The 57671-nt window shown below is 60.8% G+C and carries 8 protein-coding genes (2 of these 8 only partly in view); 2 read left to right on the top strand and 6 right to left on the bottom strand.

All coding sequences use genetic code 11. The features are described 5' to 3' along the window. Positions 1 to 9117, bottom strand: partial view of an S-layer homology domain-containing protein gene (locus AAEU42_RS03195; protein WP_342232085.1) — the 5' portion only. 4536 nt of this gene lie to the left of the window's left edge; the window shows 9117 of its 13653 coding nt (coding positions 1-9117); the start codon lies at positions 9115 to 9117; its stop codon lies off the left edge, out of view. Between the two features lie 244 nt (positions 9118 to 9361). Between AAEU42_RS03195 and AAEU42_RS03190 the strand changes: the two genes are divergently transcribed. After that, positions 9362 to 9679, top strand: coding sequence for a hypothetical protein (locus AAEU42_RS03190; RefSeq protein ID WP_342232084.1), 318 nt, complete (start codon positions 9362 to 9364; stop codon positions 9677 to 9679). An 871-nt stretch (positions 9680 to 10550) separates the two neighbouring features. Here AAEU42_RS03190 and AAEU42_RS03185 read toward each other — a convergent pair. From AAEU42_RS03185 to AAEU42_RS03175, 3 genes are all read right to left on the bottom strand, one after another. Beyond that, entirely contained in the window at positions 10551 to 15977 is a 5427-nt protein-coding gene (locus tag AAEU42_RS03185; protein WP_342232083.1) for a hypothetical protein, read from the bottom strand. A gap of 347 nt (positions 15978 to 16324) precedes the next feature. After that, the gene (locus AAEU42_RS03180; RefSeq protein WP_342232082.1) at positions 16325 to 26041 is read right to left on the bottom strand and encodes an InlB B-repeat-containing protein; all 9717 of its coding nucleotides are present in this window, start codon (positions 26039 to 26041) and stop codon (positions 16325 to 16327) included. Between the two features lie 80 nt (positions 26042 to 26121). After that, positions 26122 to 35010, bottom strand: a complete 8889-nt coding sequence (locus tag AAEU42_RS03175; RefSeq protein ID WP_342232081.1) for an S-layer homology domain-containing protein — start codon at positions 35008 to 35010, stop codon at positions 26122 to 26124. A 537-nt stretch (positions 35011 to 35547) separates the two neighbouring features. Here AAEU42_RS03175 and AAEU42_RS03170 point away from each other — a divergent pair. After that, entirely contained in the window at positions 35548 to 35994 is a 447-nt protein-coding gene (locus tag AAEU42_RS03170) for a hypothetical protein (RefSeq protein ID WP_342232080.1), read from the top strand. A 131-nt stretch (positions 35995 to 36125) separates the two neighbouring features. On the opposite strand, the gene AAEU42_RS03165 is transcribed toward AAEU42_RS03170, so the two are convergent. Both AAEU42_RS03165 and AAEU42_RS03160 read right to left on the bottom strand, forming a co-directional pair. Then, a complete protein-coding gene (locus tag AAEU42_RS03165; protein ID WP_342232079.1) occupies positions 36126 to 40064 on the bottom strand; it encodes a hypothetical protein in 3939 nt (1312 codons plus the stop codon). Between the two features lie 1153 nt (positions 40065 to 41217). Next, positions 41218 to 57671 carry the end of an RCC1 domain-containing protein gene (locus AAEU42_RS03160; protein WP_342232078.1) on the bottom strand. Its footprint extends 86206 nt past the window's final position, so 16454 of the gene's 102660 nt are visible here — the last part of the coding sequence; its start codon lies beyond the right edge, outside the window; it ends in the stop codon at positions 41218 to 41220.

Raw genomic sequence — 57671 nt, 5'->3', positions numbered from 1 at the left:
GTCCAGCACAGCCGTGACGCTGCTGGCGGGCAGAGTCTTGAAGGCATAGGTCAGGGTCAGGCTGCCGTCACCGTTCAGCTTGTATTTCAGGACATTGCCGTTGCTGTCCGTGGCGCCGGTGGTGCTGGCCTTCAGGCCGTCCACCGTAAAGCCGGTAGCGTCCGGAGCGGCAAAGGTGTGGTTCTGGTTGGGCTTAAGCACCACCGTCACGGTATACGCCTTACCGGCCTGGAACTGGCCGGGCGTGCCGCCGGTGCTGTCGGCCCAAGTGACGGAGTCCACACTATAGTTGTTCCCGTAAATACCGTCGGCCGTGCTATTGCCCGTCACATCAGCAGCAGCGACAGGGGTTCCTCCCACGGTGGGCGGGGTGAGGCCGGTAATGGCCGCGTTGGTGATCCCCGCCTTCGTCACCTCCAGCTTCACCTTGTAGGTGGCGCTGGCGGTAGCGGAGTCTGCTGTCGTACCTGTGGCGGTATAGGTCTCGTCATAGGTCGCCGCCTCGGTGGACAGGGGAACCGGCTTGCCGCTGGGCGGTGTAATGACCAATTTATTGGTGCCAATCTGGCCCGCCACCAGGGTGCCGGGGTCGGTGAAGGTGTGGGAGTAGCCGCTGGCCGCCTCATCAACCGCGGTCACAGCCACGCCGGTAAAGGTGGCGTTGCCGATGTTCTTGATGTCCACCGTCACAGTGCCGGGGGTCTGCCCATAGGTCACCGTCACCGTCTTCTCTTTGCCGGTACCAAAGTTGGAACCACCCTCATCGACCATGCCGATGTTGGGGTCCTTCTCCTTAGCCGTCAAGGTCTGTGTCTCGTCTACCGTATTGTAGTTGTCCGTATCCACCGCGGCAAAGGTGAAGGTATAACTCTCCGTACTGTCAGCATGATCCACCCCGACCACAAAGTTGGGGGGAGTGGCGGTCCATGCATTGAGGTGATCCAGGTCTTCGTTTGTATAGGGGTCCACAACGCTGGTAACCGTTATCGTGCCGCTAGCCACCACAGGCTCACCCTGGAAATTAAGCCCATTTCCAGCATTGGGCGTATAGGTAAACCCGGTGACCACAGGTGTGGCCTTGGCCACTTCCAGGGTGCACTCCACAAAGGCGTCCTCATTCTTGGTCGTATCATGGACCTTGACCTGGAAGCCGTAGCTCCCCGCAGCACCCATACGGGCGCTGGGCTGGAGCTGGATGACACCGCTCGCGCTGATGGCGAGGAAGCCGGTGGGGTCCTTCAAGGCCGTGTCGGCGGAAGCCTCCAGGCTGTAGGTGTAGTTGCCGGAACCGCCGGTGACGGTAACCCCGGTGGTCGGTGCCCCGATCCAATCGTTCTGCGCCATATGATAGACGGCGTTCAAGTCCACAGAGGCCACGGCCAGCGTATCAGACACCCAGACCTGATAGAAGGTAATGGTTCCGCCGGCGGCCAGGCCGTCTACCATGTCAGCGGTAATCACTACGGTTCCGCCAAAGTTGGTGCGGGTGTTCGTGGGCTGCGTGTCGCCGCTCTTCCAGGACCAGCTGGTTGGGTCGGTGTAGCCTGCCCGGGTACCGGTACTGGAGGGCGCGTCAAGGGTAATGGTATCCCCCACCTTGACATTGGTCTGGCTGCTGGGCATACTTCCCCCGGTGCCGCCATTGGCGTCAAAGGCCACCGTATAGGTATTCTGGAACTTCGCGGTAACCGTGATGGCGCCGGTGCCGGTGCCCTCGGGGGTGTACGCGCCGGTGTCGCTCACGCTGCCTGTGCCGGTGCCGGAGACCGTCCACTCCTTGAAGGCGTGGTTCGTCTGCGCATTGGGCGTCATAGACAGCTGGTAGGGAATCGTCTCCACCGTGTTAGCCGTGGCATCGCCCTGGCTGCCGTATACGCTGAACGTCTTGGGCTCGCTCTCCTTGGCGGTTTGGCCACCCACGCTCACGGTGCCGTTGTCATCCGCGTCAGTGGTGACAATGACCTGATACGGGGTCTTAAAGGAGGCGGAATTCACTTCAGAGAGGATCCCGCTGGCGCTTTCCGCCACCACATAGAGCTTATACTCCGTGTTGGCCGTCAGACTGCTCAGCCCTTCAGCGCCGGTATAGGTCGCCGTACCGGCGGAGGCGGTGCCGGTCACAGACCCGGTCCTCCCGCTCTTCACCGCGGCTCCATCGGCGGGCGCCGGGGCACTCGCCAGCTGGACCTTGTAGTAGAAGGTAACATTGACCCCGGAGGCCGCAGTCAGCTGGGTGATCTTACCCGCGTTGTAGGCGGTGGCTCCCACTGTGATGGCAGGCGTTCCGGCGGCGGTGGCCGGGAAGGTATACACCAGCGTGGCGCTGGTTCCGTTAGCCGCCACCGTCAGCCGGTCGCCCGTGGCGGCCCCGTTGGTGACGCTGTTCCCGTTTACAGAGCCGGCGGCATCGGCGGCAAAGACATACCCCGCATTGGGCTCCACCGTGATGGTAACGGTATAAGCCACGCCGCTGCCGAACTTATTGGCGCTCTCCAGGGTGGGCGCCCATGTTACATTCGTAACTGTGTAGTTGCTGCCCCCAGGAACCGTGGCTTCAGCAACAGTGTTCGCCACCTCACCCGCGACGGGCGCGGCCACCGAAGGCGCGATGGCATTGATGGCGGCCGCGGTGATGGTGAAGGTACCCACCGTTGTCTCGGACAAAGCCAGGTAATAGCTGCCCTCGGCAGTGGCCACCTTCACATCGTAGGTCTGGGCCGCGTTGGGCGTGGTGGCACCATCCGTCTGCCCGAGGTAACTCACCGTCAGCGCTCCCGCCTGTGCCGACGTGATCCCGGAAGCGTAGCTCAGCGTAACGCTCTTGTTGGTGCCGTCATAGCTGGCTTCCTCAAAGACAGCGTCCCCACTTACCATACTGCCGGTAGAGATCATCGTGCTGGTCAGGTCGCTCACTTTCAGGACTACCTTGCCGGCGTCCGCGGCGGAAGTCGCGGTCCAGGCGTTGGAGGCCGGATTCTCATAGGAGGCGGCCGAACTTGCCTTTCTGGTCTGGACCTCCACGGTGTACTGGCCCACGCTCGCCCCTGCGTCTGTGGGCTTGATCTTCGATTTGTCGGCGGGGATGAGGACCTTATAGAGCCCGTTGTCCGCATCATACTCAGCGCCCCGAGCGGAAATGGTCTTTGTATCAATGGTACCGTTGTCCCGCTTGATGACCACCTCATAGCTCCCAACCGGGTTGTTGGACGCCACATCGTCCGTGGACGCGGGGAAGGTCAGGTAAAGTCCGCCACCGGCCAGCTTCTCGTCAGCCAGGCCCAAAGAGGCCTCGTCCCGCTCCACCTTGGCCAGCGTGGCGGAGGCCGGGTTCACAAGAACCTTGGTGGCCTTGCCCGCGGCGGAAATGGTCACGGAGGAGTTGGCAGGATCTCCCGTATAGGTGACCACCACCTGAATATTCTTGCCCAGGTAGAGGCCGTCAGTGCCGGCAGCTACCATCCAAGCATGGCTGGTAGCGCCGGTGATATCCTGCCAAGTGCCGGAGGCGTCCTTATACTGCCACTGGAAGGTCAGGTCCGTGTTGCCGGCCGTGAAATCGGCGGGCTGTCCGTTGCCGATCACGATACCGATGGCGGAATTGCCCACCCCGGCGGTCAGGGTATCCCCCACCTTGAAGGAGTTGCCGCCGCTGATGGTTCCCGTACCGCTGATGATCTTGTGGAACGTCGCGGTGACGGTCTCCCCGTCCCCGGCCGGGGTGTAGGCCCCACCGGTAAGGGCAACGGACCACTCCTTCAGCTCCCAGCCCCGGGTGGCGGCCGTGGCGGCCAAGGCCACGCTCTGCGTCTGCTTCACACCCACATCCGCAGTGCGGTCAGCGGGTGTCGTGGTGCCCTTCAGGGTCGTGCTTCCCACCGTGACCGTGTTGTAGGCGGTATCGTCATAATCGCCCTTGGCGTTCACCAGATTCACCGTCAGCTTGTACCAGGTTTCAAAGGGGTTACTGACCACAGAGGTCAGCGCGGAGGTGTTGCCGTCGGCCCCCACGGCTTGCGCCACCGCATGGACATAATAGGTATGGTCGCTCTGCGTCAAGCCGGAAAGCGCCCGATTGGTGAAGGAACTCTCGCTGGTGCCAAAACTCACCTGATCCGCAACGGCGGTACCGCCACCGGCGGCGGTGACAACGGCCTCCGCGGTCAAGCCCGCCTGCTCGCTGCTGGTGACCACGTAGTAATACTTCACACCGGTGGTCTCAGCGGCCCCAACGGAGAACTGACCGGCATCGTAACTGGTGCCCTCGGCGCCGACCGTAAGGTTGGTCGGCACAGCCAGCTTGGTGGCGGGGAAGGTATAGGTCAGCGTGACCGCGGTATCAGTGACAGTAACGGTCACACTGCCGTTGTCCGCGCTAGAGCCGTTAACCTGGCCATTGATGGTATAGGTGCCCGCCACAAACTTATAGTTCGTGCTGCTCGGAGAAAGAGTCACGGTAGCGGTATACGCGGTGCCGTACGCGGCGGTGCCGCCCACGCTGCCGCTGTTGCTCCAGGCGGTGGTCTGCGTAAACAGCGGATCCACCGTTCCGATCACACCGTTGGCCAGCGGTTGTCCCGCCTCCGGCGCCGCCACGGTCACGGCGCCCGCGTTGATCTCCGCCTTGGCGACATTCAAGGTGGCGGTGTAGGTCTGGTCGGCCGCGCCTGCGGAAGTGGTGCCGTCCGCCTTGAACGCCTTGATCGTATAGGTGGCGGTATAGCCGTCCTTCGCGTTCATATTGGTGTTGGGGGTCACGGTGAAGGTCACCGTGTTGCCCGGCTCCACCGCATTTGTACTGGAGAGACTGGCTGCCGCCCCGTTAAAGGCGCTCTCACTGTCCGTCGTGGTGAGGGTGAACTTCATAGGCATATTGCCGGTGTTGGTCACCGTCACGGTCTTGTTGGCCGGGGAAATGGTGTTGTTGCCGTATGTGCCGGTAAAGGTCTCGGCATCAGCGCCGGTGGCATCCCCGTCGCTGACGGTGAAGGTGTAAATGGGTCCGTCCGTGACCACGGCGAAGGCGGCGTCCGCCGTGATGGCCACCGAAGCTGTGGCCGTGGTGACCTCGGCTGTGCTGCCGTTTGTAGTAGACGTATTCGCCGTGATGTTGTATCCGGTGAAAGACACATCACCGTCCTTCGTGGCCGCAATGGTGTAATTGCCCTTGGGCACCTTGACCGTAGCGCTGGTGCCGGTAAAGCCGCTGAAGGAATAGACCTCCGAAGTGTGGCCCGCGTCCGTTCTGGTCAGCGTCAAGGCGCTCAGGTGGTCGGCCTGGAAATTGGCGGTGACGGTATAGCCCTTTTGGGTCAGGACCGCCTTAACGGCGTCATCGTCCGCCTGGGCGGCGGTATACTCCCGCGTCGCGGTCAGCGCCGGGGCGCTGTCGGCGGTGGCGTTGAGCCAGCTCAGGGTATACTCCGGGTCGGACCAGTCAGCCACCGTAAATGTGACCGTTGTTCCGCTCAGCACTGTGGTGGTGCCGGCGGTGACGGAAGCGGCGCCCACCGCGGCGGTGACGGCGTAGGTTGTGGTCAGGGTCCCAGTACCGGTGTCCACATCCTTGATCTCCGCCGGGGTGACAAACTTCACAGTGAAATAATTCACCGTAGCTTCCCGGCCGCCGATGGCGATATCCTTTCCGCTGTCCTCGTCGGCGGCGCCGGTGCCGCCCACCTTCTGGACGTACACACTGTAGGTGGCGCCCGGCTTCAGCGCGCCGGCCGCGGTGTTATAGGTCCCCGACCCATAGGTGGTAGGAACCTTATCACTGGCATCGACGTCGTTCACCAGCGTTACGGTGTACCCACCGCCCACGTCGGTGCCGCCGTCCTTCTGGAGGGTGACTTTTGCGCTGAAATTCACGTCGATCCCGTTGGACTGCTTGTGGCCGGTGCCGCTGCCGGTGGCATGGCCCACGGCAAAGACCACCTTACCCATGTCGTCGTCGTTCAGCGTATAGCTTACCCCGCTGGCGGTGCCGGTGGCGGCGGCGCCAATATTTGGCGTGCCGGTGGCATCCAACGTGATGGCGGCGATATCCGTCCCATAGGGGGCGTTATACCAAGTGTAGGTGATGTCGCCGGCGTCGATCCCGTTGGCTTCATAGCCGGTCACGCTGACCGTATTGCCAGCGGCGGTGCCGCCGGCGGCGGCGATGGTCACGGCGGACAGCGTAAGCGGGGTCTGCTTCAGGCTGGCGGTGTCGGTCTTGTTGTAAGCCGCTGTCGTGTCCACCGCGGTGAAGGTCACGGTTCCGCCCGTCGCGTCCACGGCGCTGCCAAAGTTGGTCTTCACCCAGTCGGGATCCAGCACATAGGCTCCGCTGTCGCCGAAGGTGGTGGGATACGTGGTAAACGCGGCATTGGTCGTAATCTCCACCGTTGTGCTGCCATAAGTCACGGTGAATTTGGCCAGCGCGCCGTCGTTCTTGGCATAGGTCAGGGTATAGGCCGTATTTTCACCAGCGTCGGCCCCCGGACCAAAGTCATACACAGCCGGACTGACGGCCAGGGTGGGCAGAGTCTTGAACGTCGCCGCCACGGTGGTGTCGGCCGTACCCACCGTATAGGTCGTGCTGGCATCACTGCTATCGGCAAAGGTGCCGCCAGCGGTGCTGGTCCAGCCCGTAAAGTCATAGAGCGTAGAATTCGGGTTCACCACCACAATCGCAATGGAGCCGCCCGCGTCCACCATGACGGAATCGCCGCTGGTATGCGCGGTACCGTCCACCGTCAACGTGGCTCCGGCCAGAGCGGTGCTCACGGTAACGGCGTACTGCTGTTTAAACTTGGCGGTGACCTCCACCTGCCCGGCGGGCATGGTGAAGCTGGTTGTGCCCGTGGTGTCCGTAGGCGCGGTCACGCCGGTGGCCGTCCATTCCAGAAAGCGGTAATGGTCGCTGCCCGTAGCGGGCGCCTCCGCCTTAACCGGCACCGTGCTGCCCACCAGGAAGTCTTTGGTCAGCGGGGTAGCAGTGCCCAGGGTCGCGCCGGTGCCCAGCGCAATCTGCGCGTTGGACGTCCCGTCGGTTTTCAGAGTGACGGTGTAGTAGTTCAGAGTGATGGTCCCATCAGCACCGTTGATCGTGTGGCTTCCGGTCCCCTCTTTTCCGGTCACGGACGCGGTGTACGTTTTACCGTCGGCCAGACCCGTAAAGGTCGCTTCACCGCTGGCGTCCGTGGAGGCCGTTGCCGGCGTGGTGCCGCTGGTCAGCGTTACGGACACACCCGCGGAAGCCGGGCTGCCGTTCACGTTGACCTTCACCGTGATGCCGTAGCCGGTGCGGTTAAAGGTGGGCGTCAGGGTGATGGGGCCAGTACCAGTGTAGTTGCTGTTGATGGTCCACTTTGTGGCGCTCGCATCCGCCTGGTCAAAGCTGCCCGCAGCCGACGGGGCGGCCGTCCAGCCGGTATGCTCATAGTTGGACCCGGCGGAAACCGTGGCGAGGGTCGCCTTGTTGGTGTCTCCCATGCCGCCGGCCAGGACCGTAGCGTCATTGTTTCCACCAGTATAGGTGCCCTCGGTAATGGCGGCAAACTTTACGGTGTAGTAGTTCAAGCTGGCGGTTTCATCGGCGGAGTTCACCGTCACCTGAATGCCGGTGTTGGCTCCACCGTTCTGCACATCGTAAGTAACACCGCCGCCAGGAATGCCGGTAAATGTGGCGACGCCGCCGGTAACGGACGGAGTATAGGTGCTGCTGCCCGCTACCAGCTTGATCCCAGCGCCGGTAATCATATCGGCGTTCTCAGAGCCATCCTTGTTGACGGTCACGGTCACCTGATAAACACCTGTGGCGTTCACCGTCACGGCATTGGCAGAGACCGTCTTGTACAAGCCGGCGTAAGCTGCGCCATAAGCGTTCTCGGCGATGGAAGCGGTGACGCTGTTGCCGCCTGCCGAGAGGGTCAGGGGCGCGTAGACCAGTGTGCCTACGGACCCGGCATTGGCCGCGGCCGTACCGAGCGTAATCCAATTCCCCGCAGGGGCGGCCGTCGCATCCCAGTAGGGGGCGCTGAAGGTGACGACCTCCATCACGTCGGCGGTGGTATTCCCCGCCAGAGGCGTGACACCGTCCTTTACGCCGATGGTCATCGTCGGCTGGGCCTGTTCGATCTTGAAAGTCCAATCCGCCGTCTGGGTCGCGCCGTTGCTGGCATCCGTGACGGTCACGGGCACAGTGTACGTGCCGGGCTTGGCGCTGGGGGTGCCAGTGACCAAACCGTTGGCAGCAATGGTCAAGCCTCTCGGCAGGCCGGTGCCCGGTTCCGCGATCGTGCCGGTACCGGTGGCCAACGCGTAGCTGAAGCTTGGGGCACGGGAGGCCTCCCCCACCGTCTGGGTGGTGGCGGCTGTGCCGTAGGTAAACGTCAGCGTGCCGGCATTGGGATTAAAGCCCGTGGCCACAAAGCTGACCGTAATCGCGATGGCGTCACTGCCGGTGCCGGGGATAGTGATAGCAGTGGAGGCCGTGCCCGCGGCAGGCAGAGAAACCGCGGCCCCGGTCTGGCTCCAGATGCCGACCTCATAGTCCTCATTATCGGGCGCGGCGGTGATTGTGACGCTCTCGCCCTGGGCATAGGTCTTCGCCGTACCGGCGTTTGCGGGCGCGGTAATGGAACCGTTGTCCCCGGCGGTAACAGTCAAATCATAGAAGTTGAAGTTTTGACCGGCGGTATCACCGTTCACGGTGATCTGAGAACTGGCCCAAGCGGTGGTGCCGTCACCCAGATAAGTACCGCTCACCGTGATCGTGCCAGCGGCGCCCGCGGAAATACCGCTGATGGTGTACTCACCGCTGCTGTTTGTGCTCACGGGCGTGCCGCCGTCAAAGGACACGCTGGCGCCATCCCACGGGCTTCCGTTCTTCTTGATGACGCCCGAGATGGAATAAGTGGTGGCGGCGGGAATGTCAATGGAGCAGTTGATCACGACCGTCTTGGATGTACCGCCATTGCCATCGTCATAGGTGATCTGCAGACGGTCGCTGAAGCTCTGCCCATCAGCCAGGGTGGCCGCGGGAGAAATGGTAAACGTAGTGTTAGTACTTCCAGCCGGAACCGTACTATTCCCAAGGGTCGTTGTGAAGGCGTTCGTGTTATCCAGGAACGTCACACCAGTAATATGCGCATCCTTGGCGTTGAGCTCCCTCAGGGTTATGGTCTTGTCCGTAGCATCTGTAGTCGCCGTCCAGTTGACAAAGGTAGGCGTGGGCGACAGCAGCGGGCCGGTATCTTCAGATACATTTACAATAAGGCTAACCGTTGTTACTGCTGTTTGCAAATTTCCATCTATATAATTCACCAAAAATGTCGCTGTATATGTCCCGGCTTCTGGATAATCCGCCGGAGGCGTGAATGTGACAGATGTTGTCTCAGCATCATACGTTGCATCTTTGGTCAAGCCTGTAATTGTCCAGGCCTTTCCTTCATCATCATCAATCCGAAAATCATTAACAGTTTCATTAGTAGTATCTGCATCAATATATCCACCAATTGTTAAGTTAACGCTAAGGTTCTCTGGCGAATATTTGACACTATTACTATTTTTATCAAAAATCCCGCTAAACACGAGGGGGTTTTTATTTGGAATCCATTCATTGAAATCGGTATTAGGATTAACAATAGTAATAGGCACTTGCAGGGTATATGTATTAATAGTGTCATCCTTAGTATGATAAACGATTACCATAACGCCACTTATAGACGCATAAGTATCGTCACCAAAAGGCCCCCAGTTTGTCAAACTAATATTTGTATTTTTGCTAATAGAAATCTCTGTACCATGTTGAAGTGCATCTTGAGAAATAGCTGTGAGAGCATCCTGTGCAAAAGTAGTAAAGCCACCTCCAAATGTAACTGAATCAATCACTGCATCGGCTTTACCAATATTTTTAACCGTCACAGTCGTTGAAGATGTTGCAGCAGTACCATTCGTTGTAATCGTAATGCCATCTGCCACTAACTTTGCCGTTGACGCAGGTTCAAGCGCCTTTGTACCGGACTTCGCAAGTTCAGGTGTACCACCGGCAGAAACCAGGATGACCATGTAGGGAATAGACGTAATGTCCTCGGCATTTACCGTTGTGCCGTCCTTTAACGTATAACCATTGAGAAATAGGCTTTTTATGTTGTTCAAACCCCCGGCAGGTAAAGTCCCACTCACCACAATTTTACCATTTGAAAATGTATCAGAGGTAGTGGTCACCACATAGGAGCCACCGGGCAGGTTCGCGTTGGCAAGGGCCCCCTCCATTTGGCCCACATTCTGTGTGCCCTCTGAAATGTTACCTTGCTCAATCAACCCGCTGGGTGTGTATGTCTTATTGACATGAACATCCGGCACCAACGCAATGGCGTTCGTGCCCAATCCACTGCCGTTCAGACTGGGGTCGCCTGTAATCGTAATCTCATAGTGTCCTGTCTCCGGATTCAAATCGGTTATTTCAACCGTTAGACCTGCCACCGCAAAGACGGACATGGGCAGCAGGGACAGAATCATTGCCAGGGACAGAACCCAGCTCACGACCCGTTCTCTTAATTTTACTCTCATTTGTATATCCTCCTAACGGCCCCAAGGCCGACGGTATGGGTTTGGGACGGGGGTCTGGCGGTCGATACCACCGGTCCGTCCCGGGTGGGGCCGTAGCGTTGTCCCGTGTCAGACACAGGCACTTTGTATCGGACACCGGCATAAAGGAACTGCTTTCGCCAAGTGGGCAGGCGAAGCAAGGTCATGCCCCCCTCCCCTGCGTCCTCTTTCGAGGGAGCGGAAGGTTCCGGAACTGGTTCCCCACTCCCTTCCGGAGCTGGGTCTCCGCTTTCCTCCGTATCCAGGGGCCGACTCTCTTCCGGGCCCGGCGTTCCCGGGGCCTCCGGGTTTTCGGCCGGAGCCTGGCTCTCTTCCGGAGCCGGAGATTCCGAGGCTTCCGGGCCTTCAGTCGGAACTTGGCTCTCCTCCGGATCCGGAGATTCCGAGGCTTCCGGGCTTTCAGTTGGAGCCCGGCTCTCCTCCGGGGCCGGGGATTCCGAGGTCTCCGGGCTTTCGGTTGGGGCCTGGCTCTCCTCCGGGGCCGGGGATTCCGAGGTCTCCGGGCTTTCGGTTGGGGCCTGGCTTTCCTCTGGAGCCGGGGATTCCGAGATCTCCGGGCTTTCGGTCGGGGCCTGGCTCTCCTCCGGAACAGAGGATGGTATAATCTCTTCAGCTGATTTTTGAAGCCGCTCAATGACTGCTATTAATTCCTCATATGCCTTTTTTAATTCGTCCAGTTGAGTCAATAATTCATCGAGCTGCTCCGGGTTTTCCTTAAGCTGTGATGTTAGATTAATTATTTGCAAAGTTATGTCTGCCATCTTAGCCCTAAGTTCGCCTTCTTCAAACTCCAGCGTCATTAAGCTAAGGTTTACCGCAGTAACAGTAGGGTCCCAGGTATATCCCGCTCCATCCGCTATATCTTGAGTAACAAGGGCACCTTTATTTACTTGCATAACCCCGTATTGAACTTGCGTCCAAGATAGCGTTAACTTTTGATTCGTATGGTCAACATAATTTGCCGCATAGGCACTTTGCGCAAGTGTTCTCAGAAATTTTTGAGGACCATTTTTGACTAGTGCATCTGTTGTATAATACGTTGTGGCGGTTCGCCTCAGATCCATGCTACTGTCCTGCAAAGAGTTCACAGTAATTGTGGCATTAAAATCTGTATCCGACAAATCTCCATTTGCAAACGCATACATATTCTCAAGCAATTTTTCAAATTCTGTCTTTGCACCTGCCGCATTCGGGTTTCCATCTTTCATTCGCCACCAATAATCATCATCAGTGGGTAGACCCGCTTCTAAATAAGCGCCGCTATTGAGAAGACCATATTGTACCTGAAACCAAGATAAATCTGGAGGCGTAAACTCCGTCCCGTTTCCTGCTGCCCGAGCATTATCCACTAATGCTATTAAATTTGTCATCATAATAGCAATATCCGCCGTCTCAAACAACTGAACTTCGTAAGTTAAATCTGTTGCTTCCGGGATTGCCTTTTGAAGCCGATACGCTTTTAGAATAGCATCTGTTAATCCAGAATTAACTTCTGGAATTCCATTCTTCGCAATTCGAAAAGCAGCAACCCCTAATGAATATGCTTTTGCCGCACTGGGAACTGCATGTTGAACAGTACTAGTATTGTGTGTCATAGTGGGGGGTGTTGTATTTCCGCCTTTCCACCAATAGTAGGCATCTCCTTCCGTATCAGCATCAAAAGTACTCACTGTAACCATCGAATCGTGTATCAGCAAATATTGCACTTGATTCCAACTAATAGTATTTAGATTATTATCAGCAATAGTTTCAATCGCAGTCTTAAAATCGACTTCATTTTGCCAAGGGGCACCTGCAAAGTCAGCTCTAAGGGACAATTCAGAATTACTTTGCATCTCTGCTAATGTAAATGATGCCCAAGATGCACTTTTTTCCTTAGCTGCAGTCAACATGGTCTTTATATTTGTGATTTTCTGTCCCCCGTTATGCCACCAATATCCCGCAATCTCCGGTTCAGCGGCGCCGCCGGAAGCAACAGCGTTATGGATGATATAATATTGAATCTCGCCCCAAGTAACCCCAGTACCGCAGGCCGCGACCGCAGCCTGGACCGCAGCCTTGAAATCATCAAAGCTGGCAAAGGGCACGCCGTCGGCAGTGGCCAAGTTCTCCGTTAAGGCGATCCAATTCAGGTAGGCCAAGGTATCGCTGGAATCGGAGGCCGCGGCCATCGTTTCGTAGGCCGCCCGAAGGGTATTGAGCGCGGCAGGGCGGTCAATGGTATTTGCGGTATTAGCCGCAGTCAGAACAGAGGCAAAGTTAGTGGGCTTGACACCCCCGTCATACCACCAGTAGTTTTCTTTGCCGTACATATTGGCAGCTGTCAGATCAGAGGGACTGATGATACCGCCGCCATCCACATCGGCGGTGTTTTTGTCCAGATAATGCTGGACTTGATCCCAAGTCAAATCCTCCGGGGCATCACCCTGGATGGCGGTAAGGGCAGCCACGGCGGCAATCAATTCCGTTTTAAAGGCATTGGTAGTCGACCAAAGAGTTCCACCATCGTTGCGCAGGTGGAACAGGCTTTCAACCTCGCCAGTTGTGAGCAGGTCAATATTTGCCTGGTCAGCAGGCGTTGCTGCGGCCAGCATCAGCTCGGCCCAGGTAGTGGGCTTGCCGGAACTGGCGGCCGCACAGGCGGCATGCAAATGGCACCAGGTTAGGGCAGGTATAGGATCCTCACCATGAGCGAGGGACCCATCCAAGATAAAGCCCTGAAGCTGGTGATATGTGAGCTGCGCACAATTGCGTGCAATATTCCAATATTGATTGTTTCCCCCATCATGGGCCGCTTTAGCGGCTGTCGCCGCATTGAGCAGTGCTGTACGAAGGGCAGCCTGGTTAGAAATATCTGCCAAATTTCCGCTGGCATCCCGCAAATTTGCATCTGCAAGGGTACTGGAAGAAACATACTGATTAAATGTATTTTGAGTAATTTCCCCAGCATTATATTGACTGGCTTTTTCCATCAAACTATTCAAGGTACCGAAAAGCACAAACCCCAGTGAACCATCTTTATTGGCGAAAACGGGAACATCATAATAAGCATCGGTAGAATCGCTTTCACCGTCTACATAGTAGTTATAGTTATCGACCGTAAAATCGGCTGGGTCTGTATAGGAAAAATTAGAACTGCTGCGTTCGCCGCCCGAAACAAAGTTATTGTCATACTTATCTACCAAAAAATAATCAACTTTGTTTTGGCGCGCCGACAGGGCCAACTCAATCGCAATCAAATCAGAATTTTGAATATCAACTTTTATATAAGTGGTCTTGGTCCGTGTGGTCGCTGCCTCTTCCAATTTAGGGTTGGGCAAATCGTGATTTACGCCCAATTCGTCATTTTGCTCCCACCGTAAATCAGTGGTCACATGCTGGCGCACAACGGGTTCACGCATGCGGGGGACCCCCCGCAACGTTCCGTCCATCTTGTCACTAGCGCGCTCCATCTCTACGCTGACGGAAAATGCACCGCCAGCGCTGCTAGCCAAATAATTCAGTTTGTTATAGTAGGGTTGCTTAACCAAGCGATAGTTAAATGCTGTATTTAATAATTTTTCTCCAGGCTCATATATCGCTTTTAAGAAAATTTCACTCTCGTTTGCCGTAAATCCAGTCTCCAAATCGGCAAAGGTAAAGATACCGTCGCCGGCATAGGCTACACTGGCCGTCCCATCGGCGTCCACTGTATAGTTATTCAGTTCGCCTGTGGAAGCCAAGGTCGTCCAGGTATCCATGTAAGTATCCGCCGTGCATTTGGCCCAACCGTAGGCAAATGGATAGTCCGCCTCATACTCCGGGGTTGCAGTGCCGTCTACCGCCGTAGTCGTTTTTTGTATCCAGCCGGACTTATTCCACTCAGCCATATCCTTGATGTAGTCAGGGTCCTCACTGCCGCTGGGATACTTTGTTGTGTCGGTGGCATCCGGCATGGGCGTGTCATGCACCATAGGACGCTTGAAGAAAGTATAATCCAGTTTGTTGGTCAGCGGATATTTCTCCCCATCCTGTACGTCAGATCCATCGGTGTTTCCAGGTACCATAGGCGTAGTAGGATATTTACCCCGATAGCTGTCAGCTCTGGAAAGAGACGCCACCTGAGCAGGTGTAGGCGTGTTCAGGTCCGGGTAGATAAACTTATCTGCCACAAAATCACTGACTAACCCCCGGACATCTGTATTCTTGGGCACGATTTGGGTTCCGATAATCGTATTATCCCAATCCACATAAACAAGAGTGGTCAAATTTCCAATATTAGAGCCGGAATCAACAAAAGACGTCTGGGAAACTACAGGAAAGGTTAGTTTTGCCTCAGGCAGGAGGTTGGTAATATAGGAGTAATAATCCGTATCTGTAGCGGGGTCACCTCCGTCCTTGGCCGCAAGAACACGAAGATTTTCCGTCACAGGTGCATCAATGCTCCATGTTTGACCGTCCGCCTCAAAAGAAACTTGAGTAATTGTGTCAGAATTCATTGAATCATATTTTGGGACATAATAGAATTCATTGTCACCTGAACGATAATACAAGGCATAACGGGTCGGGGATTTAGAAATTTTAATATCATCATCGTCAGCAAAAGAAACGATTGGTTTAATCACCGCCTCCCCTGCCGGTGTCATAGCTGTGGCCAGCTCAGCCATATCGCCCACTATTGATCCATTATAAGATAGATCATAAGTATCGACTGTATTTGTTGTATTTTTAGTAATGCTGAATTTTTCCATCTCATCTGGGTTGACATAAAAACGGATTACGGCCAACGTTGTCATCTTGGGGAACGAAACTTCCTTATATGTTTCCGCCCGGAAAAATAATAAAGATTGATCACCGTTCAAGACTTCCGTTGTCAAGGAACCGGTGGCCCCCTGAACAATGCCGGTCTGCGCGACGGCGCTGGAAGTTGCGTCATATTTTTGTGTTGGCAACTGCGTTTGATAATAGGAATTTGTCACAACGGGCACATTAGGGTCCATTTGGTCCACAAAAGGAAGTGTGGGATCTGTCGGTACCCAGCTCCATCCCACCGGAGTAAGGACAGAGGTGTCATATTGGAGGGAGAGTGATAGCGCGCGGAATGTGCGATACACCGGATCTGCGTCAGGTATTGCAGAAGGAATTTTTGGTGTCTGGACTCTAAGGGCAAGTTCAAAATAGCCAGTGAGAAACCCAAATTCGTTTCGAACCAGGTTCCCCTGGACCTCAATTTGTGGAAACTCAATATCAGAGGCCTGTGTTGGCTGAAGCAAAGACGAGGCCCCCGCGGCAAAAGCGTTGGCAGGCAGCAGACAGCTCAAGGCCAGGATCATGGCCACCGCTCTGCGCCAGAAACGGCGGAGGCGGCCGGAACAGCGCCACTGCCAAATCGTTTTCAAATCCATAAAGCCGCCTCCTTTCTCCTGCAATGTTCTCCTTGGTCTTCTGGACTCCAGCCTCTCTTTCTCCGCCTGGCATGGTTTTAACCGTTCCGAGAGGAAACACTTCAAGCCGTGACGATCTCCGCCACGGCTTGAAGTACATATGGAATTCGGGCATAAACGCTGTGATTTCCTCTCGCCCATTCTTATCCCAACTTCTTGAATTTCATCCAGAATATGTATATTTTTAATCACATCTACATAATTCTGCTACATTATATACTATTTTCTATTTCTGCACAACATGAAAACACTATAAAATCACAAGATTATCTAGTTTTTTTCACATAAAATTTTTACTATTATGTCAACTATTGCATAACTTTTATTTTTCTTTTGCGGTGCGAAACTTTAAAATGTGCGTTTTTTCTGGCCTTTTCCGTATCTGGAAGCGCCTTATCCTGGTGTGACACTGCGGCTGTTAATTCCCTAAAACCGCCTTGTTCCCCAGTTTCCGCGTTCTGTTCCTTTTCCCCCTCTATGGTTTCGGGAGGCGGAGAAGCTTCGCCTTTCTGAGCGTCCGCAGGCGGTTCTGCTCCCTCGGAGGGCGGGCTCTCCGGCGGCTCTCCCGATTCTTCCGAGGGCATATTCTCCGCCGGAGGCTCCGTCGCTTCAGGCCCGAGGCTGTTTTCAGGCGCCTTCGTCTCCTCCGGCACTGGACTTTCCGCGGGCATCTCCGTCTCCTCCGGGGCTGGGCTTTCCTCAGGCTTCACCGTAACCTCCGGTGTTGGGCTTTCTTCCGGCTGTTCCGGTTCATCAGGGGTCAGACTTTCCGCGGGCGCCGCCGTCTCCTCCGGCACAGGGCTCTGCGTGGGAGCGGGCGTCACTGTCACCTCGGGAGTCGGGCTTGCACTGGGCAGGGGCGTGACCTCGGGGTTGAGCAGCGCCTCCAGCTCCTCCAGGCTCAGCGTCATGACCGCGGGAGCCGCAAAGTTGAGCCCTGTCGGATTCCCGTAGTCCTCCTCCGAGTGGTTGAAGTTGAAAGGATACATAAGAACATCCAGATCCGAGACGGAAATGCAGGCATCTCCATCCAAATCCGCTACATAGGAAATAGAGTCAGGATTGTTTACAGAATTGGCCCATCCGGCAGCTCCCGCATCGACATCCTCTGTCCATGCTATATTCTGTGCCACGAACTCCACCAGAATATCTCTGTCCCGCATCTCAATTATTCCATTCCCATCCAGATCGCCGCAGAACAAGACGATGGGGGCGGAGAACGCAAAGGTCGGCGTTCCCCCGACGTCCTGAACGGCGCCGGCATTCAGCTGGATCGCGTCTCTGGAATAGGAAATATGGGCCGCTTTCCGGATCTCCAGCCGATAGGTTCCGTCCACAAGAGCGGAGGATTTGAAGGCAAAGGTCTGCTCCCAGAACCCGGAGCCCCAGTTATCCTTGAGCTCCAGCTCCAGCCAGGGGTCCACCTCTCCCGGCCGGTACAGGGAGAGCTGGGCCGGGTGGGTGGGCGCGTAGGAATCCAGTTCGCCGGTGAGGCTGTAATATTGGGGCACTTCCACATGGGTATACTCGCTTTCGGCCGGCGGGACCGCGCTGTCGTCCCGCGCCGTAATGAACAAACGGCACTCATTCTGGTCGATGGCGTCGTCGGTCCCCTGGTTGTCCAGGAGCCCGCGCAGCACCGCGGCGCAGGCAATGGCGGCCGTCTTGGCGGCCGCTTTGTCCGCCGGCAGGATATCCCCATCCCCATCGATGGCGTCCTCAATATCTCCATCTTTCAATACTTCTAGAATAAACTTTGCGCCGTTATACGGTATGTCATCAGCCGTATTGGGAGTCCCGTCCGGGCCCGGGTCGGTATAGTACACGTCGCTCTCATAGGCATCGGTGGCATTGTCCGGGTCGGGGTGGGACAGAGCCACAACATGCTCCAGGCTCTCGTAAACCCAGGCGGGCTCGCCTGCAGTCAGGTTTTGCACCAGATAGAAGTGGAAGCTGTGTTTGGCAGGGTCCACGTCGAACAGGGTCACTGTGCCGTCCGCCGCCCGTTCCGCCAGCGTGGGTACAGTCACCACGGCATAGTCACCACGGTTTTCCACCCGGATCCAGCCGTCCTCATAGCGGCCCCACTCGGCGTCCTTATTTTCAGGATCATAGGGGGCGTAACAGTCCACCGAGGGGGCGTATACCACCACAATAGTCGTCTCGGCGGTGGGCATGGTCACAGGAAGCTCTCCCGACGTGTTTACGGTTTGGATCACGGTGATAGACCCGGCCGCCGTGTTCACCGTGATCTCCACCTTGCTCACCTGATACCCCGCCGCCCAGCCGGCGGACACCTTCATGCCGGTGCCCGGTGCGATTCGATTGTCCATGGTGCCGTCGTCCACAAAGTCCGCCCTCAGATCATCCATGGGGTTGGCCGCCGAGCTGGAGGGAGTCAGGGTGACCAGCGGATCAGTGGGCGTGGCCGATGTCATATTGAAGAGCTTGGCCTCGTTGTCCGATTTTGCCTCATGGCCGCTGCTGATAAAGTGCAATGCCTGCGCCTCAGGAGGCGTATCGGAAAACTCCACATAGACCTGAACATGGCTGCCCGGAACCGGCACATCCACATAGGCGGTGCCGTGGGCGCCGTTGCCCACGCCGAATTGGGCCACCGGGATCGCCGCGCCGGTATCCAGCCGCTTGGCGGTGACCGTGACATAGACCCCGGCCAGGGCGTCGAACTCCACCATCGCCTGGTCACCGGCCTTGGCCTCGGTCCAAACCGGGGCCTGGGGCAGGCCGGAGGTGGTGACGTTGGTGACCGTCTGCCCCAGCTCGTTCCCCGCCACCATCAGGGTGGCGTCTGAGTAGACGGCCTGAGCCATGACCACAAAGCGGTCCGTCTGGGTCTTGGGGGCCAGGATCACGTAGATATGCACGTCCCGGTCCTCCATGGTGTAGGTATAGAGCTGGTCGGAGCTAGTGAGGGTCTGCTGGGAGCCGTAGCCCTCCTTGGTGACCACCACCTGCACCACTCTGGTGGTGGCGTCCAGGGGGTCCACTAGGGCGCTGAGGGTCTGGCTACTCACCAGGTCGGTGAGGACGGCGCCGTCGGTATTGACCGAGCGGTAGGTCCCGTCACTGAGGGACCCCACGCTGAGGGTCACGGTGTTCCCACTCAGATTGGAGGGATTGACGATATGCAGGGTGGCCTTCAGCCCGGTGGTGCCGGTGGTCTTAAAGTTCACGTGGGCGGCCACATTGGCCCCGCCCATGGTGAACTCCTCCACCTCCCCCAGGGGGTGGGCGGCGGTGTCCACAGGGGTGAGCTGCGGCGCCGTCCCCGACTGAGCGGAGAGGCTCATGAAGTCATATTGATACCCGCTGGCGGCGCCGGTGGCGTCCAGGTGGATGGTCTCCCCCTGGGGCACACTGTAAAAGTAGGTCCCCAGCCCACTGCTGGGCACACCCACCGCCGGGTCGATGGCGTTGGTCCCGCCGGGCGCGGCCTGGCTGGACACCTTGACCTCGCTGTCGCCGGTATTGGCCGTCAGTCCGCCGGTGTCGGTGGCCACCACCACCACGTTGTACCAGGGATCCGTGGGAAGCTTGGCATACTCATAGACCACGTAGACGTCCGTGGTCCCCGCCGGCATGGTGAACGCGGCGGTATTGGCCGCCGGGGAGGCATTGACCTGGGTGTCCGTCACACCCTCCAGCGCTTGGCTCAGGGGGACCAGGGCGCCGCCCCGCAGCACATAGGCCGCCCGGACAAAGTATCCCTCCGTTGCGGCGTCCGGCGCAATGGGCTGGGGAATGGCCGCCAGGGTCACCTCGGTCCCCGCCGCCACCATGACCATGGCGTCATTGGAACCGGACACGGAGGTGACGCTTTCCCCGCTGCCGGTGCCGTAGGTCAGGGTGGTCTCATTCGAAGCGTCGTCCGGCCCGCTGATACTGTGGCTGACGTGGAGGTTCAGCTTATAGGTGACCACGCTGACCGCCTTCAGCGTCACGATGACGGAGACGTCATCGGCAGGCATGGTGAAGGTATAGATATCGGGGTCGGAGGGGTCCACCTTGGGCTCCACGGTCACGGTGATGGGCGTGCCCACCACGCTCTCCACCGCGTAGCCGGGATTGACCGTCACCGTCACCTGGATGGTGCCGCCGGTCTGGACCACCATGCCTCTGGGCGCGGCGCCGCAGTCCACCGTCCCCGTGGTGATGGTCGGCGTATTCTTATCGAACATCACCGCAGAGCCCGCGGCCGCGCCGGGGCCGTTCACCGCCAGGACCGCCGTGTGATCGTCGGGACCGGGGGCGTTGTCCGAGAACACCGCGTAAACATCCACATTGCCGGAGGGCATATAGAAGCTGCCGGTGCTGGGCGCGGCACCGCTCATGGACAGTGGGAGCATCTGCCCTGTCTGAAGGACATAGACGCTCTGGAGATAGCGGCCGCCGGCCGGGGTGGCGGAGACGTCCACCAGGTCCCCCGTATTCAGAGTCTTTCCCGGCAGGGCAATGGAACCGCCGTCCGTATTTGTAGTGTTGCTCTGGTCGGCCTGCTCCGTGATGGAGGCCGCGTCCCCGGCGGCGCCGTTCACATAGTGCAGCGTCGCCTTGAATTCCTGGGGCGGCGCCACGTCCGGCTTGGTGAACACCACGTCCACCACCACCGGCGCGCCCGGCATGATGAAGAGAAGGCTCGTTCCGTCGGGCTGGGGCTGGCTGAGCACCGTCTGTCCGGTGACGGTGGTTACCGTGTAGCTGCTGACCACATAGCCGGGAGCACAGGTCCACTTGGCCGTGACCTGCCTGCCCTGTCCTTCCTGGATGATGCCCACGTTGTTCACGTCGTCGCCGGTGGCCGTATCATGGTAGGACACGGCGCTGGCGTTGGTCACCCCGTCGCTGGCTGTGACCGTCACAAGGTTGCTCCCCGTCACCGGCATCGGGACATTGGAGAGGTAGCTGATCTTGGCCGTGACGTTGTACCGGGTGGTGGTGTCCAGGCCAAAGACCACGTAAATGACCAGGTTGGAGGCGGGCATCTTGATCTGGGCCCGCTGGCTGCTGGTGAGGGGCAGGGGGATGTTGGCGGCCACGCCGCTGCCCTGGGGCACCGCGGTGATGGAGCTCACCTGATAGCCGCTCTCCACCGTCAGCGCCAGGTCGAAGAGGTCCCCCGCGCTGACCCCGTCCTTGAAGGTAAAGGGATTGGCCGTGCTGCCGGGAGGCGTGTAGAGGAAGGCGGCGTTCTGGCCCAGGCCGTTGTTCACGGTGTTGTTGACCACCACCTGGATCTGATAGGCGTGGGGCGCCACGGCCCGGAACTCCGCCTCAATGTGCGTGGTGTCCGCCGGCATGATAAAGGTATATGTGTCGGTGACGGCGGCGTCCAGGGTCATGGCGACCCGGTCCCCGCCCTCGGTGTAGGCTACCAGGCTGTACAGCGCGTAGCCGGAGGCGGGCGTCACCTTGGCGGTGATGGTGCTGCCGTCGTTCACCACCATGGCACTGCCGTTGGTGGCGGCGGCGGACATGGTCCCTGCCACCGCCCCGGTCCCGGCGGTCAGCTCGCTGACCGCCACCGTTCCGCTGCCCGTGGGGCCGCTCACCATCAGGGTGAGCATATGCTCTCCCGCCGCTGGCGGGGCAATGTTCTCCCGGAAGGTGATAAAGACGTCCACATCGGTATCAAAGGGCATGGTAAACCCGCCGGACTGGGTCGTCCAGGCGCCCAGGAGGGCCGGGGAAATGGCCACCTGGGTCCCGTCCCCGGTCACGGCATAGGCGGCGGTGACTACAGACGCGCCGTCGGGCGCCGGGTTCACGGCGATTTGAATGGTATCCCCCGTTGTGGCCGAAACACTGGCAGAGCTGGGGGAGCCCGGCGCGGCCGTCATATTGGTGACAAATGCCGTGGAGCTGCCGGCGCCGGCGGTATGCAGTGTGACTGTGTGGGAACCGGAGGTGCCGGCCTTGAAGGTCACATAGATGTCCACCGAACTGCCGGGTACGTTGAACTCCAGCGCCAGAGTCCCATCACTCCCCGCCCAGTGGTAAGTAACGGGTCTGCCGCTCCCATCCACTACCTCTAACCGCTCCAGCACACTGCCGGCGGCGGGGAAAAGCTCCACGCGGATCCCGGTCCCATCCAGCGCACGGAGGGATTCCGTGCCTCCATCGGTCACGGGGCCCTTGACGATGTTTGTAGACAGGTTGGCCAGGGTCGCTCCGCTCCCCCCCGCCGGGTCGGAGACATGGAGGGTCACGGGATATTCCACCTGGTCGGGCCAGCCCGCCGCGATCTCAATGTTGAGGTACACGTTTCCGGCAGGCATGGTGAAGCCGCCGGACTGGGTGCCGATCATTCCGGTGATGGTGGGTGTCACCCCAAAATCGGCCGGGGTCACGGACACGGAGGAGATATAATACCCCGCGGGGAGCTGGACGGCATAGGGGATCTCTTCTCCCGGATGGGCCGTACGGCTGTACACCAGATTGGAAGAGGACAGCTCCCCGTAGCCGCCGAAGGTGGCCCGGGCCGCGCTCACCCCGGCGGGGTCTCCCCGTAGGATCAGGTCGGCACGGAACTGGGTGCCGCCGCCTGTCTCGAAGGGCAGGACGACGGTGACAGGCTCGGCGGGCATGACAAACTGGAACCGGTCCGGCCCGGTCCAAGTGAGAGCCACCACCCCGTTGGGCGTGGTGAGCACAGGCAGGCTCAGCCCATGGCCGGAGGCGGGGATGGCCTGCACCTCCACCAGATCGCCGGCGGCGGTGGTTGTAGTCACATCTCCGGGGGCGACGCCATGGCTGGCACCGTTGAGGAAAAGCTCGCCCTGGTTCCCGGCCCCGGCGGGCTGGGTCACCTTCAGTGTGACCGAAGGCGTGGGCGCACCGGCGGCAAAGGTGACGGTGACGGTGGCGTCCTCTCCGGGCATGGCGAACACGGCAGTCTCGGTCCCGCCGTCGTTGTCGTTGTAGCCGGTGCCGGAGAGGGTCACGGGGACCGAAGCGACAGCCTGGACTTCCACGGACTGGATGTGGTACCCGGCGGCTGTGTCGATCGTCAGGGTTACAAGCTCTCCCGCGTACGCTGTGGTACTGACCAGAATATCCACGCACTGGACGAACGTGCCCGCGCTGGTGGTAGTGCTCACTTTGTTGCCGTCCAGCGCGGAAGGATCCTTCTCAATACCCAGCTGGTAAGGAGTCCCCTGGATCAACGCAAAGGTCACCTCGACCACCACATTGGCCGCGGGCATGGTGAGCTCCACCGCCCCGCCCGGAAGGTACTGCCAGGACACGGCGGTGCCCGGCACGTCGGCGGTCACCGTCACACCCGAAACATAGGAACCGGGAGCGGGTGAATACGTGGCGGTGATGACGTCCCCCGCCCAGGCGGCCTGCAGGCTGGCGCTGTTGGCGCCGGGCCGGGTTGCGGTATCATTGTGGATCTGCACCGTGCCGCCGCCATTCCCCGCCGCCGAAATGCTGGCATAGAAGGTAGGCTCCTCCGGCGGGGTCCCCTTGGTATACTCGATCAGCACAGTGGCGTTCACTCCGGGCATGGTGAAGGAGGCGGTCTCCTGCCCGCCTTGTCCCCCGTTGTAGCCGATACCGGAGACATTGATAGGTACCGCCAAGGGCTGCCCGCTGTCATCCACCACCTGAATCCGGGAGATATAAGTCCCGGCCTCCACCGTGATATCTACGGACAGGTTGTCCCCCGGATAAACACTGATGGGGTTGTTGTGGTTGGTTCCGGTCCAGAGGGCACTGCTGGCTCCTGAGGCCCCGTCGTGATACTCCTGCCGGATCTTGGCAGTCAGCGGGCTTTCGGTCACCGACTTGAATTCCACCCGAACGGTGACCTCCTGATCCACGCTGTCCAGCGCCACCATACCGAAGGTAAAGCCGGTGGCGGGATTGCCCACGGTGTTGATCACGTCGCCCGGATAGCTTACCGATACGGAGGCGGTACGGCCTGTAACCAGGCCGCTGAAGGTCACCTTCATGGCGGCGTTGGCAAAGACCTCCAGCATCCCCTCGTCGGGGGGCGTCTCTCCGCTGTCCGGCCGGGTGACCGTGAAGGTGCCCCGGGCGTCCACGCCCTCCAGGGTGGCGGTCTCGCTCCCCTGGGCGTCCACCACCACCAGTTTCACTTTGTAGACAGGTGCTTTTTCATACTCCACCACCACGCCCACGTCATAGCCCGGCATGGTGAAGGTATACTGTTTGACATCCGTGGGGCTCTGGGTGACGGCCGTCATGGTGGTGCCGCCGTTCCGGGTCACCGTCACCTGCTTGATGCGGTAAGCGCTGTCGCAGCCGGTGGAAATGGTGACCACCCGGCCCGCCCTGGTCTCCACGAAGTTTCCGTCGGGGGTATCCACGCCGGTGACGACGCTGCTCTGCTGCACCACGCCGTTGCCGTCCGTAAAGCTGAGCTGGGCCTTGTTATCCGCCTGGCCGCCGGCGTTATGGACACTGATCGTCGCCTTATATTTGGGCGCCAGGGTAAACTTTACGCTCACCTCCGCGTCCGAAGCGGGCATGACGAAGCGGTAGGTCAGGGCCGTGTCCGTCACGTTCACCGCCGTCACCGGCAGCGTGCCTCCGCTCCCCGCCAGCTTGGCCTCCACCGCCACGTCGTAGTCACTGTTCCGTGTGAGGACCACATCCACGCTGTTGTTGGCCGTCGTCATCAGGCTGACGCTGTCGCCCTGGTTGGTGATGGCCGTGGTGGCCGTGCCGCCGGGGACGCTGAGCTTGGCGGTGTTCTCGGCCAGGCCGTTATAGTTGGTGTCGATGGTCAGGGTGGCCTTGTACTCCGTGTCCGGGTTGGGCGAGCCGGAGAAGGTGACGGTGACGATCACATCCGTCCCCGTGGGCATGATGAAGGTATACCCCTGCTCCCCCGCCGTACTGGAAGGCAAGGTGACGTAGGAGACGGTATTCCCCGAGGCGTCCGACACAGCCACCGTCACGGTATAGCCGGTGACGCAGTTTGTCGTCAGCTTCAGCTCCTCGCCGCCGGAGAGATAGTCGATATGCTCGCCTGTCGCGGTGGCGTATTGGGAATAGGGCGGGGCGAAGGGCTCGTTGTTGATGACTAGCTCGGCGGTGTTGCCGCTGTTGCCCCCGTCGTAGACGATCAGGTTGGCCCGCTGGCTGTCCCGCTGGCGGCTGTTCGTGAAGATGTTGAGATCCCCGGTGTAGTCCAGCATCAGCTTCAGATCGTGGCCCGGGTCATGATAGGTGTACTTGTCCCAGTTGCCGTAGCTCCCGTAGCCGGTGCCGGCGGCGCCTGTGGCCCCGGAAGCAGAGCCCATGGAGAAGGTGCTGGCGTTCCGGGATAGGCGAATGCAAAGCTCTTGGGCCGGATCGTACTCCCTCAGCACAAAGGGGATCATGGCGATGTAATAGGTGCTGTCCGCGTTGTTTCCACTCTTAAACCGGGCGGGACCGGTGGTATCCTCTTTCTTTTCCACGGACACATAGGTCATCCTCCACCCACCGGGGGCGGAAAACTCCTCCGTACCATAGCCGGTGTCCGCATCCACGGGATCGTTGAGGGGGTCCTGATCCGTCAGGGCGTGTTTCACCCGGTAGTCCGAGTCCCACTGATTCAGCGGGTTGGCACCAATATTTTCCTGCTCGAATGTCGTCTGAAATCCATCCGTCGGGTCTACATAGGGCTCCACATAGTCGGGGTTGTAGTAAAGGGCCAGCTCCGCGCTGTGCAGCCCCCGCCCTCCGTTGGAGAGAACAAATTGGTCTATGTTTTTGATGCCGATGCCGATCCAGAAAATAGTCTGGTTTTTGTTCCCCTGGTTCCCATCGACATAGCCGTTCCATTTTCCGTCCGCGCCGCCGTCGGCGCTGGCCTGATCGGTCGGCTCCGGCGATACATAACCGCTGCCGGGCTGGCTATCGTTGTAGCCAGTCTTGTTGTCCCCCAGGAAGTCCATGACCAGCTCGGGTCGGTCATAGGGCGTAGGCGCGCTGCCGCCTGCCCCCGCCGCATGGGCGGGAACACTTTCGGCAAGCAGGGAGCATGCCATCGATACTACGAGGCACCAAGCCCCTATTCTTTTTCGCGCTCGCGTCACGTCGCCTGCACTTCCTTCTGTGGGAGATTTTCTTACTTGGATCCGGGGATGAGCCGCTCATACTCCTTCGGCAGCACCACCGTATTGACAGCCCGGAGGATCGCGCCGTAGCCCCAGTGGGTCTCGGGCACGTCCGCGGGTACGTTCAGCGTCCCGTCCTGGCCGTAGCTGGCACCGCTGAGGAGGATGCGGCTGAGCATGGCCGCCGCTTCCGCCCGGGTGATCTTCCGGTCGGGATAAAAATAGTTGTCGCCTGTCCCGTTGAGGACCCCCAGCTTCGCCAGAGCGTCGATGTAGGGATAAGCCCAGGTGTCCTCCTCCCCCGCGTCCACAAAGGCGTGGGGCCGGCCCTTGGTGTCCTCCGGCTCCAGGCCGATCATCCGGCAGAGGATCGCCGCCATCTCGGCCCGGGTGGCCACCTGTCCGGGGCTGAAGGTTCCATCCGGCAGGCCGGTGAGCACGCCGGTGCTCAGCATCAGCTCGGCGGCGGGGGCGTACTCCTCCTCGCCGGTGAGGTCGGGGAAGCTCACCTCTCCCGACCAGGTCCAGTCCTCCGGCGCCAGATAGAACCGGGCCAGCGTGAACACCAGCTCCGCCCGGTCCATCAGGCGGTCCGGATAGAAATAGCTGTCCTCGTCCAGGGAGAGGAAGGGCTGTGTAAAGTAGAAATCGAAGCCGGAGTTCGCCAGGTCCACCTGTTCTCCCAGCTCCTCGGCCGCCACGCCAACGCCCTGCTGGACGCCGGCGGGGTCGATGACGGTGACGGTGATGCTGTCCTTCAGCCCGCTGGGGGTGGTCACCGTGACGGTGGCCCGGCCCACGCCCACGAAGAGCAGCCCGCCCCGCCCCGTGACCCGCACCACATTGGGGTCGGAGGAGGTCCAGGTCATGGCCTCGTAAAGGGCGTATTCCGGGAGGATCCTGGCGGTGAGGGTCACGGTCTCTCCGCCCAGGTTGGCCTGCACGGAGCCGGGGGTGATGACGATCTTGGTCCCGTAGAGGGCGCCGCCGCCCCCGCTGCTGATATTGACGTAAAGATCCGCCTTCCCGTCCTCGTTCACCGTGATCTCTTTTTTCTCCGTGCCGCCCTCGGGCAGCTTCTTGTCGATCTCCACGGAGAAGGGGGCGGACAGGTCCAGGCCGCCCTCCTCAAATTTGAGCTCGGCGCTGTGGTCCACGTCCCAATAGTAGCCGTAGTAGCGGGTGGGATCGCTGTTGCGCACCACGGCGTCCAGCAATTCCTTTTTCTCGTACTGGAGGATATCAGTGAACCATACGGCCTCCAGCGTATCCACGGTGTAACGGGCCCCGTCCTTCCCCGTCTCCTCCGTACTGGAAACCAGTTTGAGACGCTGAGTATAGGTCTGGACCGCCGGGGCGGGCGTGGGCTCCGGGTCAGTGTCTACATCCGTGGACGGGCGGTTGACCGCCCAGTCCTGGACGGTCTCGCTCCGCTTCTGGGCATCCTCCTGGGCATCCGCCTTCTCCTGGTCGGTGTCCTGGCTGGAGGAGAGCGGAGCGGAGGCGTTGTAGTTGTGGGTCTCGGCCACCCGGACCACACCCCAGAACACCGTGTTCCGGGGCAGGGCGTCCCGTGTGCCCAGGCCGGTGTCCGCGGCGTCATACCAGTGGGCGCCGTCCTCGGCCCAGCGGTAGTTCTGCCCCTTTTCCACCTCGCCCTCCCGGGGCGGCTCCGGCTCCTTGGTGGGTTCGTAGCCATCCGGATAGGGACAGGTCTCTTTTTCACCGCCGAAGTAGAAGGCGTCCTGCCAGGTATCCGCCCCGCCCCAGCGGGTGAGGACCTCACCGCCGCCGCCCTCGGGCGGAGCCAGGTACTCCAGGCCGTACTCATAGTGCAGCTCACTGCCGTAGGCGTCTCCGCCATCCTGCACGGCTGTGTGCTCCTGGGGATAGGTCACCTTCACCGCGTTGGTGTGGACCTCCACGCTCACCTGGGGCAGGATGTCGTCCGGAATGGTCCGCTCCGCCTTTTCGATGACGGCGTAGGGCACCGTATCCTTGGTGGGGTCGGCCGCGTTGTCCGCCAGCTCCACGGCGCTGTCCAGTGTGTAGTTGGCCGCGTCCGGGCCCCCAAGGGCCATGCCGCTCACCAGCACCGGCAGGGAGGCCGTGGCGGGATAGGCGTCCCAGCCGTCGCTCTCCGGGGTCCTCGGCTGGTGGTCCAGGCTCTCCCAGTAGCTCTGCCACTGGTCCGGGGCCACCGGGGCATCCACGGTGTGGCGCTCGTCGGCGTACTTGACGTTGGGATCGAAGAAGGTGAAGGTCAGCCCCGCCCCGCCGCTTTCGTAGGTGTACCCCTCCGTGTCCAGGTGACCCAGAAGGGTGGTATAGTCGCTGTAAACGGGGTCGGACTGGTTTTGATCCGGAACCTCATATTCCGCGCCGGTGGCTACAAAGATCACGTCCTTGTCCCCCGTGTCGCTGACATAGGGGTTGGTAAGGGTAACGGCACCCAGGGCGTCTTTGCTCCCGTCGTAGACCTTCCCCGCCGCGGTCAGCGTATAGGTCAGGTCCTTGGGGTGTACCATGATGGGGATGGGGACATTTGTCGTCACATCGCTCACCAGCACCGGCCTGGCGTAGTTCGTGGTGGTGTGGGCCCGGGCAGTGAGGATGAGATATTTCCCGTTGTAAACGAACCGGTCCGCCGTGTGGTCCGGGGCAATGGTCAGATGGTCTCCCGTCGCCGCGGGCCGCTTCTGGACGCCCGCGTCATTGTCAGCGGGAAGCTGGGCGTTGTCCCAATAGTTGACGGAGAGCATACCGGCGCACTGCTGGTAGAAGAGCTCTTCCTCGGGATCATAGGTCTCTCCCGGCAGCGCGTCATAGGTGATGCGCACCTTCAGCTTGGAGAGGTCCAGGCCCTCTCCATAGGTGTACTCCATCCTGGGCGCCTGGAGTAGCTCGATCTTTTTGATGGTCCGCCGGTCCAGACGGCCGGTGGCCGTCTCGTCTACGGGCGCCTGAATGTACTTGTCGTTATCGTCCTTGTAGACCAGGATGTAGTTTTCCATCCCCTCGCTGAGCACCATGTCCCGGATGGTGACCGGCTGGTCCGCCTGATGCTGGTTGTCCGGGATCTGCACCCGGTGCCCCACCTCTGGATAGACCACCGTCATTCCCAGGCCCAGCGTATCGGTGCCGTAGATCGCGTCGCCTGTCAGCGGCAGGTCCCAGCTCATGCCGGCGTTGACCGCCGAGATAAATTCCGGGTCGGTCATGCTGCGGTAATACTTCCCGTCGATCAGATCCGGCAGGACGGTATAGATCCCCCCCGCCGTGGTGTGGTCTGCTTTCTGTCCGGTCTGGGCGGCGTAGGAGGAGAACTCCGTCTCCACTGTATTGAAATAGATGGTGGAGATGGGCGCCTCGCACACCTTGTCCACCACGATGGGCCGGCGGAACACCGTCAGCACAGAGGCGGTGTTCCGGTCAAAGACATAGTTGTCCATGGCGCTGCCCGCCGTATCCAGGCTGACGGTGTACCTGCCCCGTCCGGCGTCCCGGCTCCCCTCCGTGGTGAAGCGGACTCCCGTATACCCCGCGTCCAGGAAGCTCAGTTCCGGGCTTTCCGCCGGAGCGGACAGGTCCTTCCCCTCCTCCTGGGTCACCCCAACCGTCCCGTCGGCAGTGACATAGAGCTTGGTGGAGTCGGTGTAGTCTACGCTTGTAAACTCCTCCCGCAGCCGCTTCTGATCCGGCGCCGCCAGGGTGCCAAACAAATAGTAGGCCCGATAGCCGCCGTTGGGCTCCCCGTAATAGCGGTTGGAGGCCTCCACCGTCAGAGGCAGGGATTTTTTCTTCACGGTATACTGGGCGGAGTCATCCGTCTCATCCCACACCAGGAGTTGGGACGCGTCCCGCCGGCCGCATACCATCAGCTTCTTCCCCGTGGTGGCCACGTCGGGATAGTCCCCCGTGTTCACGGCCGTCCCCAGCAGGTCCGCCAGCGCGTCCGGCGTGAGCGTATTCAGATCCTCCGGCAGGGTCTCCCCCGCGTCCATCCAGTACAGCCGCATCCCCTGAAGCGCGAAGGTATCCGTTTTTCTGCCCTCAGAGTAGCGCACGCTGTACTCCAGTGTCCGGTCAATGATGGGGGCGTTCTGGGGCAGGGCGTTGTCCCCTTCCGCCTTGTAGCGCAGCCGCAGGGACATGCCGGTGAGGTTCAGTTCCTCACCGTAAACATAGTCCCGGCGGTTCGCCGGCGTCAGCAGCTCCACCGACTCCAGCTCCCGCAGCCTGACCACGCCTTGGGCGTGCTCATTCTTGGGCTTGCTGCCGTTGGCTGCGGACTGGGTGTCAAATACTAGGGCATAGTTGCGGTTGTCCCCCGCCCTTTCCACCAACTCCAGCCCGCGCACCTCGGCGGCGGCCAGCTTCTCCGTCTCTCCCGCCGGCATGTTGAAATAGGGCGTGCCGCTCAGGGGGGCGGCGGTGGGGTTGTCCGGGGTATAGACGGCCGAATAGCGCACCACCACCTCATCCAGCGTGCCGTCGGCCCGCCTGTGGATGGCGTCTCCGGTGAGATTATGGGGGATCTGTACATAGCCTGTGTTTCCGGCGGTGTAGTAATGCCCGTTCTCGGGAAGTCCAGCGGCGAAGGTGTCCACCGCCTCGGAGCCGTCCCGGCCTGTGGCGGTCAGCTCTTGCGGCACCATCGTCCCCTCGGCGTCGGCGTAATACATCCGGCTCAGGGTCAGGCTGGACGTATCGTCATAGAGGAAGGTCTTCCCCGCCGTCCCCTCAAGGCCCATGGTCAAAGAGGTGACCACAATGGGTCTTGGCAGGATGATCATGCTGCTGAAGCCGTTCTCCCCCCACTCGGCCACAATGGAGCCCCGCTGGAACCGGAAGCTGTAGTTGTCCGCGCCGGTGGTGATCAGATTGTCGGCGTCCCTCTGGTAGCCGATGGAAATGATATAGGTGTTCCCCGCAGGAGTATCGGCCGTGACCTCGTCGGCGCCGATGCCCACCCGGGCTTTCAGCAGAGGCGCCACGTAGCCAGGCAGCAGCTCCAGCTCATCCTCCGTCCCCTCCAGAAGGGCCTTGCCGGTGGTGCTTTTCAGGAACGCCTGGTCCTCGTCGGAAAGCTCGCTGGGATCGTACGTATAGGTCAGTTTCGGATCCTGCGCCGTCCCAAACTCGCCGTAATAGACCGTCTTGGGCAGAGCCGTCAGCGTCAGGGACTTTTTGGCCACGCTGAAAGCGGCGTCGCTGTACCAGCGCACCGGGCTCACAGCCCCATTCCAATAACCGGGGGCGGAAATACACAGGTACTTGCCATTATGCGTAGCCGCCACCATGGGCTGGAGATTGCTCAGCCGGTGGCTCTCATCGTCCCGGCTGGGTCCCGAGGACTTGTCGTCCTCCCAGGTAAGGACGATGCCGGGAGCCTGGAAAGACTCGTCGGAGGAATAGGTATAGCCCACCTCGGAGCCGTCCTGATAGACCAGCGTCACCGTCAGGCCGTAGAGAAGCAGGACCTCACCGTAGGTGTAGCCCTCGATCTTGGGAAGGCCCGCCACCTTCAGGGACACCACCGGGTTGTTGAGTACGGTGGCGCTGGCCGTCCGCGTCTCCAGATAGGGTTCCACCAGGACATAGTTCTTCCGGGCAGCCTCGCCCTCCAGCGCCACTGCGCTGATGGCGGCGTCCACCTGCTTGCTGGCCACGCCGTCCGGGACATCATAATGGGGCGGCGCGGGATGTTCCCAGGTCAGTGTGGCGGTAAAGGAGACGGCCACCTCATCGTCGGCAAAGACGGGCCCGCCGGTCAACGGAAGGCCTTCATAACTGCCGCCCAAATCCTTGGGGATGAACTGGCTTTTCTGATCCTTTTGATAGACGGCGGTCTGCCCGGCAAACACGGTTTGGCTATCGCTGGCCCAGACCTTCACGCCGCTCATGGCGTTCTGAGGGCTGTTCGGGTCATCCTCCAGTTTAGTGATCACCAAAGGCCTGGGCAGGACGGTCAACGGGCTGTCCGCCTTTTCCCCATCCGCCGCCAAGGTCCCCTCCGGGTCGGCATACTGGAAGGAATAATTGGCAAGACCGCTCCCGGAGATGGCGTCGCCGATGGAAATGGCGTATTCTCCGGCGTCCGTCCCCTGGTCCACGCTTGTCGTCAGCTCCGGTGCCTGATACCCTGCCAGCTTGGAGAGGCTTTCCGACTTTCCATCGTTGGTAAATCCAGGCACATAATTTGCGCCGCCAAACAAGTCCAAAGCCTTGATGTCGCTTTGTTTATAGTTGTAGTCAAGTTGGTCGTTCGGTTCTCCGTAATAGCGTTTTTGTCCAATGGCGGTCAGGGTCAATGGGGCCTTTTCCACCTGGATGCGGTAAATGATCCGTTTCCCGTCGCCGCCCACCACCAGGAATTCAAAGGTGCCCACTTCCTCCGGAATCCCGCTGATGATGCCGTTCGTTTCGTCGTAGGTCAATCCTCTGGGAAGCTTGTCGTTGATCCCGGACAGGCCGGAGGGAAGCTGCTTACTCTTATATGGCTCGCCATAGACGGTCTCCCGGGACTCGCCATAAAAGTTGAAAAGGTCCTCCCGGACGGTCTCATCCTCGCCCAGGTTGATGGACCGGGCGGAGCCGCCTACATAATAGAGCTCCTCCGCCAGGTTCCAAGTGGAGCCGCCGAAGATCTTGTCCTGCGTGCTCCAAACGGCGGCCACCTGGGGGATGCTGGAGTCCTGGGGCACCAGGCGGGAGAACATGGCCAGCTCCTTCATGCCCAGGCCCATATCCAGCACTTGGGCCGTGCTGGCGCCAAAGGGGAAGGTGTGCAGCCGGAAGGGCACCCGAACCAGATAATACTCGTCTGTGCTGCCCTGCGGGCTGTTCAGCACACGGTAGGAGGTGTCGGTACAGCGGATGGAGATGGTCATCTGCCTCAGGTTGGACGGAGTTTCCACCAAACGCTCCAGCGGCAGAATGGCCTTGGAGTAATGGGTCGTGTATTCCCCGTCCGCCTGGGTCCCGCCGGCGATCTCATAGTGGCGGCCCCACAGGAACGGAGTGGGGTTTTCCACGTTGGTCCCGATATTGTACCTGCGCAGCGTCTCCTGCCACTGGGCCGCCTCATCCCCCGATACACCGCCCGGGAGGAGGGCAGGCTCCAGATAGGTGGCGTCGTAGGCGATGGTCAGATTGATGGAGGTGATACCGCCGCAGATTGCCTTCTTGTTCCTGCCGGAAGCCGCGTCGGAAGCCTGACGCACCTCTTCCAGGTCAGAGACCTTGACGCCCACCCAGAACACATCGTTCCGCTTGACCGTCTGCCCCTCTCCCGTGGCAGCATTCAACAGCTCTGGATCGGCGGTGATCTCATCTGTGTTGACGCCGAGGAACTCCAGCGACAGCTTTCCTTTATCCTTGTCTACGGGCGTAGACACAACCAGCTCCCGCCGGGCGTGCCAAGCCGCTGCCTCCGCTTCGCTCAGACCGCTGGGCAGGGGCAGGTAAAAATAATCGCTGCCTGTGTTCTTCGTCAGGATCGGCGTATAACCGTTTTGGAGCAGGGCCACATCCCCGCCGTCCACGGTGCCGTTGCGGTCTACGTCGCATACCCGGAGCTTGAAGAGGGAGATCACCTTATCGCTCCCGGTAAGGAAGGGCACGTCATTTTCTCCGGGAGAAGGATCCAGTGCCCGGCGCAGCAGCTCTGCGTCTGCCGTGGTCACCGCCCCATCCATATCCACGTCGCCGGGAATAGGCAGGACGACCAAGGTGCGGCAGAAGGTTTTGGCGTTTTCCCGGTTCACGTCCAGGAAAGCGTCCGGATCGCTGGTGTAGGTTTTCCCCGTAAGAGGATCTGTAAAGGTATACTCAATCTGATAGATGCCCGGCACCACCCGCACGCCCCGGAGGTCGATCCGGTCCTGCCCGTTCTCGTCCCGGACCACCTGGAAGGTGTCGGCTCCTGCCGCCGGCTTCATGCTCCCGTCCCCGTCATAATAGCAGACCGTGCCGGCGTCGTCCTTGATGTCCGAGACCGTCAACCCGTGTTCCGGGTCGTCCGCCAAACGCAGGGTGACGCTCCGGCGGACATGCTCCGCCCCGGGGTCCAGCGTCACACGCTGTCCCTGGCTGTCGATTACCGTAAAGCCGGGATCCACAAAGCTACTGTCCTGGTAGACTACAATCGCCGTCTCGTCCAGGTCCACATCCGTTTCCCCGCTCCAAGCGCCGATTTCGTAGGTATCCTCCCGGTTGTAGAGGCCCTTATTGTTTTCCGGACCGTTGGGGCGGTAGAGGTCCACTTTCCCAAAGTTCCGCTCCGCCCGGAAGCGCTCCTTCGCCTTCTCTTTCTCCACCTCCACACTGGTTCCAAAACTGTTTGCCAGCTGTGTCCAGACGTCGCCCGTGTCCCGGGCGATCATGCCGAAGGGGGTGTTGCCCGGATTCTGCTCCAGCTTCGGGTCGTTGAGGCGCTGAATGTAAAAGTGGTATGTATTGGAGGAAACCCCATCAGGGGCGGTAACCGTCACCTCGATCTCATTGTAGCGGTCATCACCGGTAGAGAGAGCCAGCGGGATCGTGCCGCCGTCAAGCTCCCATTGGGAGCGCATGGGGTACTCAAAACTGTTGTAGATGTCATATTGGGGCGTCCCATAAATATCCGTCCCCGTCTGTACGCTGTCATTGAGTATCCTTTTGTCCAAGGTGTACTTCGACCAGTCCCCGGCCCCCGCCTGGCGGGCGGAAATCTTTACACCGGCTTGGGTCATATCGATGTCCCCAGTCCGGAAGGGTTCCGACGCCAACAGCGAAATGTCCAGCGCCTCCACGTCCGAGTCTACACGAAGGTAATAAGACATATTTGAGGCGCTGGGATCGAAGGTCGTCTCGGTACCGGCGGCGTTGGGATCACCGTTATAGAGAATCCCCTTCATCAGATTTTGGGATTTATCTGTCTGACCGTCCGCCCTCACCGGGTAAAGGCCTGTCTCCGCCTCACCTCGGTCCGCCTCAACTTTTGCGTTGATGGGGGCCGTGTCTATAAGCGTGGCGTCATCACTGAGAGACCAGTGGGCGATAATAGGTAACTTGTCTGTACCATAAAACGACCAAATCTCGGGCTCGCTTTCTGGCCTATTATTATTGAGTTCTTCCTTCTTCGCATCTGAACTCACGATAGTTTCCCGAACCGCTTCCAGATCAATTGGCCCAGTGTCATTCAGAGAAAGGTCCCGGAATGAAGATCGCCTTGGATATTCACTATCCCCGTACTCCGCTCCCCAGCCCCAGCCAAAAACGTACCATCCGGCAAAGGTTCGGTCCGGTATACGGCCCAGCAGGGGCTCCAGGTCTCTGATGTTGCAGGAGCCTCCGCCCTCATAACTGGGCCTGGTCACCATAAGCTGATCCAAAGTATAGATGCCATTGGAGTCGGAGACCCAATTCAGATATTTGTATCGCTCAAGATTGGAATGGTTGTCAACATCCAAATCCTTTTCCACGGCCATCTCCATACTGCCGCTGTTGAAAACCTCTCCCCCAGGCTTTGCCGTATCCACCCGGTACTCCAGATAAGCGGTACCCATAAAAATATCCGTGTAGCCAGAATCCACCTCTGCCTGAAGCATCTGCTCCAGCAGGTTGATAATTTCAGGCTCCGTCTTTTTTTCTTCGGTCTCCGTTTCCTCGGAGGGCTCCTCCTGGGTGGGTTCCTCGGGAGGAATATCTTCCGTGGGCGCGGGAGAGGCCATGCCCTCCACTGGAATCTCTTCCGGGGGAACGCCCTCTTCCGTCTCAGTAGGCTCAGGGGTGACCACATCTGTAATTTCTGGTTCCAGCCCTCCGGTATTGGTGGTAGGTTCGGGAGCGGGACTGGAGGAAGTGAGGGGCAGTTCCTCAAACGGCGGCTCCGGGGATAGAGACACCGCCTGACTGACAGGCCCCCCTAGCATCTGTGCGGCTAACAGCAAACTGACTGCTTTTCTACCTGCCTGTCTCATCTCTACCCCTCCTCTCATCCAAAAATAGGCGCAAGGACCCACAGACTACATTATGATATGTAGTCTGTGGGCTTGTAATAAGGCACGATTTGGTCCACACCATAATAGAGCTTATTGGCGTCGATGTTGTTGATGTTCCGGTCGTTGTTGACGTCACAGACCCGGTAACGGTAGAGACGCCAATCCGGGAAGCTGGCGGCCGCAGTATCCCCCAGAGGATCGGCCACCCTGTTTTGGATCAGCTCTCCGTCCACATACTCCGCCTGCCGGTTGGCGTCTACGTCGCCCACCCGCGCCAAGACAATCATGGGCCGCTTCAGGACGATATCCGTAGTGCCGTCATAGTCTTTAAAGGTGTAGCACAGGGTATAAACACCCGGACGAATGGCGTAGTCATAGACCGTGCCACTCCCGTCGTCAGTCTGCCACCAGTTGTCGATGGTGCCGGTAGCGGAGTCGTCCGCCCGGCCTGTGTCCGCCTGGCCCAGGTCCAGTTCCACGGTATCCACCGTGCCTGCCGCTGTCTGCTGTCCCAAAAAACGTTCCTTCTGCGTGGCAGCGGCCTCATCCAGCAGATCCACCACTACACTGCGGGAAATATCCGCCGGGTCCACCGGAAGTCCGGCGGAATTTTTAACATCGTGGATTCCGGGGTCCTGGAAGGGCTCGCCCAGGATCACAAAAAGCGCCTTCTCATCCTGATCATAGTTGTGGTTGGCACTGCTCACCTTGCCCCAGGCCTCCGGCCAATATGTGTTCTTCAGCGCAGCCGCCTTGGCGGGCGTCTTGCCCGCCGCAAAGCGGTTCTCCGCCAGGAAGGCGCTCCACGCGTCGGCCCTGTCGGCATCTGTGGTCAGGGTGCTGTCATTGTAGATCATGCCCTTGGGCGAATTGCCGTAGCCCATTTGATAGGGGATGTTCTTCCCCCTCCGGACAATGACCACCTGGAAGGTCCTGGACACCGGCACAGGGGAACCTGCAGACGCGGCGGGGTAATCCGGGGTAGGCGTAGTCACCACACAGCTCAGGGTGATCTCCACCGTTTTGCTGGCCAGGGCGTCGGGATCGTTGGGATCCACCGGGGCGTCAAATATGCTGGTCTGGTGCTCTGTGGGTGCGCCCGCCGTTTCGTGCCAGGCCTTTCCCTGCTCATCCGTGGTCGTGTTGGAAAGTGCCGACCCATTGGACGTATCCGTGATGTAGACCTTTACATCATCAATATTAGGCGACAGCTCATTTTTCCGAAGCTTGAGATAGAGCTGCACTTTCGTCAGATCGCTGCCGTCGCTGGCCTTCGTGGCGTCCGCGTTGTCCCCCAGCACCACCAGGTATTTCTCCTGGCTGGAATCACTCTCCGTCATGCCGGGATCCACCTGGATCACAGTGGGAGTATTCTCATACCAGCGCACGTTTTGCCGGTAATCCTCTTGGATCAGGGTAGCCCCTATGCCCGTACCGGCCTGAGCCTCCGTGCCGGCGTATGCCTTCAAAAGACTCATCCGCAGCTTGGCCATGACCGGCTCGTAGAAGTCCACGTGGATCACCACATCTTTGGCGGGCATCTGGAAGAAGTAGGCCACTACATCTGTGTCCTCCGCCACCGCGCTATCCTTTTCATACTTATACACATAGAGGGGCACCTTGACCGCCCCATTCATGTAATAGACCTCTTTCACCTCGTTCTCATCGGTCGGCTCGGCATAGATCCACACGTATTCGTGGTCGACGGCGTAGACATCCACCGCCGGATCAAAGGCAGGCCGGTTTGCTATGCCGGTGGCTGTGATCGTCCCACCCTGGGGCGTTCCGGCCGGGAGGATGGGCTGATTGCCCGCCATGCCCGTCACGATTTTCGCCGTACCCATGCTCCCATCCACGGGATCGGTCACGACGCTCACATTGTAAACAGCTTTACTGGTAACCTCGAATTGCGCATAGAAGCTTTTGAGCGGATCATCCTTGTCATAGCTGTTGCTGGTGATCAGCAGCAGGTCCCGGTACAAGACACTGCTGTCGTTGCCGGAAAGGTTGTAGACATAGGTGACGGTAAATGTAGTCTTCCCCCCCGCGGGCAGATAGGGGGCCGGTGCCTGGAGCACCTCAAAGTGGCTGCCGTCGGCGGGAGTGTGTCCGCCGTGGTCTGTATCGACGCTCAGGCCGTACAGGTCGGTGGTCCCCGTGTTCTCAATGGTCAGGGTGAAGGTCTGGCGCGCCACATAGCCCTCGGTTTGAACGGTATAGGTGATCTCCGACACCTCGTCCGGCGTGGTGCCGGTCCATGTAACGCCCAGGTGGCTGTCTCCCTCGTGGTACAGACGAATCTTGTCGTCACCCTTGGGATCGGGCACCGGCTGATCCGCTCCGCCCGAGGGTTCGGCAACATACGCGGGCGCCTGCACCTGCATCTGCACCTTCTTCTCATCCGGAGCGGCCGCGTTATCCACCCGGCCGTAGCCGGGATAAGCCGCCTCTTCAAAATTGGCGGGACCGCCGTAGGTGACGACAGAATCCGGCCCCCAAACGGGCGCCGTCTGTCCACCGTCGGCCGTACAGGTCCAGCCTGCATCCACGGCCCGGAACTGTCCTATCCTGCCGGGCTGCGCTCCCGTAGCGCCGTCATAGGTGGTGTTTACCCCGTAGCCGATGGGCAGCACCACATGGCTTGGCAGAACGCTGTCGGAATAGAAGGGATACAGACCCGCGTGCAGGCCGGTAAAATCAAACTGGGTGCCGTCGCCCACCAGATAATTATCGGTGTAGTAATTGGTCCTGGGCGGCGCGTAGACGGGGATCAGCTCCGACCATTGACCACCGTCCTCCTGCACGGAGATATAAAACCACCCGCCCAGATTGATGGACCGGCGCACGTTCTCTCCGCCAGCGGAAAGAGGCCCGCTGCCGGGATAATAGGTCAAATTATAGACTCCACTCCCCCCCGGTGAGGGCAAATAGAAGGGTTCGTCAATCGCCGGAGGGGCGGATACCTCCGGCAAATCACCCGTAGTATCGTTCGTATCGATCAACGTACCGTCGGGCAAATAGGTGCGGAAAGCCACCGCCGCAGCAAAGCCTTGCGCCACGCCGGCATCGTTTTGTTTTTCCACCTGCAAAGTCAGGATCCCCTTGTCGCCCGTACTGACGTGGGCGGCCACATAGTGACGATCTATGTAGTCAGCATCCGCCATAACGGTTCGGCGGGCGGAAAGTCCCTCCGTAAACGCGTCGGGAATCGTGACCCAGGGATAATGGGCCGACACATAATCCCGTATTGCCCCGTTGTCCGGGCCCGCCAAGGCGTACTCACCCGCCGCAGGCCAGTCCTGAGGTGCGGCCTCCGTTGTCTTCAGGGTATTCAGAGCGTTAGGCGCCCAGGTGTCTACAGGCATCGTCAGCACAAAGGAGCCCGGCACCGGGGAGAGCCCAAGCACCGCCTTGTTGGGAAGGGCCAGATCCTCCAGCGTGTCGGGGTGGCCGCTGTTCAAAAAGGCCGCCGCCTGCGTCTCGCTGTAAGTGCCCTCCAGCCCGGTCGCGTTGACGCCCGTCAGCTCCACCTCGGAAACTGTGAGATGGACCTCCATGGGCAGAGGATATTTTTTGTTTGTCCCATCCTCTTCGTAATAAAAATACTGGGTGACCAGATATTCTCCGCCCTTGGACGTGTAGCCGGTCAGCGCTTTCCACTCCGTGCCGTCGCTGGCACGAGTATAGTCGGGCGTCTCACCCACCTGGACGGGGCGGTAGACGGCGTAACCGGCGGCGGTATCCCCCCAGTTAAGGATAAAGTTTTCCTGGGTGGCATCGGCGTATGTACCCGTGATCTCAGGACGGTAGCGCTGGATGGTGGAGGCAATATCGGCAGAGGTACCCGAAGTGAACGCCTGATAGGCGTTTACCGTCAGCTCCGCGCCTCCGGCCACCTCGGCTTTCACCAGGACCTTGGGGAAAATAAACTCAAAGATGACCTGGGCTTTTGAGTTGGGATCGCTCACATCCCCGTTAGGTCCATAAGGATTTTCCGCACTGTGTTTATTTGTTATGTACGTATCATCATAGTCCTGGATCAGCTCCGTCAGCATCCAGTTTTTATCCGGGTCTGTCGGATAGCCAATCAAAAAGTCTGAACCACTCCCAGTGGTGTCCGAAAACTTTTTCACCATATCCGCAAGGTGATCCGGATTGACTTGAAAGCTCAATTCGCCTAGGTTTACGCCTTTTCCGGGACCAGAGGTCCCTGCCCCGTCATCGGAATAGCCGTCTTTCCCATTCTCCGAATCAACTACGCCGCTGGCGTTAATATAAATGTACGACTTATTCTCTGTTCCTCCGTATATATCCATCCATTTCACTACATTATGGTTAGGGTCCATCGTATTGAGTATATCCTGATCCAAGCGAAGGTACATATTGATGCTGCCGTTTACGGGTCCGCCAGCTTCCGTGCTGTCCTTTCCCGGCACCACTTCAGAATATTTATATCCATCCTCCCCCACGGATTTAAACGGAGAACGCCGCCCCTGGCTGGTAACATCAATAAGAAGAGCGCTGTCCTCACTGTAATATGTTCTTTCCGAACCAGTAACCGCCGTGACCAAAGTCTGTTTCTCTCCGCCACTTCCCATTTCCAAATAGGACGGACGGATATAGTCGGGATTAAACTGAATGTTAAACGCGGTAGCGGCAAACTTTTCTGTGTTTTCCACCGAAAGCCGTACCAACGCCTGAATGGACCCATCTTCTATCAGTTTAAAGTCCATGCAGCGGAATAACAGCGTAGGAGGACCAGGTTGCGCGGCAAACGCAGTGACACCCGCCCACACCGTCATACCGGTCAGCGCAATCGCCCCAGCCGCCAAAGAAAAGCGCGCGACATGGTCGATTTCTTTCCACAGCTTTTTCCCACTCATCCGGCGGCTCACCTCTTTTCTCTTTGATTGGTCATTTTAGGGCGCAATAAGCCATAAGTATACATAATAATACTATTACAGTATACCTATTTATACTACTAATGTCAACAAAACATACTTAAATTTTGTCGCTTTTTAATCATTTATAACCACAGATTTTTACTATTTGTATTTCTCTCTTTTTGACATAAAGAAAGACCCCGGCACAGACGTGCCGGGGTCCTTCTTATTACCTGGATCAATTCCAGGGCTCGGGAAGTGTTCTCCGGGGACTAGTGTTGTTATCCATCCAGAACTGGACCAGAGTCGACTGAGTCTTGTAACCCATAATGTAGTCCAAATCCACCACATTCAGCTTGCCGTTCTGGTCATAGTCCAGCATGGCAGGCAATGTATTCGGGAACACACTAGTATTGCTCATGAGTGTCATCAGCATGATCTGAACGTCTTCTTCGCTTCCCAAATCCTCCAGGCCCATATCGTTCTGAGCCATATTCTCAAGGATCTGGTCCACCAGCTGATTGGTCAGCTCATCGACAGGGTCAATCGGCCCTTCCACATCCTCAGCGGGCTGGTCGGGCGTCTCAGGTTTGCTCTCGCCCTTTCCAGGCTGGTCGGGCGTCTCAGGTTTGCTCTCGCCCTTTCCAGGCTGGTCGGGCGTCTCGGTGTCGCCCTCACCCTCAGTGGGCTGGTCAGGCGTCTCGGTATCGCCCTCACCCTCGCCGGGCTGGTCGGGCGTCTCGGTACCGCCCTCACCCTCGCCGGGCTGGTCAGGCGTCTCAGCGCCGCCTTCGCCTTCGCTGGGCTGGTCAGGCGTCCCGGTACCGCCCTCACCCTCGCCGGGCTGGTCAGGCGTCTCGGTGTTGCCCTCACCCTTGCCGGGCTGGTCGGGCGTCTCGGTGCCGCCTTCACCCTCACCGGGTTGGTCAGGCATGTTAGAACCGCTTTCGCCTTCATCGGACTGGTCAGGCAGTTCCGCACTCCCTCTGGGCTCTTCTCTCCGCTCCACAGGTCTGACAGTGACCACCTCGTAAGTGACCTCTATCGCCTGGTTCACGGATCCACTCTCCCCAGAGGTCTCCTCCTCCGGCTCCGGAGTCTCTTCCGTCGGGGTTTCCTCAGTGGAGGTCTCTTCGGCCGGAGTTTCTTCGGGCGCACTGTCCTCCGCCGGGTCAGAGGGCGTCTCTTCGGGCGAATTGGGAAGCTCATCCGGTCCGGCCGGTTCTGTGACCTCCGGCGCCGGGTTCTCTTCATCCGAGGGGACATCCCCGCTGTCGTCCGGCATCACCGGATCGGGAGCAGGTGCAACGCCGTCAGGCTGGGGCAGGCTGTTGTCCGGAGCGGCGGTGCTGTTTGTACCGCTGGAAACGGTCAGCTCACCCACCTTGACAAACGCTGTCAGGCCCTTGTAGATGTAGCCCACATACAGATAGCCGCTGGTGCCGTCAGTCAATTCGGCGGGGATCTGATCTCCCGGTACCAGGACTGCCTCGGCCTCCACCAGACTCTTGGCGTTGGCACTGCTGCTGAAGTAGAACTCCACCTGATACTCGGCCATAGCCTGTGCCGAAGGTACCAGCTCCACCGCAGCGCCGTCGCTCTGCTGATAGTAGACCGACATACTGCTGACGTCAAAGAGGTCACCGGGTGCCAGGGCCACATCACCATTCACAACATGGGTGTTCATGTTCAGCAGGCGCTGTGCCATCTCCTGGTACACGCCCTCCATGGCGGAAGAGTACTGGGTGAACAGTTCCACGTCCGCATCGTTGATGACACCGTCGTTGTTGACGTCACCGGCCCGAACGCCCAGGTTCTTCAAGGAGAACTGCGCCGGGATAAAGGTATCGGAGATCCGGAGGTTGTCCACCACGTTGTCCAGGAAGCCCGGGCGGGACGCCACCAGGGTGTAGACACCGGCCGTACTGATGTCGGTATCCAGGAACTCATACTTGCCGGTGGTCTTGTCGGAGACCAGCTGTTTGACCAGGGTCAGGTGTCCGGCGGCCACCAGGGCGTCGAAGCGCTCCCGATAGGTGGCTTCCGCCGCCAGGCTCACCAGCGGATTGTCTCCGGAAGTGGCCTCCAGCACGGAGAGGTAACCCATGTCGGCGCTCTTCTTGTAGAGGGTGACATAGGCGCCGCGGTCGGCGCGGATGGCCGCACTGGTGGTGCCCAGCACCCGGGTCTGGAAGGTGGCGGTGTTGCCCTTGGTATCCCGGTAGACCGTGATCCAGTAAGTACCCACGCCGCCGCCCGGCTCGGTCACCCGCACCATGAACTTGTCGCCGCCGTTCAGGCCGGTATCCAGGTACACGGTATGGGTCAGGATCACCTTGCCCGGCTCACTGGTGGTGTCGGTGGTGCCCGCTCCTCCGTCGGTGCTGGCCAGGAGCACGTTGTCCTTGAAGAACTCCAGCTTGGAGCCCTCCACGGCCTTGGCGTTGAGCTCCATCTCGTTGGTCAGGGCCTCCACCAATACGGAGTAGCTGTACCGCTCCACGTCAAAGACATAGGGTGCGGTGTCGCCCGTGGGATCCACAGGATCCGTGGGATCGGCTTCCTTGTCCACGCTGGGATCGTCAGGCGCCCACACCAAGCCCTGATCCGCCACATAGGCGGGGGCGCTGGTCGAGGGATCGTACCTGTTGTTCCCCTCGCCCTTCCACATCATCTCGAAGAGGTCGCCCTGGGTATTGTCGGTGACCCAGATGGTGTCCAGCCTGCCGGTGTTCTTGCGGATGATCTTCAGCACGTAGGTCGTGTCCACGCTCTCCGAATCGATGCCCGGTGCCTCGCTGTGGCCGGTAACGAAGAGCCAGCTCTCCGTCTCACCGGGCTGGAGCTTCACGACCACGCTGCCGAAGCCGCTGGCATCCAGGTCGGTGACGGTGGGCACGCCGTGGTAAGTGACCATCATCTTGTTGGCCAGGGAGAAGAGATCGGAAGCCTCCACATTGATGTACTCGCTGTCCATGGAGAGGTTGATGGTGTAGTACTTGATGCCGGGCTGGAAGCCCTGGCCGTCCAGGTAATCGGCGGGCGTGTTGCCCACCATGCCGTCGATGCCCTGCATCAGCGTGGCCGGGGCATTGACGTGGCCGACGGCCGCGGGTTCGGTGGCACCGTAGTACACCTTCATGTCGCCCAGCTCATGGGGGTCGTTCTGACGCCGGTCACCCCTCACCGCCAGCAGATAGTACTCGGAGGTGCTGCCGGTCTCGGTGGTGGTGACGGTGAACTTCAGCAAAGCCTGGAACTGCTCGTCGGCAAAGTAGGCGTTGCCGAAGTCCGTCAGATACTTGGTCTCGCTGGTCATGGTGACACTGGCAGCCGTGCTGCCCACCCGGGACATCTTGACGCTCTGGGTGGTGCTGTCGAACTTGACCCAGGGCCACAGGCGGCTGTCCCGGTAATCCATGACCACCATGTAGTAGGGGTACTGGGGCTCGAAGCCGGTGACGGGCACTGTCGCCGTGGCGTCGTCCGGGTCGGGCTGGGTCACGATGCTGGTCCGGTCGTTCTTCTCGTCCAGCCGGTAGAGCGGCAGCAGTTCGTCCGCCTCAGGCTGGAAGGCCTTCAAATCCTGGAGCTGATCCAGGTTGGCGGGCACGTCGCTGCGGGTGATGTGGATCACGTACTTGCCCGTGCGGGTGCCGGCGCCGTAGGCGTAGGTCAGAGTGACCTCTACCCAGAACTCCTCCAGCTCCTCGCCCGTAGTGGCGTCGGTGAACTGGCTGTCGGTCTGGTTGTAGGGCACGGTCAGCTCGCCGGTGGTGGTGCTGGTCGTTGTCACGGGGGCTCCGTTCTGGTCCACGGGGGTGATCTCATCCGTGGACAGGAAGCTCCCGTCCTCCTGGCGTGCCTTGTAGGCCGTCATGGAGAGGGTGGCGTCCCGGTAGCCCACGCCGTAGTCGGCCTTGGCCCAGACGGCAAAGTCGGTGCGGCCCTTCCAGACCTCGCTCTCGTACTCCCGGACCACCGGGTCATAGACGGGCGTCAGGGCCGTGTTGGCCTTGACCGTCTTCAGGTCCCGAAGGATGGGATCGGCGGTGCGGTACACCGTGAGGCTGTACTCGCTGATGACCTCGTGCCCGCTCTCGGCGAACTGGGTCACCCGGATGGTCAGATCCATCTTGGTCGCCCGCACTTCCTCGGTCACGCCGGTCTCGGGATCGGTGACCGTTTCAATGACGGGGAACTCAAACTCCAAGTAGCCGCTGGGGCTCTTGGAAATGGTCTGCCGGCTGCCGGCTTCGTCATAGACCTCGATATAGGCCTTGGGCTGGTACTCGTAGACGAAGTTGGCGTTGGCGTAGAGCTGGGCGTCGGCCAGGCTCACGCCCGGGTTGGCGTCCATGTAGTCGGCCACGAAGGCGTCGTACTGGGCCTGCTTGTCGGCCTGGGCCTCCTCGGGCGTCCGCAGGGACGCGCTAAGCCAGAACTTGTTGCCCGCGGCGGTGGCCACATAGCGGAACACGTTGGGGGCAAAGGCCGTGGTCACGGTTCCGGAACTGGTCACAGGCTCGGCGGTGCCGGTGGTCCCGTTGTCCTGCCGCAGGTAGATGGCGGCCAGGGTGGGCCCGGTTACGCCCTCGGTCTCTCCGGCGTCGTTCAGGGCCTCCACCGGCTTGCCGGTCGTCTCGTCCCGCTTGGCCATCCCGTAGCTGTCCAGCTCCACCTTACGCAGGGCCGGGGTGGTGATGTCGGTGGCGAAGAGGACGAATTCCTGCACGGTATCCATGCCGCTCACCACGGCGCCGATGCTGTCCCGCTCGGCGGGGACCCAGCCGCGGATGTCAAAGCGCTCCTCATAGCTGGTCACGGGCACTTCCACGGTATAGACGGCCTTCTTGATGGGGAAGCCGCCGCTGTTGTCGTCGAAGGGATCGCCGTGGCTGGCCCTATGGCCGTTCACCGTCACGGTGGTCTCCCAGACCACGTCGGGCAGCAGGCCGTCGGGATCGGTGAACTCGTACTTCAGGTAGGGCATGGTCACCTGGATAGTGGCCGTCCCCTTGCCGTCGGCGTCCAGCTCCATGGTATCGGTCTCGGCCGACCCGTTGAGCAGGCCGGAACCGGAGCCGGAGGGCGGATAGATGACCGCGCCGTTCACCGCCACCTCCAGGTCCTCCATGACGAAGTTGCCCAGAGTGTTTCCGGCGGAGCGGATCAGGGTGAGGGTGTAGCGCTGGCTCAGGGAGTTGCTGGGCTCGTCCTCCATGACGGGATCCCGGACGTAGACGGTCACCACGGTGGTGGCACCGCTGCCCAGGGCCACATCCACGCCGGTCCCGTCCGCGGGCATGTGCAGAGCACTGCCGTTGACGGTGAGGATGGCGTCGTCGGAGAAGGCATCCGCCGTGATATGGACGCTGGTCTCATCGGAGTCCACATAGGCGTAGTAGTTCATCTGGCGGCTGGCAAATTCGGTGGTGAACTCCAGCGCGCCGGTATTGACGCCCGTAGCCTCCAGGGCCTTCAGCCCGGCCTCCGCCTCCACGGCGGTGACGCCCAGATCCAGGCTGACGCCGGAACTGGTCACCCGGTCGACGGTCAGGGAGTAGACGCCCCGGTAGTAGGTGTTGCCGTTGGGCCGGATGTCGTAGAGGTAGATCTTGAAGCTGTTGCGGCCAACGGCCAGCTCCACGTTCTTCACCTGCTGGGTGGCCTTGGCGGTGGCAAAGCCGCTGCCGGCCACGACCACCATGGACTCGCCGGGAATACCGATGGCGGTGATGTCCAGGTTGTCCACGTCGTAGGGCACCGTGACAAAGTACTGCCGGTCGGCCCGGTCAAAGACCGGGGACATGGTGCCCTCGCTGACGCCCAGGTAATCCAGCAGCACGGGCACGTAGCCCTCATCCAGCCGCAGGACGTTGACGATGTAGCGGATGCGGGTACCGGTGAGCTCCCCGTCGGCGTCGGTGCTGTAACCAATGATCTCGAAGTAGTTCTCATGGCCCACAGCCACCGGCATATCCTCCAGGCTGCCCTCGATCTGGGCGTCGGTGTTCATATCCCGGAAGATCAGGTTGTTGATGCCCAGCGCCGCGGCGTTCTCCGCCAGGGCGTACAGGCTCACCTTGTCCACCTCGTGGGGCACCACCACATTGTAGAAATGGGTGTCGCCGGTAAAGACGGGGATCATGTCCAGCTCCACCGTATCGGCGGCGTCTCTGGGCTTGGTGTAGGTGTGCAGGTCCACCAGGATGGGCTGCTGGTAGCCGGGCTCCTCGGTCTCCGCGTCGGCACGGTTGATGACCACCGTATAGGCCTTCTTGGCGCCGTTGCGGTCGGTGAGGACGATGACCACCTCGTTGTCACCCACCACCAGGTCCCGCAGGGTGAAGTACACGCCGCTCTCGGCGGGACGGTTGTTGATGGTGATGGTGTAGTTGTAGGCCACCTGGTCGTAGACCTGGTTGCCGTCGCCGTCCACCACGGGGATCTGGCTTCCGTCGCTGGGATCCGTGGTAAACTGAGGCACCAGCTCGTAGTAGGTGCTGTCCACCAGCAGGTTCACGCTCTCCACCGGGTTGGGCACTCTGGTGTAATAGGCGTTGAAGTCCGTGGTGAAGTCGGGCACCAGCGGGTACTCCACGGTGGGGGACTCCGACTCCTCGTAGACATGGATGACGGTGCCTTCCAGGACCGCGGGCAGGCCGCTGACATAGGGCGCCCGGTTGATGGTCACCAGGTAACGCTTGGTGGTGATGCGGCCGTCCGCCGCCGTGACCTCGGTGATGAAGGTGACCTCGGTGGTCCCCACGTTCAGCATCAGGTTCAGGGCCTCGTCGCTCTCGAAGTAGCCCCTGCCGTCGGCGTCCACGTGGTTGTAGGTCACGCCCACCTTGGTGCGGGTCCCGTTGGCGTTGATCTGGACCACCTCGACCCGGTAAATGCCTCTGGGTCTGCTGCCGTCGGAGAGCATCGTGATCTCCTCGGGCCGCAGGGTGGGCGTCAGAGAGATGCTGTCGGTGCCGTTGGAATAGGACAGGGTGTAATTGAGCAGCTCGCTGTTCCAGATGGGCGCCAGCGCCCCGCCTCTGGTGTAGTCCATGGCGATGATGTCGCCAGTGTCCATGTAGCCGTTGGGGGTCTCATAGGTGCCCAGGTTCAGCTCCACCTCGTAGGCGTAGCGGTAGGTCCGCTCCACGGGGCTCTGGATGCTGACGCCGCCCACGGTGATGGTCTCAAAGCTGCTGTACCGGCCGGTGACGGTGACGGTCACCCGGTTCTCGCCCTGGTCCAGCGGGATGTCGTGGACCCAGAAGCCGTTGCCGGTGACCTCTTCCTTCAGGGTCCGGCCGCCCACATCGCGCACCCGGATCCGGTCCACCACCGCGCCGTTGACGCCGGTGTTGTCCGCCCGGACCAGCAGGTCCGCGGTGCCCTTGTCCGCCGGCACGTAGACGAAGTACTCGAACCGGTCGGGATCAAAGATGGGCTCCATCTGCTGGTCGCTCTTCAGCTCGGAGAGCTTGGCCACGTCGCTTTGCTTGTACACCGTCAGGGAGGCGTAGCTGCGGTTGTCCCCGTTGGTCAGCTCAAAGACAAAGCGGTTGTGGTCGGTGGCGAAGTTCACGTCCAGCGCGCTCAGGTCGGTGGCGGTGAGCTGGGTGCGCACCGGCTCGCCGGTGGCGGGATCCGTGACCCCGCCGGGCTGGATCAGGTTGACCTTGTAGCCGCTGCCCAGCAGGACGTTGAGCACCTGCAGGGAGAGGCTGCCGGCAGCCGCCGCGGTGGTGTAGTAGAAGTTCTGATCCGCCGCGTGGGCCACAGCGTCCCGGGTCACGTCCTGTCCGTCCACCAGCAGGCCCTTCATGGTGGGCGCGTCGCCGGTGATGAGCTCGGACTTGTTCTTGTAAAGGTACAAATCGTAGGTGCTGCCGGAGTACTGGGCGTCGTTCTTGAGCACCTTCACCGCCACATGGTAGACAGATCCGCCGGTGAGGCCGGCCAGCACGTACTCGTCGGCCACCACGTCCTGCGCCACAGGGACATTGTCCTGATACACGTCGAAGGTCACGGTGTAGCCAACGCCGTCGGCGTCCACATAGGGCACGGGCCGGATGGTCAGCGGGGCGTTCATCCCGGCGTCCACGGCAAAGTAATAGGTGCCCACCGTGGGATCGGGGTCAAAGACCGGCGAGAAGTCGTAGTAGTGCGCGTCCGCCTGTCCGGCGCCGGCGATGAGCTGGATGTCCTTGAGCTTGGAGGTGTAGGCGCTGGGACGGCGCTGGATGATGATCATGTAGCTGCGGGTGTGCAGCTGATCCTGAGAGGTCACCGTCACCAGCATCACGTTGGTGCCCATGGACAGGCCCACGTCGTTCAGGGGACTGCCGCTGACATGGTTGGAAACCGTGCCGTTGGGCTGGGTGATCTTGATGGTGGCGCCCGTCACGGCGGTGATGCTGGTGAAGTCCAGCGTTTGCTCTCCGCTGTCCACCGTCAGAGTAAAGATGCTCTGTCCGGGGTTGGGGTCCGTGGTGGCCGACGGGTCGTTGTTGAACACAGGATCAAAGCTCAGGCTGCCGCCGGCGCTGTCTGCCGCCGTCAGCTCGGTCAGGTAGGCCGCGCTGGAATAGCGGTAGATATGCAGCTCATAGGGCCACATCTGGGCGGCCTCGCCGGGCTCGTACTTGACGCCGATGTCCAGGTTCATGTAATTGGGATCCACCGTGGGGATGTCCAGCGTGAGGAAGTTGTCGGTGGTGAAGCGCTGGACCTCGCCGGGATCGTGGTACTGGGGCACCAGGGCGCCGAACTGGACCATCTGCTGCTCTTCCGTGCCGCCGTTGGTGAGGGAGGTATACACACGCACCTTGCCCTTCACGGCGCTCTCGGGCACGCCGACCACAAAGGCTCCCTGCTCTCCGCTGCCGTCCGCCTTGAACTCGTTGGGATTCCAGAGGGCGGTGTAGACGTTGGAGTTCTGCTCGAAGGTACCGGCCCCGGTGTCCATGTACACGGTGAGGGCATCCCGGTTCACGGGCAGGATGTTCAGAGTGTATCTGGCCCAGGAGACCACGGTGGTGGTGACGCTGTAAAGGTTGCTCTCCTCCTGGTGATACACACGGGTGGTGGTGATTCTGGGACCGTCCACGTTGCCCTGGCCGGTGGTCTCGGTGGTGGTGTAGTCCGGCTGGCTGAGGACGCCCTGGACGTGGATGGTGTCGCTGGCGGTCACCGTCACCTCCGCGGTGGCGGGGATGATCCAGCTCCCGGAGTCACTCTGATAGGCGTCGCCCACGGTGGCGGTGTCCACGCTCACGTTGGGCATGGTGGCCACCGCGCCGGCGGAGGGACTCGTCCCCGCGGCCGCGCCCACGTTGGCCAGGAGCTCCACGATGCCGGAGGGATCCTTGGCCTTGGCGGTGACGGTGTGGAGGTCTGTCCCCTCCGGGACGTAGGCCAGGTAGGTGCCGTCGCTCAGCAGGGTGGTGTTGCGGCCGTCCACACGCAGCCAATCCAGGCTCAGATCCGCGCCGGAACGGTAGATGTAGAGGGTGTAGGTCAGCTGGTTGCCCTGCTCGGCCTGGACCACGAACTGGAAGGTGTTGATGCCCAGATTCAGCTGCACCGTGCGGGTGATCTGGGAGATCTCGGTGCCCATCACCTGGGTGGAGCCGTCGGAGGCCACTCTCATCAGGGTGATCTGGGTGCCGGAATGGTCGTGGATGTGGTTGGCGATGGCGTACACATCCACCACGTTGGTGGCGTAGCTCACCTCGTAGGTATAGGTGGTGTCGCTGCGCAGCGTGGGCTCGTAACCCACCACGCCCATCTGGAAGTTGCCCTCGCCGTCCTTGGCGATTGTGGCGTCGTTGGACAGGTTGTGGTACACCGCGTAGTAGGTGCGGGTGTAGCCGGTGAAGGGCACCGTCAGGGTGATGGGGATCTCGGCGTAATCCACGCTGGGATCGGTGATGGCGATGGCCTCGATCCGCTCGGACTCCTCCGCGGTGCCGCCGCCCACCTGGACCATGACCACTTCCTGGGCCATAGCCAGAGGCAGATTGGCGGCCACATAGGCGTCGATCTCATTCTGGGACGTATGGGACGTGCCCGCCAGAGTGTCGCCCGGGATGACCGTGCCCGCGGGGATGACCACGGAGGCGATGGCGGTCTGGATGCCGCTCTGATCCAGGTTGGGGTTAAAGGCCTTCCAGTAGTTGTACCAGAAGCTGTACCGCTCCTCCTTCAGCCGGTCCTCCTGATACTGGAGCCGCTGGCTCTGGAGGGTGTTGGTGGAGTCGTAAGCGCTGGCGTCCACGATCACGCCGCCCACCGCGCCGCCGGTGGAGGAGAAGTCGAAGGTGTAATCCAAGTGCTTCTGATAATAGGTGGGCGACAGGCTCAGCACGTTGGCCGCCACCATGTCGGTGTCGGGATCGGTGCCGGCGTAGATGGTCAGTCCGTCGATGCCCTTGCCCGGGTTCACCTGATCCAGGTAGAGGTCCACGTTGACGTAGTTGATGATGAGCTTGTACTCACTGGGACCCACGTCGCCGGAGACCGGGGTGACCACGAAGCGGAACAGGTTGTCGCCGTCGTTGAGGCTGCCGGCGTTGACCGTCAGGACGCCGTACTGGGGATCGAAGTTCCACACGTCCTGCAGGTCGCCCTTGACCCACTCCCCGTCCACCTTGTTGTAGATGAAGAAGTCATAGTGGGCCAGTTCGATCCGGGAGGTGGTCTTGGCGGCGCCGATCTCGATCTTGGCCCGGCGGTCGGTGTTGTACACCGTGGCCCGGGCCACCATCTCGCCTTCGGCGTTCCGGTTGAGATCCAAGGACTGGTCCTCCACCTTGATGTAGTCCAAGTTCTGATCCAGCGAGGTCTTGAGGATCACGGCCTGGAAGGTCTGGGTGGAGCTGCCCACGTTGACCCGGATGGGCACCACGGTCTCGGCGCCGGAGAGGGCCACCTTCGGGTTGACGGTCTTGCGGATGGAACCGTCGGGGTTATTGGCGTTGCCGGCGGTGTAGGCGGGGCTCGTGGTGACCGCGTTGTCGCCGGTGCCGATGGTGATGGTCATGGTATCGCTGTTCAGACGGTTGGCCAGATCGGCGTAGTAGGCCGCCAGCTTGGCCTCCCGCTGGGACACCGCGAAGACCTGCTCCCGGTAGATGGCGCGGTTCGCCAGCTTATCCAGGTAGTCGACATCCGTCGGATAGAGCCGGTAGAGCCGGCCCGCGACCTCGTCGGCGGAGCTGCCGTTGCCCATGTAATAGAGGATATCTCCGTCCTGGATGTCGCCGGGGGCGATGTTCTTCACATAGTGGAACCTGCCGTCGGAGGCCATGGTCATGATCTCGTCGTTGACCTCCACCGCCAGATCGTCGTAGTTGACCTTGTTGCAGTAGATGAACAGGTCATAGGTCTGGGTGTTGCCGCTGACGGCGGTGACGGTGACCTCCAGCTGGAACATGGAGTAGGTCCGCTTGTCGATGACCAGCTCGCCGGAGAGGACGTTGCTGTTCCGGATGGCGCTGTTCATCACTACGGTGACGCCGTTCACGGGGATGGGATCGCCCGTGCCGGGGGCTCGGTCCAGCTCGTAGGTCAGGGTTCCGGAGTTGTTGTAGCTGTACTGCAGGTAAGAGCCGCCCTGGACGTCCCGCATCTGGATGGTGGCGTTGGCGTCGCTGGCCACCAGGCGGAAGGGCACGAAGAGGTAATCCTCCGTCTCATAGGTGCCGCTGGTGTTGCTGCCCGCCAGGATGGTGATGCTGGCGGCGTAGCTGCGTTGGCCGGTGATGGCGGCGCTCTTGAGCTGGTTGTTGACCCGGTCCAGGTAGCCCACCTCCACCTCGGACAACGTGGCATCCGTGGGCACGTTGTAGAGGTAGATGACGTAGTCCTTGTAGACGCCGTTGGGCGCGGTGACCCGGACGTAGACGGGCTTCTCGCTCTTGTTGTAGACCTCGATGCCCGACTCGCCGGTGGAATAGCTGTGGGTGTAGGCCGGACCGTACTCGCCCGTGCCCTCGTCCAGGACGCGGATCGTGGCGTTGGGGTCGGCGGTCTGCAGGTACAGCCATGTCCTGGCGGCGCCTCTGGGCAGCTGGATGCCGTAAGAGCTCTCGTCCTTGGGCAGGCCGTCCACGGCGGTGCCCAGGCTGCCGTTGCTGGCGTTCTCGTGTCTGGCCGCCCGGACGATCTCCAGGTCGGTGTTGCTGGAGTTGCGCAGCAGGCGCAGCTTGTAGATCCGGTACTGCCCGTCGGGGGTGGAGATCTTCACAAAGAGGGTGTTGTCGGCCACGGTGTCCATCACGTAGCGCACGGTGGCGGTGTACATCTGGGTCCCTGTGGTCAGCTCCAGCCCGTCGGACTGGTAGATGTTGACACCGCTGGTGGGCGAGCCCGCCTTCACCGTCACGTAGGCGTTGACCGCGCTGGTGTAGATGGTGGCCACCCGGTTGTGGAAATCAGTGAGCTCGCTGGCGCCGCTGCCCCAGGAGGGCGGCGTCCACTGCTGATCCTTGCTGATGTCGTCGGGGGCGGCGGGGGTCTGGGCCACCTGCATGGTCTCGGGGTTGTTCTGCTGGTGGTTCACCGTGATGAGGGCGGCCAGGTCGCTGATGTCGTCCTTGCGGGTGATGAGGAGCAGCACCACGTTGGTCTCGTCGGACAGGTCGTTCAGGCCGCTGGCCGTATCGTACCGGTCGTTGGAGCCCAGGAAGATGGGATAGAGCATGGACTCGTTCTCGCCCAGGCCGGACACGTCGATGCCGGCGTCGGCGGCGGTGTCGTGGGCATCCTGGCCCAGGACCATGCTGTCCATCTTCCCGTGGACATCCACGTAGGTGCCGTTCATGGTGGCCACCGCCTGGAGGAAGCCGTTGCTGGTATCCGTCAGGGTGATGTCGATGGCGTACACCGGCACCTTGGCGGCGTTGGTGATCTCGCTCCAATAGTGCTGGCCGGCCGTTCCGGACTGGCCGTCCCGGTAGAGGTAGGTCCGCCCGTTATCCTTGATGACCTGCAGGCTGCCGGTGCCGTCCACCAGGGCCGCGCCGCCCGCCAGGGTGACGCCGGAGGGCAGGCTGGCGGGATCCACCACTAGGCGGCCGCTGCTGTCCACGGTGAGCTTGGCGGTCACATCCGTGCCATTGACCACGGCGGTCTTGGCCCGGCGCTGGTTGTAGTCCAGGGTGAACAGGCTCAGGTCATTGGCCTTGCGCACCAGGGTCAGGGTGTAGGTCTGGGCCTTGTAGTCGTTGGCCTGGTTGCTCACCCGGACCTGGTAGGTGACGGAATCCAGCGCGCCGCTGAAGGGCAGGGTCACGTAGGCGTTGCCCCGGACCTGCATGGCGCCGGCGCCGGTGTGGAGATCCTCCGGCCTCGTGTACAGGGCCACGTTGTCGTCGTACAGGCCGTCCGCGCCGGCGGAGAATACCTGGAGCAGGGCCTTGGTGGACTCCGGCCGCAGAGCTATATCCACGCTGGTCATGCCGTAGGGCACTTCCACCACAATCGTGTTGCCGGTCACGTTCTGGACATTGGCCGCGTCGCCGGCCTTGATGAGGCCGGTCCCGTCGGTGGGCAGCTTCTCCACCTGGGCCAGCGTGCGGTTGTCGGCCATGAAGGTGACGGTCAGGTGATAGATCAGGGGGTTGCCCTTGTCGCCCTGTCCCTGGGCGTTGTCCAGCTGGCTGATGACCTTGATCTCAATGTTCAGATCTTGGCCGCCGCTGTTGTTGATGGTGACGGTGTCGATCCCCTCGCGGTATCTGCTGCTGCCGATGGCGATGCCCGCGTAGGGGTATTCCGTCATGGCGGAGATCTGGAGCTTGGAGGCACTCTGGCCTACGGAGGCGGTGAATTTCGTGGGGATGTAGCGGCCCTTGGCGTCCAGGACGGGCTGGCCGTCCTCCACCTGGTATTCCACGGGGATCCTGCGGGGGTTGCCGTCGTAGTCGGGCACGGGGTCATAGTCGTACTCGAACACGCCGTCCCCGTTGACGTGGCCGCGGTAATCCACCGTCACGTTGGGCGCCAGGGTCTCATAGGTGCCCTCTCCGTCGCCGTAGACCCAGATGGCGTAGCCCTCCTCGGCCTTGTCCTCGGGGGCGCCGTAATCCTGGGCGTTCCAGCTCTGGTAGTCGATGGCCCGGTTGGTGTCGTCCCGCATCCGGACCTCCAGGGCGTAGTAGCGTACACTGCCGTCCTCGGCCTTCACGCTGAAGTAGACGTACTCCACAGGCCAGCCCATCAGCCACAGGTCGTCGGGATCGAAGGCGGGGTTCATCCGGCCGGTCAGGTCGCTGAGCTTCACCTCAAGCAGGACCCGGCTCTTCCCGTCCTTGTACACGGCCTCCGTGATGTCCCCGGCGCCGGCGTCGATCACCGCGTCGTTGGGCTGCGGCATGGTCACGTCGCTGCCCAGGACCGTGATCTCGCTGGTGTTTCGGGCGGCCTTGATCTCCACGGCCACCTTTCCGGAGGCGGCCACCTCGGAGCGGCTCACGTAGCCGCGGTAGATGGTGACCTCGGGGCTGGGCTCTTCCGCGGTGGCGAAGTGGGCCAGGATGGCCTGTTCTCTGGCGGAGCGGGCGGCGTCGTACGTGTTGAGCGCGGCGTCGCCGTAGAGCATATCCATGCGCTCCTGCAGAGTGGTCCCGTCGCCGGGGAGGGAGAGCTCATTGCCGTGGCTGTCATAGACCAGGCGGGCATTGTCGGTGACGTCGCCGTTCACCCGCACGTACTCCAGAGCGCCGCTGGCGGACTGGACGGTGATGCGGACACAGTACCACCGGGTGACGGTTCCGTCCTCGGAGGTCAGCGTGAAGTACAGATACCCCACGCCGTTGGCGTCCAGCTCCACGGACATCCAAACGCCGCCGTTGGTGCCGGCCACGTCGTAGCTGCCCAGGGTCTCGCCCACGTAAGTCTTGCCGGAGATCAGGTTGCCCTGGCGGTCCACCACACTGCTCCAGTCGTTGTGGTCGCCCAGATAATCGTTCTCCACGTACGTGGCGGTGGTCCCCCGGACCTGGATGGCGGCGGCCCGGTCGCCCACCACGTTGGCCAGGGCGGCCAGCTTCACCAGCACGAAGTCCTTGCCGGTGGCGTCGTCGTGGACCACCTTGCGCTGGTTGGCCAGGAAGGCATACTTGGCCAGGGTGGCCGGGGTGCCCAGGTCGGTCCATCCGGCCGCCTGGGAGTGGGACTTGTCGGAGACCTTGGTGACGGTCAGGTCCAGGTCAACGCTGTCGGACTGGACATAGATGTCCACCACATAGTGGTCCTCCAGGCCGGACTGGGCCACACTGGTGACGGTCACCCGGGTCATGACGTAGGGGTTGGCGTCTCCGGCGGTGCCCACGGGAGCCAGCGTGATCTGGTAGGGGCTGCCCGCCAGGACGGTCTCCGGAGAGATCATGGCGTCGGCCGTGGGATAGCGGATAACCTTGGTCTCCGCGCTCTGATCGGCCCGGATCCACTCCACCTTGTAGTACAGGTCCTTCATGTCGCCCTGTCCCAGCTGGTCCAGACCCAGCCAGACCTGCTGGCCGGCGGCGGCATAGTAGGGGTTGGCCACCAGATGCTTCTGCCCCAGCTCGTCCGTGGTGTACACCAAAGAGCCGTCCGCAGTCTGCTTCCAGGGGTTGATCCCGTAGCTGTACGTGTAGGTGGTCGTGCCGTCGTCCGCCGTGGTGACCGCGGGATCGGTGAGCGGGGCGATGGCATAGGGGGCCTGGACGGCAGCGTCGTCGGTCTGGCCCACGGAGAGCTCCAGGTCCTTGGCGCTGTTGTTCATCCGCTTGGCGTTGACGCTGTAATCCACCCAGGAGACCACCTCGCCGCCGACCTGGTAGCCCACCCGGATCTTCACCATGGTGGAGGCCTCCACGGCGTCGTAGAGGTCTACGCCGCCGGAGCGGAAGCGGCTGCCGGAGGCATCCCAGTGGTCGGAGTCGGTCTGGGCGTACCAGTCGGACCAGACAAGGCCCCGGTAGCCGCCCAGGTTTGCGGTGTTCTCCCGGTCGGCCAGCCAGGCGTCCAGGTTCTCGCTGGTGCCGTTGGCGCCGCTCCAGGTCACCCCGTCGTAATCGGAGGCGTAGTTGGAGTAGCTGCCCTCGTACTCGCTGAGGAGCCTGTCGTAGAAGGCCCAGACCTTGGAGAGGTTCTCGTAGACGGCCAGGTCGGCCTGATAGGCGGCCTCTCCGGCGGCATCGGCGGGGTAGTCCGCCCGGTCGGGGGCGGCCTGGGGCCGGGGCGCGCTGGTGAGGGCGTCGGGGATGACCAGGTAGCCGAAGCTGACCACGATCTCGGGATCGATGCTGTTGTTGGGCCTCACCCACACCTGCTCCAGGGAATTGCCCGCGGCGTCGGTCTGGGCGAAGGGCTGGATGCTGGCGGTATAGCGCTGGCCGTCGGAGCCCGTCACCTCGTCCGCCTCAACAGCGTCCTGGGAGTAGACCCAAACGGCGTCCACCTTCAGGTTGACCTTCTTGATCTGGATATCCCAGGTCTTCCAAACGGTGGGATCCTCGTAATAGCCCTGCGTGGGCCGGACGTTGGCGGTCATCTCGGTGACGCCCATGGGGCTGGTGTCCAGCACCACGCCGGTGTGGACATCGGTCTGGCGGACGTACTCTCTGGCCTCGTCGTCGCCGGTGGCGGGGACGTTGTCCACCCGCACCTTGGCGTAGGCGTCGGCCGTGACGGCCGTGA

It is taken from the genome of Pseudoflavonifractor phocaeensis (genome assembly GCF_038439875.1).
Lineage (GTDB): Bacteria > Bacillota > Clostridia > Oscillospirales > Oscillospiraceae > Vermiculatibacterium.
The sequence above is the reverse complement of the archived record's forward strand: the minus strand, read 5'-3'. Positions and strand labels throughout refer to the sequence as shown.

Excerpts from the sequence above, each read along its gene's own strand:
- AAEU42_RS03185 (WP_342232083.1), bottom strand. The coding sequence starts at position 15,977 with ATGGATTTGAAAACGATTTGGCAGTGGCGCTGTTCCGGCCGCCTCCGC.
- AAEU42_RS03180 (WP_342232082.1), bottom strand. The coding sequence starts at position 26,041 with ATGGCATGCTCCCTGCTTGCCGAAAGTGTTCCCGCCCATGCGGCGGGG.
- AAEU42_RS03170 (WP_342232080.1), top strand. The coding sequence starts at position 35,548 with ATGGTTGTCAACATCCAAATCCTTTTCCACGGCCATCTCCATACTGCC.
- AAEU42_RS03175 (WP_342232081.1), bottom strand. The coding sequence starts at position 35,010 with ATGAAGGGGATTCTCTATAACGGTGATCCCAACGCCGCCGGTACCGAG.